Here is a 57671-nt window from a genome sequence, read left to right on the forward strand (position 1 = left end):
ATTACAATCGGATCAGGCTACACAGTCACAACGGTTATCGAACTCCGGTAGACATGGAAGCCCTGGCGGCATGAAAAGGGATAAAACCCTATAACTGTGTCCAGGAACGTTTGACCAGATCAGTGAGGGGCTGGATGGCGAAGGCGAAGAAGGTTTTAAGCGAACGGCGCCTTAACCCTCATCCCCCTCCTCATCATCGCCACCATCAACCTTCATCCCCAATTCCTTGATCTTGCGCGTCAGGGTGTTGCGACCCCAACCGAGCAATACCGCCGCATCACGACGCCGACCGGCTGTGTGCTTGAGCGCGGTCTCGATCATGATCCGCTCAAACGCCGGCACCGCGCTGTCGAGCAAACTCGACTGGCCACGGGCCAAGGCCTGATCGGCCCACTGGCGCAGCGCCTGCTCCCAGTTGGTGACCGGTGCCGAATCCTGCGGCAGGCTCAGCAACTCTGGCGGCAGATCGCTGATATGCACTTCGCGCCCGGAGGCCATTACGGTGATCCAGCGGCACGTGTTCTCCAGCTGCCGAACGTTGCCCGGCCACGGCAGGTTTTTCAGGTATTCCTCGGTCTCGCTCTTCAGCAGCTTCGGCTCGACCGCCAATTCTTGCGCGGCGCGGCTGAGGAAATGCTTGGCCAGGGTCGGAATGTCTTCACGACGATCCGACAGACGCGGGATGTGGATGCGGATCACGTTGAGGCGGTGGAACAAATCCTCGCGGAATTTCCCGGCGTGTACCAGGGTTTCCAGATTCTGGTGCGTCGCGGCGATGATCCGCACATCGACTTTGACCGGCACATGCCCGCCAACGCGATAGAACTCGCCGTCCGCGAGAACCCGCAACAGACGCGTCTGGGTATCGGCGGGCATGTCGCCGATTTCATCGAGGAACAGCGTCCCGCCGTCAGCCTGTTCGAAGCGGCCGCGACGCAGGTTGGCCGCGCCGGTGAACGCGCCTTTTTCGTGGCCGAACAGCTCGGACTCCATCAGGTCCTTGGGGATCGCCGCCATGTTCAGTGCGATAAACGGCGAGGCCGCGCGCGGGCTGTGGCGGTGCAGGGCGTGGGCCACCAGTTCTTTACCGGTGCCGGACTCGCCGTTGATCAGCACGGTGATGTTGGAGTGGCTCAAGCGGCCGATGGCGCGAAACACTTCCTGCATCGCCGGCGCTTCGCCGATGATTTCCGGGGTGCGGGTCAGCGCGGGCACGACTTCCAGGCCTTGTTGTTCCTGCGCGTGCTGGTTGGCGCGTTTGACCAGGGATACTGCTTCATCCACGTCGAACGGCTTGGGCAGGTATTCGAATGCGCCGCCCTGATAGGAGGCGACGGCGCTGTCCAGGTCGGAGTGAGCGGTCATGATGATGACCGGCAACCGTGGGTGTTGTTCGCGAATCCGTGCGAGCAGGTCGAGGCCGCTGGCGCCGGGCATGCGGATGTCGGAAATGATCACGTCAGGCTGCTGGCGGGCCAGGCGACTCATCACGCCATCGGCGCTGTCGAAGCTCTGGGTGGTCATGCCTTCCTGCTGCAAGGCCTTTTCCAGAACCCAACGGATAGAACGGTCGTCATCGACGATCCACACAGTTTCACTACGGCTCATGTCGATGTGGCTCCTTGTTCCAGTGGCAGAAAGATCGAGAACGTGGTGTGGCCTGGATGGCTGTCACACTCGATCAGGCCCTGGTGCTGGCTGATGATGTTCTGGGTAATGGCCAGGCCCAGTCCGGTACCGTCCGGACGACCGCTGACCATGGGAAAGAAAATGGTTTCCTGAAGTTCCGCCGGGATCCCCGGGCCGTTGTCGATGATCTCGATCTTGGTCACCAGACGATGGCGGACGTGGCCGATGGTGAACTGGCGCATCGTTCGCGTGCGCAGGCTGATGCGGCCCAGGCGCAGCTCGTTCTGGCTGCTGATCGCCTGCATGGCGTTGCGCACGATGTTCAGCACGGCCTGAATCATTTGCTCGCGGTCGATCAACACGTCGGGAATGCTCGGGTCGTAATCGCGCACCAACGTGATGCAGCCCTGACTTTCCGCCTCGACCAATTGGCAGACACGCTCCAGCACTTCGTGGACGTTGCACATGGCCAGCGACGGCAGCTTGTTCGAGCCAAGCATGCGATCAACCAGATTGCGCAGGCGGTCGGCCTCTTCAATGATCACGTTGGTGTAGTCGCGCAGACTGTCTTCCGGCAGTTCGCGGGCCAGCAACTGCGCCGCGCCGCGGATGCCGCCGAGGGGATTCTTGATCTCATGGGCGAGGCCGCGCACCAGCATCTTGCTGGTCTCCTGTTTGGACAGTTGCGCCTCTTCCTTGGTGATCCGCAGCAGCCGGTCACGCGGGTGCACTTCCAGCAGAAGCATGGTTGCGCCGTTGCTGAGGATTGGCGTCACCGCGTAGTCCACGGTCAGGGTCTGGCCGGTGAGGGCGGTGAGCATGGCTTCGCGTTTGGTGAACGGGTGCGCCTGCTCCACCGCCTGGCGCAGCGAGTTGAGCGCTTCGGTGGACTCGGTGAACAGCTCGCTGATGAACTGCCCATGGCTGCGCTGGCCGCTGATGGCCAGCAGCATTTCCGCCGCCGGGTTCATGTATTCGAGGCGCAATTCGGCGTCGAGCAGAATGGTGGCGGTGGTCAGGTTGTCGAGCAGCAAACGGTGGATTGCGTCGCTAATAGTCATCGGAGCCTCTTTTGGGGGCGGAGCGTGCGCAAGAAGCAGGCGTCGTTAAACGGAAAATGCAAAAACCAAACCAAGGCTCCGAAAAGAAGCGTTCAACCCCTGAAACGGGCGTTTGACGCTCGTTTGCGTGGCGCCATTGCGGCTGGAACGGGAAGTTTCGAACCAAAATGGGTTGGAATGTGGGTACGGTGCAGTCTATTGCACCAATATAGTGCGCAAAGCTGAACGGCGTTAGAAGAAACGCAGGAAGGGGTTTTTCGGCTCGGGCGGTTTGTCTTTCAGCGGACATTCCGGGCGTACGCCGTAGTCTTCGCTGACGCAGGGTTTGACCTGACGTTTCTGCGCCAGCGAGATGCGCAGCATGTGGAACGGCTGGTTGGCGGTGCGTTCGACGATGCGGCCCTGTTCATCAAGGATTTCCACCGACAAGTGGTGGCTGCCACGGTCGATGTTACTCAACGGGAACACCGGGCTCAGGCCTGGCTCGCCAGTGGCCTTACCGTCGAGCAGCAGGCGGTAGCGATGGCCTTGCTGCAGGCCCGGTTCGCTGGTGACGCTGACGATCACCTCGCCCGCGCTGCTGCGAATGGTCGCATCCGGCTCGGGGATCAGGATGCGCAGCATGTCGTAGTGGAACAGCGGTGGTTCCGGGGATTTTTGTGTCGCGCGCAGCGGCGCAGCCGCCGTGGGATTAGCCGACATGCGGTTGCTGGTCGCGATGGGCACACGCTTGGCGTCGCCACGCGGCTGGTCGGTGTAGACGCGATTGCCCTGCGCATCGACATAGGTGAAGACCTCGGCGTGAACGGGCAGAGCGAACAGGCACAGGATCAGCCAGAAAATCCTCATGGCGTGTGCACCCGCTGCACGGTGAACGTCACCGCCGGGCTCTGCTGGATGATCGTTTCGCCGTCGATCACCTGCACCGCGAGACGATGCTCCCCGCGATCAATATTCACCAGTTGCAGGATCGGCACGTTGCTCGACTGGCCGTAAGGCGCGTCGTCCAATACCAGCCTGAGTTGGTGCGGCGACTGCAGGCGCGGCTTGATCAGCACGTTGACGGTGAAGGTGCCGTTGTTGGCGCGCAGGGCTTCTTCGGTAGGCAGGCCGGTCAGCTCCAGCACTGCATAAGCGTTGCGGGCCGCTGGGCGATTGTCCGTGCTGGCGGGCGCCGGGGCGCGCGGTGCCTGTGGTTCGACGCTGTTGAGCGGCGGCAGCTCCACTGGCTGCGCCTGTACGCCGTCCGGCGAACGGTCGCTGTACACCGTGTGGCCGTTGGCGTCGGTGTACTTGTAGATCTGCGCGGCGGCGGGCAGGGCGATCAGCAGCAGGATGTAGAGAAAGGTGCGACCCATGAAATCGACCGGGAAAGAAAGCGATGGGGTGCAGCATAGGCGAGGTGCGGCGGTTGGCCCAACCCGAGACAGATCCGGAAATCATTCGGACGCCAAAATCTCCCGTAGGAGTGAGTCTGCTCGCGATGACGTTGTATCCGTCACTCTCACTTGCAATGACCCACCGCTATCGCGAGCAGGCTCACTCCTGCAGGAATATGGGGCGGCCATAAAATCCGGGCGATAAAAAAGGCCTCCCGAAGGAGGCCTCTTTTTGTCACGCCGTTTAGCGCGGCGCTACCGGATCAGCAGCTGTAGTACAGCTCATATTCCAGTGGGTGTACGAAGGTGCGAACCTTGATTTCTTCTTCGGATTTCAGCGCGATGTAAGCGTCGATGAAGTCGTCGGAGAACACGCCGCCCTTGGTCAGGAACGCACGGCCCTTGTCCAGCTCTTCCAGGGCTTCTTTCAGGCTGCCGCAAACTTGTGGGATCTCTTTCGCCTCTTCAGGCGGCAGGTCGTACAGGTTTTTGTCAGCGGCATCGCCTGGGTGGATCTTGTTCTGGATACCGTCCAGGCCGGCCATCAGCAGAGCTGCGAATGCCAGGTACGGGTTGGCAGCCGGATCCGGGAAGCGTGCTTCGATACGACGGCCGCGTGGGCTGTTGACGTAAGGAATACGGATCGAGGCGGAACGGTTGCGAGCCGAGTAGGCCAGCATTACCGGGGCTTCGAAACCTGGCACCAGACGCTTGTAGGAGTTGGTGGCCGGGTTGGTGAAGCCGTTCAGCGCTTTACCGTGCTTGATGATACCGCCGATGAAGTACAGGGCGGTTTCGGACAGGCCGGCATAGCCTTCGCCAGCGAAGGTGTTCTTGCCGTCTTTGGCGATGGACATGTGGACGTGCATGCCCGAGCCGTTGTCGCCGTACAGTGGCTTCGGCATGAAGGTCGCGGTGCGGCCGTAAGCGTCGGCAACGTTGTGTACAACGTATTTCAGAGTCTGAACTTCGTCAGCTTTCTTCACCAGGGTGTTGAACTTGACACCAATTTCGTTCTGACCGGCAGTCGCCACTTCGTGGTGGTGAACTTCAACGGTCTGGCCCATCTCTTCCAGTGCGTTGCACATGGCAGTACGGATTTCGTGGTCGTGGTCGAACGGCGGAACCGGGAAGTAGCCACCTTTGACGCCAGGACGGTGACCTTTGTTGCCGCCTTCGATGTCCTGGTCGGACATCCACGAACCTTGTTCGGAGTAGATCTTGAACATCGAGCCGGAGATGTCCGACTTGAACTTCACTTCGTCGAAGATGAAGAATTCCGGTTCTGGACCGGCGAAGACGGTGTCACCGATACCGGTGGTCTTCAGGTATTCCTCGGCGCGGTGAGCAATGGCGCGCGGGTCACGATCGTAACCTTGCATGGTCGACGGTTCGATGATGTCGCACACCAGGATCAGGGTGGCGTCTTCGGTGAAAGGGTCGAGCACGGCAGTGTCGTCGTCCGGCAGCAGGATCATGTCGGAGGCTTCGATGCCTTTCCAGCCAGCGATGGAGGAACCGTCGAACATCTTGCCGACTTCGAAGAAGTCGTCTTCCAGCGCATCGCGAGCCGGCATGGTCACGTGGTGCTGAGTGCCTTTGGTGTCCGTGAAGCGCAGATCAATCCACTTGACGTCATGATCTTTGATGAGTTGAACCGACTTCGACATAGTGTCCTCCGGGTGGCTTAGGGCTTGGTAGTGGATGCCCTTAATATGGGTGATGCCGGCGCAGATACTCTGCCAAGGCAACCTGCCTCACAAGGGAGCAAATTGCATGCCAGTGCCCCAGCATGGGTTTTTTGCCCCAAATTCACGCTTCTAATGGAGCAAATCGCCAGAAAGGCGAAAATCTCGCCCTTTAATGTAGCGCTCGATTCTGAAAATGACCTGTTTTGGTGCGCGCAAAACCTTATGCACATTAACTGGTTAAACCTTGAGCAATTTCCGCTATAATCCGCGCCCCCCTTTTTCGGCTGGCCCTGCGCGCGCTGTTTTCATGAAACTAATCGTAAAAGTCTTCCCCGAGATCACCATCAAGAGTCGACCTGTCCGGACGAAATTTATCCGCCAGTTGGCCAAAAACATCCGCGCCGTGCTCCGCGATCTGGACCCGGCTGTGGTGGTGAACGGTGTGTGGGACAACCTCGAGCTGGAAACCCGCGTAGCCGACGCCAAAGCCCAGAAAGAGATGGTCGAGCGTCTGAGCTGCATGCCGGGCATTGCCCACCTGTTGCAGATCGACGAGTACCCGCTGGGCGACTTCGACGACATCACCGAAAAGTGCAAACAGCACTACGGTGATGCACTGGCCGGGAAGATTTTTTCGGTGCGCTGCAAGCGCGCGGGCAAGCACACGTTCAGCTCGATGGACGTCGAAAAATACGTCGGCAGCAAGCTGCGCCGTGAGTGCGGTGCTGCCGGTATCGACCTGAAAGCGCCACAAATCGAAGTGCGCATCGAAGTTCGCGACAAACGGTTGTTCGTCATCCACAGCCAGCACAACGGCATCGGCGGTTACCCGCTCGGCGCGTTGGAGCAGACGCTGGTATTGATGTCCGGCGGCTTTGACTCGACCGTTGCCGCCTACCAGATCATGCGCCGTGGCCTGATGGCGCACTTCTGCTTCTTTAATCTGGGCGGTCGTGCCCACGAATTGGGCGTGATGGAAGTCGCGCATTTCATCTGGAAGAAGTACGGCAGCTCGCAACGCGTGCTATTTGTCAGTGTTCCGTTCGAAGAAGTGTTGGGCGAAATTCTCGGCAAAGTCGATAACAGTCATATGGGCGTCGTATTGAAGCGTATGATGTTGCGCGCGTCCTCCGCCATTGCCGACCGCCTGCACATTGATGCCCTGGTGACCGGCGAAGCGATCTCCCAGGTGTCGAGCCAGACGCTGCCGAACCTGTCGGTGATCGACTGCGTGACCGATAAGCTGGTCCTGCGTCCGCTGATCGTGGCGCACAAGCAGGACATCATCGACACGGCCAACGAGATCGGCACCGCCGATTTCGCCCGGCACATGCCGGAGTACTGCGGGGTCATTTCGGTCAATCCGAAGACAGCCGCCAAACGCGGTCGTGTTGAGCACGAAGAGAAAGAATTCGACATGGCGGTGCTCGAGCGTGCGCTCGAAAACGCCAAACTGGTGCCGATCGATCGGGTGATCGACGAATTGGGCCAGGACGTACAGATTGAAGAAGTCAGCGAAGCACTGGCCGGTCAGATCGTCATCGACATCCGTCACCCGGATGCCGCCGAGGATGAGCCGCTGGAAATCGCTGGCGTAGAAGTACAGACGATGCCGTTCTACGCAGTGAACGCTCGTTTCAAGGAGCTGGATCCGACTCGCCAGTACCTGCTGTATTGCGACAAAGGCGTGATGAGTCGCCTGCATGCTCACCATTTGCTCAGTGAGGGGCATGCCAATGTGCGCGTTTATCGACCGAGCTAAGTGCCCGGGGCTGTTTGCCTGTGGCCTGCGTCACCGGCCCCCCGACACCGCCGTCAAGCTGTAACGGCCATGCCGGACACTACTGTTAATCGCTGCCAAGACTTGTCAGCAAACCGAATCCTCTGATCGAGATACACAAGTGATCGAAAATCTACGTAACATCGCCATCATTGCCCACGTTGACCATGGTAAGACCACCCTGGTAGACAAACTCCTGCGTCAATCCGGCACCCTGGAGCGCAACGAGCTCAACGACGAGCGCGTGATGGACTCCAACGACCAGGAAAAAGAGCGCGGTATTACCATTCTGGCGAAAAACACCGCCATCAACTGGAACGGCTACCACATCAACATCGTGGACACCCCGGGCCACGCCGACTTCGGCGGCGAAGTTGAACGCGTAATGTCGATGGTTGACTCCGTTCTGCTGCTGGTTGACGCTCAAGACGGCCCTATGCCGCAAACCCGTTTCGTGACCAAGAAGGCGTTCGAAGCCGGCCTGCGTCCAATCGTGGTAATCAACAAGGTTGACCGTCCAGGCGCGCGTCCGGACTGGGTTCTGGACCAGATCTTCGACCTGTTCGACAACCTCGGTGCGACCGAAGAACAACTGGACTTCCAGGTGGTTTACGCCTCGGCCCTGAACGGCATTGCCGGTCTGGATCACACCGCCATGGCTGAAGACATGACTCCGCTGTACCAAGCGGTCGTCGATCACGTTCCGCCTCCGGCCGTTGACCGTGACGGTCCGTTCCAGATGCAGATCTCCGCACTGGACTACAACAGCTTCCTGGGTGTTATCGGTGTTGGCCGTATCGCTCGTGGTCGCGTCAAGCCGAACACCCCGGTTGTCGCTATCAGCGCCGACGGCAAGCGCCGCAACGGTCGTATCCTGAAGCTGATGGGTCACCACGGTCTGCACCGCATTGACGTTGAAGAAGCAGCGGCCGGCGACATCGTCTGCATCAGCGGCTTCGACGAGCTGTTCATCTCCGACACTCTGTGCGATATCAACACCGTCGAGGCGATGAAGCCACTGACCGTTGACGAGCCAACCGTTTCCATGACCTTCCAGGTAAACGACTCGCCATTCTGCGGTAAAGAAGGCAAGTTCGTGACCTCCCGTAACATCAAGGATCGTCTGGACAAAGAGCTGCTGTACAACGTTGCACTGCGCGTTGAAGAAGGCGACTCGGCTGACAAGTTCAAGGTTTCCGGCCGTGGTGAGCTGCACCTCTCGGTACTGATCGAAACCATGCGTCGCGAAGGCTTCGAGCTGGCCCTGGGCCGTCCTGAAGTGATCATCCGTGAAGTTGACGGCGTGAAGCAGGAACCGTTCGAAAACGTAACCATCGACATCCCTGAAGAATCGCAGGGCAAGGTCATGGAAGAGATGGGTCTGCGTAAGGGCGACCTGAGCAACATGGTGCCGGATGGCAAGGGCCGTGTTCGTCTGGAATACAACATCCCTGCTCGTGGTCTGATCGGTTTCCGTAACCAGTTCCTGACCCTGACCAACGGTGCTGGCATCCTGACCTCGATCTTCGACCGTTACGCTCCAGTGAAGTCGGGCCACATGTCCGGCCGTCAGAATGGCGTTCTGGTTTCGGTTGAAACCGGCAAGGCACTGACCTACTCGCTGGAAACCCTGCAGGCTCGTGGCAAGCTGTTCGTAGAACACGGCCAGGAGATCTACAACGGTCAAATCGTTGGTCAGAACAGCCGCGACAACGACCTGGGTGTAAACCCAACCAAAGGCAAGAAGCTCGACAACATGCGTGCTTCGGGTAAAGACGAAACCATCGCTCTGGTACCACCTGTTCGTTTCACCCTGGAACAGGCTCTGGAATACATCCAGGAAGACGAGCTGTGCGAAGTCACGCCTAAGTCCATCCGTCTTCGCAAGAAGATCCTGGACGAAAGCGAGCGTACCCGCGCTGCCAAGAAAGCCAAGGCGTAATTTAGCCCTGGAATAAAAAACGCCCCCGGTCGCGAGACCGGGGGCGTTTTTGTTTGTCTGGGGGAAGTGCAGATGGGGCCTTGAAGATCAAAAGCCCCTCACCCTAGCCCTCTCCCGGAGGGAGAGGGAACTGAATTTGGGATGCTTGAGAAGTACGCCGACCTGAAAATGCTGTGATGAATCCATAATCGACTGGATTTTTCAGGTCGACGTATAGCGCCAGACACCTCGGTTGGCCCCCTCTCCCTCCGGGAGAGGGCTGGGGTGAGGGTTGGCTTTTAGAACTTCTCGATCGACCGCGAATTCTGCACCCGCTCGACTTCTTTCGGCTTGTACGCGCAATACCCCGGACGCGGGCCGATTTTCGGGTGGTTGCGGCAGGTGTCCGGGCGCTTGTCATAAATGGTGCACAGGCGGCTCTTACGATCCAGGTAGTAGCAATCGTTGTTGCTCATGCGCTGCAGGGTGAAGATCCCCGACTTCTGGTTGAAGCGCTCGACCAGCCCTTCCTTTTGCAGACGCTTGGCGATGTTCTTCGGTGGATCGCCCAGCTCGAACTCGTCGACCACGCCGATGCGCACCAGGTCCTTGATCTTGACCTCGACCGGCAGCGTGCAGCAGCTGGAGACACAAGAGCCGCACATCGGGGCCGAATATTTGGCCCACGTATCGAGACGGTCGATCTCGGCGGCGGCAATCAGGTTGGGCTTCATCATCGGGAGTTACCAGGCGTGTATGCATCAGGGCGCGCGATCATACCGGGACTGGTGGATTTTTGAACAACCTTTCGCCAGATTTTTTCTACAGACAGGCCGGCGGCCGGACAATTCGGCACAACCCCTGCATTCATTAGCCCACTCGCCAAGGTTATGTCGGGCTATCTCACCGTCTTCGGAAATACTGCAGAACCTGCGCCTCTACCGTCGGTCAGACCGTCTAGGCTCAGACAATTTCCCGCTCGCTCGAGGTCCTATCGATGACTCAAGAACCACTAGTTCGCGAAGCAGAGGTGGCCGCATTCCGCGACGCCGTCCTGACCAAGCTCACCTATGCAGTGGGCAAAGACCCGGATCACGCCTTCGACCATGACTGGTTCGAGGCCATTGCCCTGGCGGCCCGCGACCACATGGTCGAACACTGGATGGACCACACACGGCAGATTTACCGCAAAGGCCAGAAGCGGGTGTATTACCTCTCGCTGGAGTTTCTCATCGGCCGTTTGCTCTACGACAGCCTGAGCAACCTTGGCCTGCTCGATGTCGCCCGTGAAGCGCTGACTGAGCTCGGTGTCGATCTGGAGCGGATTCGCCTGCTTGAGCCAGATGCGGCACTCGGCAACGGCGGCCTCGGCCGGCTGGCGGCGTGCTTCATGGAAAGCATGTCGACCCTCGGCATCGCCGGGCATGGCTACGGGATTCGCTATGAACACGGCTTGTTCCGTCAGGCCATCGTCGATGGCTGGCAGCAGGAGCAGACCGAACACTGGCTGGACTTCGGCAACCCGTGGGAGTTCGAGCGTCCGGAAGTGGTGTACAGCATCGGCTTCGGCGGCAGCGTCGAAACCGTCACCGATGCCAGCGGCAAGACCAGGCAGGTCTGGTCACCAGCGGAAACGGTACGCGCGATTGCCTACGACACACCGGTGGTCGGCTGGCGCGGGGCGAGCGTCAATACCCTGCGCCTGTGGCGCGCACGCGCCATGGAAGACCTGCACCTGGAGCGCTTCAACGCCGGTGACCACTTGGGTGCGGTTGCTGAAGTCGCCCGGGCTGAAAGTATCTCCCGCGTGCTCTACCCGGCGGACAGCACCGAAGCGGGGCAGGAGCTGCGCCTGCGTCAGGAGTACTTCTTTGTCGCCGCCTCTCTGCAGGACTTGCTGCGTCGTCATCGCAACATGCACACCTCGGTGCTGACCCTGGGCGATCACGCAGCGATTCAGCTCAACGACACGCACCCCTCGATTGCTGTCGCCGAACTGATGCGCCAATTGGTCGATGTCTACGACGTGGCCTGGGATGCGGCATGGCAAGTCACCGTCGACACGCTGTCGTACACCAACCACACGCTGCTGCCGGAAGCGCTGGAAACCTGGCCGGTCGGTCTGATGGAGCGCATGCTGCCGCGGCACATGCAGATCATCTACCTGATCAATGCCCAGCACATCGACTCGCTGCGAGCCAAGGGCATTCACGATTTCGACGTGCTGCGCGCAGTGTCGCTGATCGAAGAGGACAACGGTCGCCGGGTGCGCATGGGCAACCTCGCGTTCCTCGGTTCGCACAGCGTCAACGGCGTGTCCGGGTTGCACACGCAGTTGATGCGCAAGACCGTATTCGCCGAACTGCACAAGCTTTATCCAGAGCGGATCAACAACAAAACCAACGGCATCACCTTCCGCCGCTGGTTGTTCCAGGCCAACTCCGAGCTGACCTCGATGCTGGTCGACGCACTCGGTCCGGAGGTTCTCGATAATCCCGAAGAGCGCCTGCTCGACCTCGAACCGTTCGCCGAGAAAACCGCGTTCCGCAAAGCCTTCGCCGAGCAACGCCTGCACAGCAAGAAAGCCTTGGCCTATCTGATTCACGAGCGGTTGGGCATCGCGGTCAATCCGGCAGCGATGTTCGACGTGCAGGTCAAACGGATCCACGAATACAAGCGCCAGTTGCTCAACCTGATGCACACCGTGGCGCTGTATCAGGCGATTCGCGCCGAGCCCGAAGTCGATTGGGTGCCGCGGGTGAAGATCTTCGCCGGCAAGGCGGCCGCGAGTTATCACCAGGCCAAATTGATCATCAAGCTGACCAACGACATCGCCCGTGTCGTCAACAATGACCCGACGGTGCGCGGCTTGCTGAAAGTGGTGTTTTTGCCCAACTACAACGTCAGCCTGGCCGAGAGCATCATTCCGGCGGCGGACTTGTCCGAGCAGATTTCCACGGCCGGTTTCGAAGCGTCGGGCACCAGCAACATGAAGTTCGGCCTCAACGGCGCGCTGACCATCGGCACCCTCGACGGCGCCAACGTGGAAATGTGCGAACGCATCGGGGCCGAGCACATGTTCATCTTCGGCCTCAGTGCGCAGCAGGTTGAAGCGCGCAAACAGAATCACGAGTTCAGTGCGGCGCCGGACATTGCCGCGTCGCATCGTTTGAGCGACGTGCTGCAAGCGATCCGCAGCGGCGTGTTCTCGCCGGATGACACCTCACGCTACACCGGGCTGATCGACTCGCTGGTGGACTACGACCGCTTCCTGGTCTGTGCCGACTTCGATTCCTACTGGGAAGCGCAGAAACGCGTTGAAGCGCATTGGCACGACTCCAATAACTGGTGGCGTTCGGCGGTGCTCAACACCGCGCGGATGGGCTGGTTCTCTTCCGACCGGACGATTCGCGAGTACGCCACGGATATCTGGAAAGCGCTGGAGTAACTTTTCGCCCGGCTCGATATAATCGGCGCGCCGGAAAAGATCGCAGCCTTCGGCAGCTCCTGCACAGGTGTTCACATAACCCTGCAGGCGCTGCCGAAGGCTGCGATCTTTTTGGATCAGGCTGCGCTAATCTTCCCGGATTGGCCTTTGCGCTTAGGGATATCGACCATGCAATGGATGTTCATGTTGATCGGGCTGCTGCTCGGCTGGCTGCTCGACGAGTCGTTCAGTGATGCGCTGTTGGGTGCATTGCTGGGGCTGGTCATCGGTCAGACGATCCGTATTACCCGACTCGGCTCGCAGACTGCCGAGCATAAACGTCAACTTGAACAGGCAAAAGTCGCCTTGCAGGCCGTCGAGCAACGTCTGTTTCTGCTCGAAGGTGCCGGCGTAAGCACTGCACCACCGAGGGTTGCGCCGGCTCCGGAAGCCGTCGAACCGGTGTTCGTCGCCGAACAGGCACCCGCTGCCGCACCGGAACTGGTCTGGGAGTTGCCGCCCGAGCTTGAACCGCTTTCCGCCGTCGCCAGTGAAACCAGCCAGCCGCTACCGGCCGATGTCTGGCGTCTGGACGCCATCACCGACGAGCCAACAGCCCCTGCACAACCTGCTGAACCCCGTGGCCCGAACCTGATCGAGCGCGGCATCAGTGCTGCGCGCAACTGGCTGTTTGGCGGCAACACGGTGCTGCGAGTCGGCGTGGTGTTGCTGTTTTTCGGTCTGGCGTTCCTGTTGCGTTACGCCACCGAAGGCATGGTCGTGCCGATCGAGTTGCGCTACGCCGGGGTCGCGGCTGCGGCGTTGGGACTGCTCGCGCTGGGTTGGTGGTTGCGCCGGCGCAACAGCAATTACGCGTTGATGCTGCAGGGCACCGGGATTGCGGTGCTGTATCTGACGGTGTTTGCGGCGATGCGTTTGCACCCGCTGCTTGATCCGTCGGCTGCGTTGGGGTTGCTGGTCGCGGTGACGGTGTTTTCGGCGATTCTGGCGATTACTCAAGATGCACTGGGCCTGGCCGCCGCAGCAGCGCTCGGCGGTTTCGCCGCGCCGATCCTGACCTCGACCGGGGCCGGCAACCATGTCGCGCTGTTCAGCTATTTCGCGTTGCTCAACGCCGGCATCCTTGCCATTGCCTGGTTCAAGGCCTGGCGGCTGCTCAACCTGATCGGTTTCGTCGGCACCTTCGGTATCGGTTTCGCCTGGGGCCTGCGCTCGTATGCGCCCGAGTTGTTGTGGAGTACCGAGCCGTTCCTGATTCTGTTCTTCCTGATGTACCTGGCCATCGGCCTGTTGTTCGCCCGTCGCAAGTTGCGCGACATGCCCGATGCGCCGGCAGATGGCGACCGCGAGGCATTGCTGCACTGGTCAGCGCGCAAAGGCGATTATGTCGACGGGACGATGCTGTTCGGCCCGCCGATCATTGGCTTCGGTTTGCAGTTCGCGCTGGTCCAGCATCTGGAGTTCGCGGCCGCTTTCAGTGCGCTGGCGCTGGGCATGATCTACATGGCGCTGGCCAGAGTGTTGATGGGCGGTCGCGCGGTGTTGCTGGGTGAAACCTGTCTGGCGCTCGGGGTGATTTTTGCCAGTCTGGCGATCCCGCTGGGACTCGATGCGCGCTGGACCTCGGCGGCATGGGCGGTCGAAGGTGCAGGGATTTTCTGGCTGGGTCTGCGTCAACATCGACCGTTCGCCCGGGCCTTTGCGCTGCTGTTGCAACTGGGTTCGGCACTGGCGTTCCTCAGTCAATTGCGTCTCGGCGAAAGCAGTCTGCTTGACGGTGCACCGTTGGGCGCATTGATGCTCGGTATTGCGTTGCTGTTCAGTTTCTACCAACTGCGCAAGGCTTCACCGGAACAGGCATCGCCTTGGGAGCGCCAAGGCTTGCCGGTATTGGCGTGCCTGGGGCTGACCTTCCTCTATCTGCTGGCGCCGCTGTTTTTCTTCGTTCAGGCCACGGCGATCAGTTGGGCGCTGGCCGGTTTGGTGACGTTGTTTGTCGGTCTGCGCCTGCAATCTCGCACGTTCCTGTTCACCGCGTTTGCCGTGCAGTTGCTCGGTGGCGCGTTGTTCCTGTTGCGCCTGCAAGGCGCGGGCGAGGATTCGGCGGCCGTGTTCAGCGCTGGCTGGAGCGGCTTGCTCAGTGCATCGCTGATCGGTCTGGCGTTGATCGCCGGCATGCTGTTGGCGGCTCGCGATGACATGGTGCGCGGTGACGTGCGTCTGCTGCGCGGTTTGTCGGTGGTGCTGCTGGCGGGTCTGGTGCTGATCAATCTGGCGGTGCTGTTCGTGCTGCCGTGGCAGACCGCGAGTGCGGTGTGGGCCGCCAGCGGTTTGCTGATCATCTGGCTGAGCCTGTACCTCAAGCAGCGGGTGAGTTTTGTCTTCGGGCTGTTGTTGCAGGTGATCGGTGGCGCGGCGTTTTTGCTGGCCGGCCCGCAATTGCTCGGGCCGCTGTCCAGCGAAGGCTTGCGGCCGCTGGCCCATGGCGGCTTCTGGACGCCGCTGGTGCTGGGGCTGGCCGCGATGATCGGTGCGTGGTGCCTGCAACTGGGCAATCACGCCTCGGCCTTCGATGGGCTGAGTTTGCAGCGCTTGTCTGAAGTGTTGCTGGTGTGGGGCGCCGGTTGGTGGGCGCTGGCGTGGATCAGTGAAGTGCTGCGGTTTGCGCCGCTGCATCTGCAAGCCACGCTGTTGCTGCTGATCGCGGCGCTCAGCGTAGCGTTGTGGGCATGGTTGTCGCTGCGCCTGAAATGGTCGGCACTGGGCCTGCTCTGCACCTTGCTGATTCCGGCGGCAGGACTGGTGCTGCTGGCCGCCTGGCATTCGCGTTATCACCCGGCGGCAAACTTCGGCTGGCTGGCGTGGGCACTGGTGTTCGCCGTGCATGTCTTCAGTTTGCGGCGGTTGGCGCCGATGCTGCCGGCGCGGGCCCTGAGCGCTGCGCATGTGCTCGGCTGCTGGTTGCTGATCGGCGTGCTGGCGCTGGAGTTGCGCTACGGCCTGCTGCTGTTGTCCGAGCAATACAACGCCTGGCGCTGGCTGGGCTGGGCGATTCTGCCGAGCCTGTATCTGCTGTTGATGGCCGCGCCGCGCAACTGGCCGTGGCCGGTGGCGGCGTTCCCCCGCGAATACCGCTTGTACGCGGCCGCGCCGCTGGCGGTGCTGATGTTGGGCTGGTTCTGGCTGGCCAATGGTGTCAGTGACGGTAACGCCGAACCGCTGCCGTATGTGCCGCTGCTCAACCCGCTGGAGTTGGGGTTGCTGTTCGCACTGTTCGGGGTGTACGTCTGGTCGCGCAGCGCCGTGACACAACTGTCGATTCGCAAGGATTACGTCGAGTACGCCACGCAACTGGTCGCCGGTATTTCCTTGTTCGCCTTTTGCACCGCGCTGGTCACCCGCGCCGCTCACCATTGGGCGGGGATCCCGTTCGAACTCGATCAACTGCTTGCCTCGATGCTGGTGCAGGCCGGCTTGTCCATCGTCTGGACACTGATGGCGCTGGGACTGATGATCGGCGGACATCTGCGTCATCGCCGCGAGGTCTGGCTGGTCGGCGCCGCGCTGATTGCGCTGGTGGTGGCCAAACTGGTTTTTGTCGAATTGAGCAACCGTGGCGGCCTCGCCCGGATCGTCTCGTTTATCGGTGTCGGCGTGTTGTTGCTGGTGGTGGGCTACTTTGCGCCGCTGCCGCCCAAACGCGTCGAGGCTGAACCGGCGGCGGACAAACCGGCCCCGGAAACCGAAGGAGTTTCATCTTGAGTCGCATGCTGAATCTGGGGTGGTTGGCGCTGGGCGTGGTGATGGCTGCCGGCGCCCAGGAAAAACCGGCGGACTTCGCCACGCAGGTGCCGCTGACCGTCAGTGGCAACGGCCCGTGGTACCGCCTCGAATTGCCCCTGAGCGCGCAGTTGCAGGCACGCCAGACCGACCTGAGTGACCTGCGGGTGTTCAACGCTGCCGGTGAGCCCCAGGCTTACGCCTTGGCCCGTGAATCGGCGCAGACCCGCGACAACGGCCAGTTGCACGAAGTGAAGTGGTTCCCTCTGTACAACGCCGCCGATGCCAGCGAACGCGCACCGAATGTGCGGGTGCAATCGACCACCAGCGGCACGCTGGTCGAAGTGCAGCCCTCCAGCCAGTTGGAGGCCGGCGAAGAAGTGCTGCGTGGCTGGCTGTTGGATGCGAGCGCGATCAAAGCGCCGTTGCAGCAATTGATCCTTGACTGGACCAGTGAGCGCGACGGCTTTCAGCGCTTCAGCATCGAGGCCAGCGACGATTTGCAGCACTGGCAAGCGTGGGGCGAAGGTCAGGTCGCGCGGCTGACCTTCGCCGATGAGCGTATCGAACAGCATGAGGTGACGCTGCCGGGGCAATCGGCGCGTTACCTGCGGCTGTTGTGGGAGTCGCCGAGTTCGGCGCCGATCCTCACGGCGGCACAACTGAAAAACAGTGATCCGCGCAACGTTCCGCTGCCGTTGGTCTGGTCACAGTCATTGGCCGGCAATAGCACCAAGGCCGGTGAATACAGTTGGCAGTTGCCGATGGGGCTGAATGTCGAGCGGGTGCAGGTTGAACTGAAACAGCCGAACAGCCTGGCGCCCGTGACGCTGGCCGGCCGTCGCGAAAGCAGTTTGCCGTGGCAGACATTGAGCAGCGGTTTGCTGTATCGCCTGACGCAGAACGGTCAGGACGTGGTGCAGAACGAATTGCCGCTGTACGGGCAGACCGTGCAGCAGTTGAAATTGAATGTGGACGAGCGCGGCGGTGGTTTGGGCGAGCAGGCACCGAGTCTGAAATATGCGGTGCGGGCGACGCAGGTGATTTTCCTCGCACGTGGGGAGGGGCCGTATAGCCTGGCATTGGGGAACCCGAGTGTGAAAACGGCGAACCTGCCGCTGGCCACGCTGATTCCGGATTTCAAACCGGAGAAACTCGCGACGCTGGGCAAGGCGACGGTGGCGGGTGAAGTGCTCAACACCCAGGCTTCGCCTGCAACCACGACGGCCGCTGCCGAGACCAACTGGAAGAAAATCGGGTTATGGGCGGTGTTGTTGCTCAGTGTGGTTTTTCTTGGCGCGATGGCGTTCAGCTTGTTGCGCAAGCCACCGACCAACACCTGAGAATGGCCGGCGCTACGCGCCATTCGCTGGCAAGCCAGCTCCCACAGGTTATTGGGTGTACACAAAACAGGTGAGCGATCGAAGTCCTTGTGGGAGCTGGCTTGCCAGCGATGACGGCCGATCAATCAACAAAAATCTTCAAACTGCCGCTATCACTCAACCACCACCCGTCCCGAACCGGTCTACGCTAAACCCGCTACCTGAACTCTCCACTGACAATCACGTCTCATAGAGGCAATTACGCCCCAACGCACGTTACCGGGCGTCTTCGCTCGCTACGTTTTCAGACTCCCTGTAAACTGCGCGGGTTTTTAGCCCCCCATTCCACCGGAGCCGTCCATGTCCCGCGTTACCCTGAGTCGCTATTTGATTGAGCAGACCCGCAGCAACAACACTCCTGCCGATCTGCGCTTCCTGATCGAAGTGGTGGCGCGTGCCTGCAAGGAGATCAGCCACGCCGTGTCCAAAGGCGCCCTGGGCGGTGTTCTGGGCAGCATGGGCACTGAAAACGTCCAAGGCGAAGTGCAGAAGAAGCTCGACGTGATCTCCAACGAGATCCTGCTCGAAGCCAACGAATGGGGCGGTCACCTGGCCGGCATGGCGTCCGAAGAAATGGACAATGCCTACCAGATCCCGGGCAAATACCCGAAAGGCGCCTACCTGCTGGTATTCGACCCACTGGACGGTTCGTCGAACATCGACATCAACGCCCCGGTCGGCACCATCTTCTCGGTACTGCGTTGCCCGAACGAATACCTGAGCCAGAACGAGCCACTGAACGAGAAAGCGTTCCTGCAGCCAGGCACCCAACAGGTTGCCGCCGGTTACGCCATCTACGGCCCGCAGACCATGCTGGTGCTGACCCTGGGCGACGGCGTCAAGGGCTTCACCCTGGACCGCGAAATGGGCAGCTTCGTCCTGACCCACGAAGACATCACCATTCCTGAATCGACCCAGGAATTCGCCATCAACATGTCCAACCAGCGCCACTGGGAAGCCCCGGTACAACGCTACGTTGGCGAACTGCTGGCCGGCGAAGAAGGCCCGCTGAAGAAGAACTACAACATGCGTTGGGTGGCCGCGATGGTTGCCGACGTACACCGCATCCTGACCCGTGGCGGTCTGTTCATGTACCCACGCGACAGCCGTGAGCCATCCAAGCCGGGCAAACTGCGTCTGATGTACGAAGCCAACCCGATGTCGTTCCTGGTGGAACAGGCCGGCGGCGCGTCCACCGACGGTCACCAGCGCATCCTCGACATTCAGCCCGAAGGCCTGCACCAGCGCGTAGCGGTGTTCCTTGGCTCGAAAGAAGAAGTCGCCCGCGCCACGGCCTACCACAAGGAATAAACCATGCACGCGCCTTGGCAGCCGTTGCTCGAGTGGTGGTTCGGACACGCCGAATCACCTGACGAGATTGCGGCTGACAAAGGCAAGTTGTGGTTCGGCAAGAAAGATAGCCAAGACCTCGAAGCGCAGACGCGTTTCGGGGTCTTTGTCGATCAGGCCCTCGCCGGCGAATTGACCGAGTGGACGCAACGTCCCGAAGGTTGGCTGGCGGTGGTGCTGCTGCTCGATCAATTGCCGCGAATGATCTTTCGCGACTCTCCCAAAGCGTTTTCCGGTGATCTGCGCGCGCAGAAACTCGTCGCCCAAGGCATTGCGGCGGACTTCGACCGGCAGTTGAAGCCGATCCAGCGGGTATTCATTTATCTGGTGTTCGAACACTGCGAAAACCTCGCGGTGCAGAACGAAGCCGTTTCACGGTTTATGGATCTGGTGGCTGAACAGCCGGAAGCCGAGCGGGCGGTGTTTGCCGATAATCTGGATTACGCCGAGCGGCACCGCAAAGTGATTGCGCGGTTTGGCCGGTTTCCGCATCGCAATGCGGTGTTGGGGCGGGAGTCTACGGCTGAGGAGTTGGTGTTTCTTTCTGAGCCTGGCTCTAGATTTTAAGAGCTTTCCCTCACCCTAGCCCTCTCCCGGAGGGAGAGGGGACTGATCGAGGTGTCTGGGCTTGATACATCGACCTGAGATATCGAGTCGAACTCAGGTTTTGAACAGTGTGAAGATCGGCTCCCTTCCCCCCTCGCCCCCTTGGGGGAGAGGGTTGGGGTGAGGGGGTAAAGCCCTTGATCTTCAGATCCTGAAACTACCCACCAACTGCTTCAACCGCGCCGCCTGCTGCTCCAGATCCGAGCACGCCCGCAGCGTTGCCTGCAGGTTCTCCACACCTTCCTGGTTCAGCGTGTTGATCTCGTTGATATCGACGTTGATCGACTCGACCACAGCGGTCTGCTCTTCGGTCGCGGTGGCCACCGACTGGTTCATGCCGTCGATCTCGCCGATGCGCTGGGTCACGCTGCCCAACCGCTCGCCAGCCTGGTTGGCGATGCCGACGCTGCTTTCGCTCTCGCGCTGGCTCTCGGTCATGATGTTCACCGCCTGGCGTGCGCCGACCTGCAGCTCTTCGATCATCTTCTGCACTTGTTGCGCCGAATCCTGGGTACGGTGCGCGAGGTTGCGCACTTCGTCCGCGACCACGGCAAAACCACGCCCGGCTTCACCGGCACGGGCCGCTTCGATCGCGGCGTTGAGCGCCAGCAGGTTGGTCTGCTGCGAGATGCTGGTGATCACTTCCAGAATCTGGCCGATGTTTACCGTGTTGCTGTTGAGGGTTTCGATGTTGCCGCAGGAGTCGCTGATTTTTGCCGACAGTTGCTGCATGGCGTGGATGGTTTTATCTACCACCTGCTGGCCGTCGACCGCCAGGCTGCGCGCATCGCTGGAGTGCTGCGAGGCAAGGGCGGCGTTTTGCGCGATTTCCTGGGCGGCGGCGCCGAGCTGGTTGATCGCGGCGGCCACGCTGTTGGTGCGGCTGGCCTGCTGGTCAGAGTTGTACATCGACGAGTTCGATGCGGCGACCACGCGCAGGGCGACTTCGTTGACCTGGCCGGTGGCCGAGGACACTTCGCGGATCGAGGTGTGAATGCGCTCGACGAAGCGGTTGAACGAGGTGCCCAGTGCGCCGAACTCGTCGTGGCCGTGGATCACCAGACGCTTGGTCAGGTCGCCCTCGCCTTCAGCGATATCGTGCATGGCGCGGCCCATGGTCAGCAGCGGTTGCATCAGCACGCGGATCAGCATGCCGAGCAGGGCGATGATGATCACCACGGCAATGACCATGGCGATCAGCGCCGAAGTGCGGAATTCACTGAGCATCGAGAACGCAGTGTCTTTGTCCAGCACCAGCGCCACGTACCAGTCGGCCGATGGCACGCCGTTGACGTGGGTGAAGGAGATCAGTTGAGTCTTGCCGTCGAACTCGACTTCTTTCAGGCCCGGGCTGACCTTCGGCGCGCCGTTCGGATACGCCTCGGCGAGGGTCTTGAGCACCAGTTTGCTGTCCGGGTGGATGAGGATCTTGCCCTCGCTGCTGACGATGAAGGCGTGGCCGTGGCCGCCGAAGTTCAGCGAGTTGATGATCGCGCTGACGCTGCTCAGGTCGATGTCTGCACCGGCCACGCCGAGCATCTGGCCCTGGCGCTGCACCGGGGTGGCGACGGTGATCACCAGTTTGCCCGACGAAGCGGCGATGTACGGTTCGGTGACGATGGTCTGCTGCGCGCTGTTGGCCGCCTTGTACCAGCCACGGGCGCGGGGGTCGTAGTCCGGCGCGCGGTTGCCGGCGGGCACCGAGAACATCACGCCGTCGACACCACCGAAGTAGCTGAGCTGGAAATTGCCGGTGTAGGCGGGCAGGTCGATGATGCGTTTCAGGCTGGCGGGTGCATTACCGTCAACCGCCACTTGCTGCGACAGCGATTGCAGCAACTGAATCCGGCTTTCCAGCCAGGTCTGGATGTTGCTGGTGGTCAAGCTGCCCAGTTCCTGCATCGACGCTTCGGTGCTGCTGCTCAGGGCTTCGCGTTGTCGGTAATCGTTGAACAAAATGAAACAGGCGAACGCAATGGCCACCACGAGGGCGGCAGCCAACAAGATCTTGTGGCTGAATTTCATGTTTCTGGTCATCGAATGAACTACCGCGAGGGGACTGGTCAAGAAAGGGCGGCAATTTGCCACACTCGGGGGCTTTGCGCTGCTCTTATTTCGACCGCGGCGCGCCAAAGATTAGGCGGTTTTCGTGAAATGCGACGAAATGCACACCAGGCCCACAAGGTGTCTGATTTATCGGCAAAAGCCAGACGGGCGGGCTAATAAATAGCCGTCCGTACAGGGAACCAGAAGAAGGTTTTCTCTTCTAAGCTTCTGGTTGGCACCCTGCCATCCCCCCTCGTTCCAGGAGTTACACCATGTCGCTGCGATCTATCGCCCTGTTGTCGTTTTGCGTGCTGTTGGCCGCATGCAGCAAGGTCAACCAGGAAAACTACTCGAAGCTCTCGGCCGGCATGGCCAAGGCCGAGGTTGAGACCTTGCTCGGCAAACCCACCGACTGCTCGGGCGCGCTCGGCATGTCCAGTTGCACCTGGGGCGACAAGAACAGCTTTATCAGCGTGCAGTACGCCGGTGACAAAGTGCTGATGTTTTCCGGCCAAGGCCTGAAGTAAACCGGGGCTTCGCGCCCACGGAGAAGAAAAAATGAAGCGGTTATTGTTGATCCTTTTTGCCGGCCTGGTGTTGGCCGGCTGCGCCACTTCAGGCGTCGACCCGTTGGCGCCGAAGACGGCCAACAGTGTCAATCTCAAGCGTTACCAGGGCACCTGGTACGAACTGGCGCGCTTGCCAATGTACTTCCAGCGCAATTGCGCACAATCCGAAGCCCATTACACCCTCCAGCCTGACGGTAACGTCGCGGTGCTCAATCGCTGCCTGACGTCGCAGTGGCAGTGGGAAGAGGCCAAGGGCAAGGCTTATCCACAGGTGCCGGGCAAGACCGACAAGCTGTGGGTCGAGTTCGATACCTGGTTCTCGCGGCTGATTCCGGGTGTGGCGAAAGGCGAATACTGGGTGTTGTACGTCAGCGATGACTACAAGACTGCCATCGTCGGCGATCCGAGTCGCAAGTACATGTGGCTGTTGTCGCGCACGCCGACCGTCAACGGTGTGGTGCGTGAAGAACTGCTGAGCAAGGCGCGGCAGCAGGGGTATGACACCACGCGATTGATCTGGCGAACGTCGGATCGGCAGATGGCCAAGACTTCGAATTAAGCATCGCCACCCATCAAAATGTGGGAGCGAGCTTGCTCGCGAAAGCGGTGTATCAGTCAACATTTCAGTCGACTGATACGGCCTCTTCGCGAGCAAGCTCGCTCCCACATTTTTGTTTTGTGTCAGCCTAAAAGGTCGCGCAGGACCTGGGTGAAGGCGCGGGCGCTGTCTTCTTCGCCAGCATGCCGGCCATCGCGCACCACCCACTGGCCGTTGACCAGCACATCGCGCACCTGACGATCGCCACCGGCGAACAACCACCGATTCAAGATCCCGTCACCCGTGGCCGTGGCCAGATACGGATCGTTGCCATCGAGCACAATCCAGTCCGCACGCTTGCCAACCGCCAGCGCACCAATCGGTTGCCCCAACGCCTGCGCACCACCGTCCAGCGCTGCGTCATACAACGTACGCCCGACCATCGGCTGATCCGCGCCATACAAACGGTTACGCCGTTGATCACGCAGGCGCTGGCCATATTCCAGCCAACGCAATTCCTCGACCACGCTGAGCGACACATGGCTGTCGGAACCGATACCCATGCGCCCACCCTGGGCGAGGAAATCCACCGCCGGGAAAATCCCGTCGCCGAGGTTGGCTTCGGTGGTCAGACACAGGCCGGCGATGGCGCGACTCTTGGCCATCAGCGTGACTTCTTCCGGGTTGGCGTGAGTCGCGTGGACCAGGCACCAGCGCTGATCGACTTCAGTATTTTCGTAGAGCCATTGCAACGGACGCCGTCCGCTCCAGCTCAGGCAGTCATCGACTTCCTTCTGCTGTTCGGCGATGTGAATGTGCACCGGGCACTGTTGGTCGCTGGCGGCCAGCACTTCGCTGATCTGCTGCGGGGTCACCGCGCGCAACGAGTGAAAGCACAGGCCCAGCGATTGCGCCTTTTGCTGCGCCAGTAATGGCTGCAAGCGCGATTGCAGGTTCAGGTAATTTTCGGTGCTGTTGATAAAGCGACGCTGGCCGTCGTTCGGCGTCTGCCCGCCAAAACCCGAATGGCTGTAGAGCACCGGCAGCAGGGTCAGGCCGATGCCGCTGTCACTTGCGGCCTGGCTGATGCGCAGCGCCAGCTCGGCCGGGTCGGCGTAAGGCTGGCCGTTGTGGTCGTGGTGCACGTAATGGAATTCGGCGACCGAGGTATAACCGGCCTTGAGCATCTCGATGTACAACTGACGGGCGATCACCCCGAGCTGATCCGGACTGATTTTTCCGACCAGCCGATACATCAGGTCGCGCCAGGTCCAGAAACTGTCGTTGGGATTGCCGGCCACTTCGGCCAGTCCGGCCATCGCACGCTGGAAGGCGTGGGAGTGCAGGTTGGGCATCCCCGGCAGCAACGGGCCGCTCAGCCGCTCGGCGCCATCTGCGGTGGAATCGGCCTGGATTTGGGTCAACACGCCATCGGCGTTGACCTCAAGACGTACATGGTTGGCCCATCCGTTAGGCAGCAGCGCGCGTTCGGCAAAGAAGGCGGACATGGTTCAGCACCCCATCGTGTGTTATTTGTATATACATATACAGACGTTTGCCTGCCCGGTAAACTCCGGCAAGCTAGCCACTTTCTTCAATGAACAGGGATCAACCGTGCCGACTCCGCCTCCAGTCTCCCCGTTGGCCGCGAACCTGGGCGACAGTCCGGCGCCCTTGTACGCCCGCGTCAAACAGATGATCACCCAGCAGATCGACAGCGGTAACTGGCCGCCGCACTACCGTGTGCCGTCGGAAAGCGAGCTGGTCAATCAGCTCGGTTTCAGCCGTATGACCATCAACCGTGCGTTGCGTGAAATGACCGCCGACGGTTTGCTGGTGCGCATGCAAGGCGTCGGTACATTCGTCGCCGAACCGAAGAGCCAGTCCGCGCTGTTCGAAGTGCACAACATCGCCGACGAAATCGCCTCACGCGGCCACCGCCACACCTGCCAGGTCATTACTCTGGAAGAAGAGGCCGCCGGCTCCGAACGCGCACTGGCGCTGGACATGCGCGAAGGGCAGAAGGTTTTTCACTCGCTGATCGTGCATTACGAAAATGACATTCCGGTGCAAATCGAAGACCGTTTCGTCAACGCACTGGTCGCGCCGGAATACCTCAAGCAGGATTTCACCCTGCAAACCCCGTATGCCTATCTCAACCAGGTGGCGCCGCTGACTGAAGGCGAACACGTGGTCGAAGCGATCCTCGCTGAACCGTCCGAGTGCAAGTTGCTGCAGATCGAAAAAGGCGAGCCGTGCCTGTTGATCCGCCGTCGTACCTGGTCGGGCCGTCAGCCGGTGACGGCAGCGCGCCTGATTCACCCCGGTTCCCGTCATCGTCTGGAAGGACGCTTTCATAAATGAATGGTTTGAAGGTTTTACGCGCCGAAGGCTACCCGCGCATGCCGTGGAAGAACGGCGGTGGCAGCACCGAAGAAATTACCCGAGACGCGGGCGCGGGCCTGGAGGGTTTTGGCTGGCGCCTGTCGATTGCCGACATCGCCGAGTCAGGCGGGTTTTCGACCTTTACCGGTTATCAGCGAGTGATCACGGTGTTGCAGGGCGACGGCATGACGCTGTGCGTCGATGGCGATGACACACGCCCGCTGTTACCGCTCGACCCGTTTGCGTTCAGCGGCGAAAGCCAGGTGTCCTGCACGCTGCTTGGCGGGGCGATCCGCGATTTCAACCTGATCTACGCGCCGCAGCGTTACCGCGCGCGGTTGCAGTGGCTGGACGGTGAGCAGCGGTTTTTCAGCTCGGCGGGGACAGTGTTGGTGTTCAGTGTCAGTGAGTTGCTGCACGTGCAGGTCGGTGACAGCGTTTCACAGTTGGGGCGACATGATTGTCTGCAACTGGACGGTAACGCCGGGTTGGTCGAAGTCTCCACCAATGCCGCTTGCTGCGTAATCGAACTCCTCCAAAACTAACCAGAATCACCTGTGGTGAGGGGATTTATCCCCGTTGGGCTGCGTAGCAGCTCCGCTCCTTCTAATCGAAAATGGGGCCGCTTCGCGATCCAGTGGGGATACATCCCCTCGCCACAATTGCGTTCACACTTCCTGTTTCTCTCGGCGCACCAACTTGTTACCGAACGCCCCAGCGTGGCGCAAAACCACGCTTTTGTAACAGTCGCTCACTTCCCTCGAACACCCCCGCGAAAATTTTCATGCGCGCCGCAAGCCTTGTCTCAGGCGCGCTCCAGCCCTGTCCGCGATTTTTCTTGAACACCCCTCCAACAAGTTGGCCGCTTGATTGCATATGCTTGTATGTACAAGTAAAGACGTATGCGTATGAGTTGTTCGAGACTCTCCGCAGCGTCCACTGATTCGCTTGTCGCGCATTGAGGCGCGCAGGCTGCTTGCCCACTGCCAGGGTTGGTTTGAATTGATCGCTGAGGAGTCTCTTTCGTGACTGATAACAAAATGACTAAGTTTCGCGACGTTGAAATCCGTGCATCGCGCGGCAACAAGCTGACCGCCAAGAGCTGGCTGACCGAAGCACCGTTGCGCATGCTGATGAACAACCTTGATCCGGAAGTCGCCGAGAATCCGAAGGAGCTGGTGGTCTACGGTGGTATCGGTCGCGCTGCGCGTAACTGGGAGTGCTACGACAAGATCGTCGAAAGCCTGACCAACCTGAATGACGACGAGACCCTGCTGGTGCAATCCGGCAAGCCGGTCGGCGTGTTCAAGACCCACAGCAACGCCCCGCGCGTGCTGATCGCCAACTCCAACCTCGTACCGCACTGGGCGAGCTGGGAGCATTTCAACGAACTCGACGCCAAAGGCCTGGCCATGTACGGCCAGATGACCGCCGGCAGCTGGATCTACATCGGCAGCCAGGGCATCGTCCAGGGCACCTACGAAACCTTCGTCGAAGCCGGTCGCCAACACTACAACGATGACCTCAAGGGCAAGTGGGTCCTGACCGCCGGTCTCGGTGGCATGGGCGGCGCACAACCTCTGGCTGCCACCTTGGCCGGTGCCTGCTCGCTGAACATCGAATGCCAACAAGTGAGCATCGATTTCCGCCTGAAAAGCCGTTACGTCGACGAGCAAGCCACAGACCTCGACGATGCTCTGGCACGCATCGCCAAGTACACCAAAGAAGGCAAAGCGATCTCCATCGCCCTGCTGGGCAACGCGGCAGAAATCCTCCCGGAACTGGTCAAGCGCGGCGTGCGCCCGGACATGGTCACCGACCAGACCAGCGCCCACGACCCGCTCAACGGCTACCTGCCGGCGGGTTGGACCTGGGACGAGTACCGCGCCCGCGCCAAGACCGAGCCGGCCGCTGTGATCAAAGCCGCCAAGCAGTCGATGGCCGTGCACGTCAAAGCGATGCTGGAATTCCAGAAGCAAGGCATCCCGACCTTCGATTACGGCAACAACATCCGCCAGATGGCGCAGGAAGAAGGCGTCGAAAACGCGTTCGACTTCCCGGGGTTCGTACCGGCTTACATCCGTCCGCTGTTCTGCCGTGGCATTGGCCCGTTCCGCTGGGCGGCGCTGTCGGGTGATCCACAAGACATCTACAAAACCGACGCCAAGGTCAAAGAGCTGATCCCGGACGACGCCCACCTGCACAACTGGCTGGACATGGCCCGCGAGCGCATCAGCTTCCAGGGTCTGCCGGCACGTATCTGCTGGGTCGGCCTGGGCCTGCGCGCCAAGCTCGGCCTGGCCTTCAACGAAATGGTGCGCAGCGGCGAGCTGTCGGCGCCGATCGTGATCGGTCGCGACCACCTCGACTCCGGCTCGGTGGCCAGCCCGAACCGCGAAACCGAGTCGATGCAGGACGGCTCCGACGCCGTGTCCGACTGGCCTCTGCTCAACGCGTTGCTGAACACCGCGAGCGGTGCGACCTGGGTCTCGCTGCACCACGGCGGCGGCGTGGGCATGGGCTTCTCGCAGCACTCGGGCATGGTGATCGTCTGCGACGGTACCGATGAAGCGGCCGAGCGCATTGCGCGCGTGCTGCACAACGACCCGGCCACCGGCGTCATGCGTCACGCCGATGCCGGTTACCAGATCGCCATCGACTGCGCCAAGGAGCAGGGGCTGAACCTGCCGATGATTACCGGCGGCAAGTAACACAAATCCCTGTGGGAGCTGGCTTGCCAGCGATAGCGGTGGCACTGCTGGAAATGATGTTGAAGGTGCAGACGTCATCGCTGGCAAGCCAGCTCCCACAGAGTTCGAGTCGCCCCGGACAGAACAATTAAACAATCCACAGAGGTTGAATCATGGCTGTAACCACCGATCGTGCAGGCAACAAACCGTTGATCGAAAGGCGTTCGATCGACTACATCCCGGAAGCGGAAAGACACGGTCGTCTGTTGAGCCAGTTCACCCTGTGGATGGGGGCGAATCTGCAAATCACCGCGATTGTCACCGGGGCCTTGGCCGTGGTGCTGGGCGGTGATGTGTTTTGGTCGTTGATCGGTCTGTTGATCGGGCAACTGCTGGGCGGCGGCGTGATGGCGCTGCACGCGGCGCAAGGGCCGAAGCTGGGCCTGCCGCAGATGATTTCCAGCCGGGTGCAGTTCGGTGTGTACGGCGCGGCGATCCCGATCGTCCTGGTGTGTCTGATGTACCTGGGTTTCACCGCCACCGGTACGGTGCTTTCCGGCCAGGCGCTGGGTCAGTTGTTCGGCGTCAGCGACACCGTTGGCATCCTGCTGTTCGCCAGTGTCATCGTGGTGGTCACGGTGCTCGGCTATCGGGTGATCCACTGGATCGGCCGGGTTGCCAGCGTGATCGGGGTGATTGCCTTCGTGTATCTGTTCAGTCGTCTGCTGAGTCAGGTGGATGTGGGCGCACTGCTGCAGATTCGCCACTTCAGCTGGAGCAGCTTCCTGCTGGCCGTGTCGCTCGCGGCCTCCTGGCAGATCGCGTTCGGCCCGTATGTGGCGGATTATTCGCGCTACCTGCCGAGCAAGATTTCCTCGGTGAAAACCTTCTTTGCCGCTGGCGCAGGTTCGGTCATCGGCGCACAGGTGGCGATGGTGCTCGGCGTGTTCGCCGCAGCTTCCGCCAACGGTCAATTCGCCGGGCATGAAGTGGCCTACATCGTCGGTCTGGGCGGCACCGGTGCAACCGCTGCGTTGCTGTACTTCAGCATCGCATTCGGCAAGGTGACGATCTCGACGCTGAACTCTTACGGCAGCTTCATGTGCATCGCGACCATCATCAGTGGTTTCAAGGGGCACCTGACGGTTACCCGGATGCAGCGTCTGGTGTTTGTGCTGGTCATTGTCGGTGCTGCAACTCTGATCGCTTTGCTCGGCCAGCACTCGTTCCTCGGTGCGTTCAAGTCTTTCATCCTGTTCCTGCTCGCGTTCTTCACACCCTGGAGCGCGATCAACCTAGTGGATTACTACTGCATCACTCGCGAGCGCTATGACGTGCCGGCGCTGGCCGATCCGAACGGTCGCTACGGCCGCTGGAACCTGCTCGGGATCAGCGTCTACGTGTTCGGCGTGCTGGTGCAGTTGCCGTTCATCTCCACCAAGTTCTACACCGGCCCGCTGGTAGCCGCCCTCGGTGATGTGGACATTTCCTGGATCATCGGTCTGGTACTGCCCGCCGTCGTCTATTACGTGTGCGCAAAAAAATGGCACGGCAGCGTGCCTGATCAACTGATTCTGCCGGTCGAGCAGAACAGCGTTGTACAACCTGAAAAAAGTGGGGCCGGGCGCGCTGCGGCGCAGGCCTGATTGGACGTGGACAGGGCTGGATGCCTCTTGACTGCCGTAAGCCAATTCATGATTAGGAGCGTCGCAACAATGAAATCGAACAAGACCCTGCTGACCACACTGCTGTCCATGGGCCTGTTGGCCAGTGCCGGCGCGACACAAGCCGCCGGCTGGTGCGAATCGGGCAAACCGGTGAAGTTCGCCGGCCTGAACTGGGAAAGCGGCATGCTGCTGACCGACGTGCTGCAAGTGGTGCTGGAAAAAGGTTACGACTGCAAGACCGACAGCCTGCCGGGTAACTCCATCACCATGGAGAACGCTCTGAGCAGTAACGATATTCAAGTGTTCGCCGAAGAATGGGTCGGCCGCAGCGAGGTCTGGAACAAGGCCGAGAAGGCCGGCAAGGTCGTCGGTGTCGGTGCGCCGATCGTCGGCGCTGTTGAAGGCTGGTACGTGCCGCGTTACGTGATCGAAGGCGATGCCAAACGCAAGATCGAGGCGAAGGCCCCGGACCTGAAAAAGATTGCCGATCTGGGCAAATACGCAGCCATCTTCAAAGACGCTGAAGAGCCGTCCAAAGGCCGTTTCTACAACTGCCCGGCCGGCTGGACCTGTGAGCTGGACAACAGCGAAATGCTCAAGAGCTATGGTCTGGAAAGCACCTACACCAACTTCCGTCCGGGCACCGGCCCGGCGCTGGATGCGGCAGTGCTGTCGAGTTACAAGCGTGGCGAGCCGATCCTGTTCTACTACTGGTCGCCAACCCCGCTGATGGGCCAGATCGACGCGGTGAAACTGGAAGAGAAACCGGGCGTCGACAAGACCGTGAGCATCAAGGTCGGTCTGTCGAAAACCTTCCACGAGCAAGCCCCGGAACTGGTGGCCGTGCTGGAAAAGGTCAACTTGCCGATCGACCTGTTGAACCAGAACCTGGGCCGCATGGCGAAGGAGCGTATCGAGTCGCCAAAACTGGCGAAAATCTTCCTCAAGGAACATCCTGAGGTCTGGCATGCGTGGGTCAGTGACGACGCTGCCAAGAAAATCGACGCGGCGCTGTAGGTCGATACCTCCCGGCTAACCGTGAGGCTGGCCGGGAGATATGCCGTAATCGCTTGATTGAGATTTCTGATTGAGAGCCGCTTATGTTTCCCGAAAGCTTTACCTTTTCCATCGCCGACTGGGTCAACGGTTGGGTCGATTCGCTGGTCACCAACTACGGTGATGTGTTCCGCCACATCTCCGACACCCTGCTGTGGGCCATCGTCAATCTCGAAGGTTTGCTGCGTGCGGCGCCGTGGTGGTTGATGCTCGCCATTGTTGGTGTGGTCGCCTGGCACGCCACGCGCAAAGTCGTGACCACCGCCGTCATCGTTGGTCTGTTGTTCCTGGTGGGCGCTGTCGGCCTGTGGGACAAACTCATGCAGACCCTGGCGCTGATGATGGTTGCGACGATCATTTCGGTGCTGATCGGCATTCCGCTGGGGATTCTCTCGGCGCGCAGCAATCGCCTGCGTTCGGTGCTGATGCCGCTGCTCGACATCATGCAGACCATGCCCAGTTTCGTGTACCTGATCCCGGTGCTGATGCTGTTCGGCCTGGGCAAGGTCCCGGCGATTTTCGCCACGGTGATTTACGCCGCGCCGCCGCTGATCCGTCTGACCGATCTGGGTATTCGCCAGGTCGACGGCGAAGTGATGGAAGCGATCAACGCCTTCGGTGCCAACCGCTGGCAGCAACTGTTCGGCGTGCAACTGCCGCTGGCCCTGCCGAGCATCATGGCCGGGATCAACCAGACCACCATGATGGCCCTGTCGATGGTGGTGATTGCCTCGATGATCGGCGCCCGAGGTCTGGGTGAAGATGTGCTGGTGGGGATTCAGACCCTCAACGTCGGACGCGGCCTCGAAGCCGGTCTGGCGATCGTGATTCTCGCAGTGGTCATCGACCGCATTACCCAGGCGTACGGTCGGCCACGGCATGAGGTGAGCAAATGAACAACGCAACCGTGAGCAAGATCGAAGTCAAAAACGTCTTCAAGATTTTCGGCAACCGCGCCAAGGATGCACTGGCGATGGTTGGCCAGGGCAAGACCAAGGATCAGGTGTTGAACGAAACCGGTTGCGTGGTCGGGGTCAACGACCTGTCGCTGAGCATCGGCACCGGTGAGATCTTTGTGATCATGGGCCTGTCCGGTTCGGGCAAATCGACCCTGGTGCGTCACTTCAATCGGCTGATCGACCCGACCAGCGGCGCGATCCTGGTCGACGGCGTGGACATCCTGCAATACGACATGGACGCCCTGCGCGAATTTCGCCGGCACAAGATCAGCATGGTGTTCCAGAGCTTCGGCCTGCTGCCGCACAAGACCGTGCTCGACAATGTCGCCTACGGCCTGAAAGTGCGCGGCGAGAGCAAGCAGATGTGCTCGGAGCGCGCGCTGCACTGGATCAACACCGTGGGCCTAAAAGGCTACGAAAACAAATACCCGCACCAGCTCTCCGGCGGCATGCGTCAGCGTGTCGGCTTGGCGCGCGCCTTGGCGGCGGACACCGACATCATCCTGATGGACGAAGCGTTCAGTGCGCTGGACCCGCTGATCCGCGCCGAGATGCAGGACCAGTTGCTGGAACTGCAAAAGACCCTGCACAAGACCATCGTGTTTATCACCCACGACCTTGACGAGGCCGTGCGCATCGGCAACCGCATCGCGATCCTCAAGGACGGCCGGCTGATTCAGGTCGGCACCCCGCGCGAGATCCTGCATTCGCCGGCGGATGAGTACGTCGACCGGTTCGTGCAGCGGCGGGCGGCGGTGGTTTGAAATTGGATTGCCTTTGTGGCGAGGGGATTTATCCCCGTTGGGTGGCGAAGCTGCCCCAAACCATGCGCCGCAGTCTGTCAGGCAGACTGCGGAGGCAGGTTTTACGACTGCTTCGCAGCCGAACGGGGATAAATCCCCTCGCCACAGAGTGATGCATTAACAGTATTGGTATGAGGCTCCAGATGTCCCAGGCTGAAAAAATCGTTATCACCGGCAACCCCCTGCGTTGGCAGGACGTGGTCGCCGTCGCCCGTCATGGCGCGCAACTGGAGCTGTCGAGCGAGACCTGGGCGCGGATCGAAAATGCCCAGGGCATCGTCCAGCGCATCGTCGAAAGCGGCGAGCGCGCCTATGGCGTCAACACCGGTCTGGGCGGTTTGTCCAACGTTTCACTGAAAGACCAGCAACTCAGCCAGCTCTCGCGCAACACCCTGCTCAGCCATGCCTGCGGCGTCGGCCCGGTGCTGCCCGATGAGCAGACCCGCGCGATCATCTGCGCGGCGATCCACAACTACAGCCACGGCAAATCCGGCATTCATCGTCGCGTGGTCGAAGGCCTGCTGGCGCTGCTCAATCGCGGCATCACCCCGCAGGTGCCGTCGCAAGGTTCGGTGGGTTACCTGACCCACATGGCGCACATCGGCATCGCGCTGCTGGGCGTGGGCAATGTCAGCTATCGCGGGCAAACCACCTCGGCGCAACAGGCGCTGGCGGAAGAAGGTCTGCAACCGGTGCAACTCGGTGCGAAAGACGGTTTGTGCCTGGTCAACGGCACGCCGTGCATGACCGGCCTCAGCTGCCTGGCGATTGCCGATGCCACGCGACTGGTGCAATGGGCCGATGTCATCGGCGCCATGAGTTTTGAAGCCCAGCGCGGGCAGATCGCCGCGTTCGACGCCGAGATCATCGCGCTCAAGCCGCACCCGGGCATGCAGCAGGTCGGTATCAATCTGCGGGCGTTGCTCGATGGCAGTGAAGTGATCGCGGCGAGCAAAGGCATTCGCACGCAGGATGCACTGAGCATTCGCTCGATCCCGCAGGTGCATGGCGCGGCGCGCGATCAACTGGCGCACGCGATCAAGCAGGTCGAAGCCGAACTCAACGGCTGCACCGACAACCCGTTGCTGCTCGGTACGCCGGACAACTTCCGGGTGATGTCGCAAGCCAACCCGCACGGGCAATCGGTGGCGATGGCGGCGGATCTGCTGGCGATTGCCATGGCCGAAATCGGCTCGATCGCCGAGCGTCGCCTCGATCGGCTGGTCAACCCGCACGTCAGCGGCTTGCCGGCGTTTCTGGTGGCCAACCCTGGGGTGAACTCCGGGATGATGATCGTGCAATACGTCGCCGCTTCGCTGTGCGCGGAAAACCGTCAACTGGCGCAACCGGCGGTGCTCGACAACTACGTCACCTCCGGCCTGCAGGAAGATCACTTGAGCATGGGCACCAGCGCCGCGCTGAAGCTGCACCGCGCCCTGGAAAACTGCACGCAGATCCTCGCCATCGAGTACCTGCTGGCAGCGCAAGCGTTTGAGTTCCTCAAGGCGCAACGCTTCGGCGCGGGCACTGACCGCGCCTGGCGACTGCTGCGCGAAACCGTCCCGGCCTACGATCAGGATCGCTGGCTGGCGCCGGATATCGCCGCCGCCGCGAGCGTGTTGAAAGACTCGAATTCGCTGCACAACGTATTACCGAATCTGCACTGACAATACCCATACCAGCGTGCCAAGGCGCTCATCGTCCACAAGACGAGAAGCGACGGATAACGGAATGCTCCGGAGCGACTGGTAGTTAATAACAATGTCTCAAAAGGAGCATTTTAATGACTGCGCTGAACCTGATTCCCGGCCAACTGAGCCTGGCCCAACTGCGTGACGTCTATCAGAACCCGGTCAAGCTGACCCTCGACAACAGCGCCTCCGCGCAGATCGAGGCCAGCGTCGCCTGCGTCGAGCAGATCCTCGCCGAGAATCGCACCGCCTACGGCATCAACACCGGTTTCGGCCTGCTGGCCTCGACTCGTATCGCCAGCGAAGATCTGGAAAACCTCCAGCGTTCGCTGGTGCTGTCCCACGCGGCCGGTGTCGGCCAGCCGATCAGCGATGAGCTGGTGCGCCTGATCATGGTGCTCAAGGTCAACAGCCTCAGCCGGGGTTTCTCCGGCATCCGTCGTGTGGTGATCGATGCGCTGATCGCGCTGATCAACGCCGAGGTTTATCCGCACATTCCGCTGAAAGGTTCGGTCGGCGCTTCCGGTGACTTGGCGCCATTGGCGCACATGTCGCTGGTGCTGCTGGGCGAAGGCAAGGCGCGCTACAAGGGCGAGTGGATGGAAGCCACCGAAGCGCTGAAAGTCGCCGGTCTGACCCCGCTGACCCTGGCGGCGAAAGAAGGCCTGGCGCTGCTCAACGGCACGCAGGTGTCGACCGCATTTGCCCTGCGCGGCCTGTTCGAAGGCGAAGACCTGTTTGCCGGTGCGCTGGCTGTTGGCGGTCTGACGGTGGAAGCGGTACTCGGTTCGCGCTCGCCGTTCGATGCGCGCATCCACGCGGCCCGTGGCCAGAAAGGCCAGATCGACGCCGCCAGCGCTTATCGCGATCTGCTCGGCGAACGCAGCGAAGTCTCCGACTCGCATCAGAACTGCGAGAAGGTCCAGGACCCGTACTCCCTGCGCTGCCAGCCACAAGTCATGGGCGCCTGCCTGACCCAGTTCCGTCAGGCTGCCGACGTGCTGGTGGTCGAGGCCAACGCCGTCTCCGACAACCCGTTGGTGTTCGCCGCTGAAGGCGATGTGATCTCCGGTGGCAACTTCCACGCCGAACCGGTGGCCATGGCCGCCGACAACATGGCCCTGGCCATCGCCGAAATCGGTTCGCTGAGCGAGCGCCGCATTTCCTTGATGATGGACAAGCACATGTCGCAACTGCCGCCGTTCCTGGTGGCCAATGGCGGCGTCAACTCGGGCTTCATGATCGCCCAGGTGACTGCGGCAGCACTGGCCAGCGAGAACAAGGCACTGTCGCATCCGCATTCGGTGGACAGCCTGCCGACCTCGGCCAACCAGGAAGACCACGTTTCGATGGCTCCGGCTGCGGGCAAGCGTCTGTGGGAAATGGCCGAGAACACCCGCGGGATTCTCGCGGTGGAATGGCTGGCGGCGGTGCAGGGTCTGGACCTGCGCAACGGTCTGAAGACCTCGACCAAGCTGGAACAGGCGCGGGCAATTCTGCGCAAGGAAGTGCCGTTCTATGAGAAGGACCGCTTCTTTGCGCCGGACATCAATGCGGCGACTGAGTTGTTGGCCTCGCGGTGCCTGACCGAGCTGGTTCCGGCGAAGTTGCTGCCTAGTTTGTAAGTGGTTTTTCAGGGGGAGTGTTGTTGATGCTGAAATCGATCCCCCTCACCCCAACCCTCTCCCCCAGGGGGGAGAGGGGGAAGGGAGCCGATTTCGGTGAGCTTCAAGGCCTGAGTTCGGCTCAGGAATTTCAGGTCGATGTACCTCGACAGAACAACCCGGTCAGTCCTTCTTCTCCCGGGCGTGAGAGGGGGAAGGGAGTCGATCTTCGCGGTGTTCAAAGCCTGGGTTCGACACAGAAGTTTCAGGTCGGCGTATCTCGAAAGAACTACGCGGTCAGTCCTTCCTCTCCCGGGCGTGAGAGGGGGAAGGGAGTCGATCTTCGTGGTGTTCAAAGTCTGGGTTCGACACAGAAGTTTCAGGTCGGCGTATCTCGAAAGAACTACACGGTCAGTCCTTCTTCTCCCGGGAGTGAGAGGGGGAAGGGAGTCGATCTTCGTGGTGTTCAAAGCCTGGGTTCGACACAGAAGTTTCAGGTCGGCGTATCTCGAAAGAACTACGCGGTCAGTCCTTCTTCTCCCGGAAGTGAGAGGGGGAAGGGAGTCGATCTTCGTGGTGTTCAAAGTCTGGGTTCGACACAGAAGTTTCAGGTCGGCGTATCTCGAAAGAACTACACGGTCAGTCCCCTCTCCCCCCGGGAGAGGGCTAGGGTGAGGGGCTTTTGAAGGCCTACCACCAAATCAATCCCAACGGAGGCCAACAGTGAAAACCCTCTGGCAACACTGCCACGTCGCAACCATGGCGCAGGGCGTCTATTCGATCATCGAGGATGCGGCCATCGTGACGTCCGGTGCGCACATCGAGTGGATCGGCCCGCGCACTCAATTGCCCTCCGGCGAATACCCGGCGGTCAACGACCTGCAAGGCGCGTGGGTCACCCCCGGCCTGATCGACTGCCACACCCACACGGTGTTCGGCGGCAACCGCAGCGGCGAATTCGAGAAGCGCCTGCAAGGCGTCAGCTACGCCGAGATCGCGGCGCAGGGCGGCGGCATCGCCAGCACCGTGCGCGCCACCCGTGAGGCGAGCGAAGACGAACTGTTCGCCAGCGCCGCCAAACGCTTGAAAAGCCTGATGCGCGACGGCGTGACCACGGTCGAGATGAAGTCCGGTTACGGTCTCGATCTGGCCAGCGAGCGCAAGATCCTGCGGGTCATCCGTCGTCTGCAGAAAGAACTGCCGATCAGCGTGCGCAGCACCTGTCTGGCCGCCCACGCGTTGCCGCCGGAATACAAGGATCGCGCTGACGCTTACATCAATCACATCTGCGCCGAGATGCTCCCGGCGCTGGCCGCCGAAGGGCTGGTTGATGCCGTGGATGCGTTCTGCGAATACCTGGCGTTCTCGCCGGAGCAGGTCGAGCGGGTATTCATCACCGCACAGCAACTCGGGTTGCCGGTGAAGCTGCACGCCGAACAATTGTCGTCGCTGCATGGCTCCACTCTGGCGGCGCGGTATCACGCGTTGTCCGCCGATCACTTGGAGTTCATGGACGAAGACGACGCCATCGCCATGGCCAAATCCGACACCGTCGCGGTGCTGCTGCCGGGAGCGTTCTACTTCCTGCGCGAAACTCAATTGCCGCCGATGGACGCCTTGCGCAAACACAAGGTGAAAATCGCCATCGCCAGCGACCTCAACCCCGGCACCTCGCCGGCGCTGTCGTTGCGCCTGATGCTGAACATGGCCTGTACCTGTTTCCGCATGACCCCGGAAGAAGCCCTGGCCGGTGCGACTATTCATGCCGCACAAGCGCTGGGCATGGCCGATACGCATGGCTCGCTGGAAGTCGGCAAGGTTGCGGATTTTGTTGCCTGGCACATTGATCGCCCGGCGGATCTGGCTTATTGGCTCGGTGGGGATCTGGACAAACGCGTCGTGCGTCACGGCGTCGAATCAAGTTTGTAGGAGAGCGGTTGTGGATAAGGTTCTGAGTTTCAAACAAGGTCGCGTGCCGCTGCTGATCAGCATGCCGCATGCCGGTTTACGTCTGACGCCTGCGGTCGAAGCCGGGCTGATCGCGGACGCGAAAAGCCTGCCGGACACCGACTGGCACATTCCGCAGCTCTACGATTTTGCCGAAGCGTTGGGCGCCAGCACCTTGGCCGCCGAGTACTCGCGTTTTGTGATCGACCTGAATCGTCCGTCCGACGACAAGCCGCTGTACGCCGGCGCCACCACCGGCCTCTACCCGGCAACGCTGTTCGATGGCATCCCGTTGTTCCGCGAAGGGCACGCGCCTTCGAAAGAAGAACGCGCGACCTATCTGGAACAGATCTGGACGCCGTACCACCGCACCCTGCAGCAAGAGCTGGCGCGACTGAAGGCAGAGTTCGGCTACGCGCTGCTGTTCGACGCGCATTCGATCCGCTCGATCATCCCGCACCTGTTCGACGGCAAACTGCCGGATTTCAACCTCGGCACCTTCAACGGCGCCAGTTGCGATCCGCAATTGGCCAGTCAGCTTGAAGCCATCTGCGCGCGCTACGGCAATTACAGCCACGTGCTCAACGGACGCTTCAAGGGCGGCCACATTACCCGTCATTACGGCAACCCGGCCGAGAACATCCACGCGGTGCAACTGGAGCTGTGCCAGAGCACCTACATGGAAGAGTTCGAACCGTTCCGCTATCGCGCCGACCTGGCCGAGCCGACGCGGGTGGTGCTGAAGGAGTTGTTGCAAGGTTTCCTCGCCTGGGGCGAGAGCCACTACAAATCCTGAACACAGACCCACAACCCCCTGTGGGAGCGAGCTTGCTCGCGAAAGCATAGTGTCAGTCGATTATGAGGTGACTGACCCACCGCATTCGCGAGCAAGCTCGCTCCCACAAGGGGACGGTGTTCCGTCCGGGTCGCCGCTGTGCAAAACACGGTCGCCACCGTTCATCTTTCCCTCTCGTCGCCTGCGTAATGTTTCGGCCACGGTGCAACAGACACCGACCTGACAATAATCCGCTGCCGCACGAGACCTCCCGAATGAAAAAACTCTTCACTCGCTGTGCGTTAATCCTCACCGGCTGCGCGTTGCTCAGCGCCGGCGCCATGGCCAATGACGACGCGTCGTGCAAAACCGTGCGCATGGGCGTGGTCAACTGGACTGACGTCATCGCCACCAGCGGCATGGCCGACGTGCTGCTCAACGGCCTCGGCTACGAGAGCAAGCAGACCAGCGCGGTGCAGCAGATCATCTTTGCCGGTATTCGCGACAAGCGTCTGGACATCTTCCTCGGTTACTGGAAACCGGCGATGGACAACAACATCGCGCCGTTCCTCGCCGCCCATCAAGTCAAGGTCATGGACCAGCCGAGCCTGGCGGATGCGCAGGCGACGCTGGCAGTGCCGGATTACGTCGCGGCAGCCGGGCTGAAAACCTTTGCCGACATCGCCAGGTTCAAGGATCAGCTCGGCGGCAAGATCTACGGCATCGAACCGGGTAGCGGCGCCAACACCACGATCAACACCATGATCGAGACCAACCACTTCGGTCTGAAGGATTTCAAGATCGTCGAGTCGGGCGAGGCGGGCATGCTGGCCGCCGTGCAGCGCGCGGTGAATCGCAAGGAGTTCGTGGTGTTCGTCGGCTGGACCCCGCACCCGATGAATATCAACATGAAGATCACTTACCTGACCGGCAGCGAAGACGTCTACGGCCCCAACGAAGGCGCCGCGACCGTGTCCACCGTCACCTCGCCGGATTACGCCGAGCGCTGCCCGAACGTGTATCGACTGCTGGAAAACCTCACCTTCAGCGCCGCTCAGGAAAGTCAGTTGATGGTGCCGATCATGGCGCGCAAGACCCCGCAGGAAGTGGCGAAGAACTGGCTGCGTGAACACCCCGAGGATCTGCAGCGCTGGCTGGCGGGGGTCAGCAGTTTTGATGGCAAAGAAGGTGTGGCTGCGGTTCAGGCCAGCCTCAAGCCCTGAAGATAGGTGAATGATTTTTTTGTGGCGCGGGCGCTTGCTCCGCAGGATTGCGAGGCGGACCCAGGGCTGTTTCGAGCACTACGCGCCTGAGCGGGAGCAAGTTCCCTCGCCACAGTTCTGCCACTCTGCAAATAGCTGCTGCATCGAGGGCTTATGGCTCACTACCAGCTTTCGTCGGCCATGGCGGATTTCGTCGCCAGAACCCTCAGTTTCACCAGCGATGACAGCAGCATCAACGGCCTGCGTCGCGACTACGATGAAATGTGTCGAGCCTTCACTCCGCCAATCCCGGCGGGACTTGGAGTCGTGGATTTCCGGTTGCGCGGCGTGGCGGTGCGCTCGTATCGCCCGCCCATAGAGCCCCCGGCCGCCGGCTGGCCCAGCATTCTCTACCTGCATGGCGGCGGCTGGGTGGTCGGCGGCCTCGATTCCCACGACTTCATCTGCTTCGAGCTCGCCGTGGCATTGGGCGCGATGGTGGTGGCGGTGGATTATCGGCTGGCGCCTGAACACCCCTTTCCCGCCGGGTTTGCGGATTGCCTGAGTGTCTGGCGCGCCTTGCGCAGCGGGCCGTTCCGGTTTGATCGAGAAAAAATGCTGGTGGCCGGTGACAGCGCAGGTGGCAATCTCGCCGCCGCGTTGTGCCTGGCGTTGCGCGATGCCGGGGAGCCGCTGCCTACAGCGCAAGTGCTGCTCTATCCCGGCCTTGGCGGCGACGAACGATTGCCATCCCGCAGCGAGTGTGCCGATGCGCCGTTGCTCGGCAGCACAGACGTCGACTGCTATCACGCGCTCTACCTGCGCGGCACCGCGCGGCCGAACGCGTACGCCATGCCGTTGCTCGCCGAGGACTTCAGCGGATTACCGCCGGCGTTCATCGCCGTCGCGCAATTCGATCCCCTGCGCGACGACGGCGTGCGCTACGCCGAACGGTTGCCAGACGCTACCCTCTATTACGGCGAAGGGCTTGTGCACGGTTGTTTGCGCGCGCTTGGCCAGGTCGCCGAGGTCGACCGGCTCTACGAAAACCTGTTGAGGTACATGGCTGACAAAATGTGACTGCGTACGGGCATGCTCATTGACGTAAATCGGGTTTATGATGCCTGACGGCAGAATAATAGAAGTCCCCCCAGGGATGACCTCGACCCCTTACGGAGCACGCAATGCAGACATTGTTTCCGCAGATCAAACCCCATGCCCGGCACGATCTGGCTGTCGATGACACCCATACGCTGTATGTCGATGAAAGCGGTTCGCCGGAGGGTTTGCCGGTGGTGTTCATCCACGGCGGCCCCGGCGCCGGTTGTGACGCCCAGAGCCGTCGTTATTTCGATCCGAACCTGTACCGTATCGTCACTTTCGACCAGCGCGGCTGCGGACGCTCCACTCCACACGCCAGCCTGGAAAACAACACCACCTGGGATCTGGTCGCCGACCTCGAGCGTATCCGCAAACACCTGGGCATCGACAAATGGGTGCTGTTCGGCGGTTCGTGGGGCTCGACCCTGGCGCTGGCCTATGCGCAAACCCATCCGGAGCGTGTCCACGGTCTGATCCTGCGCGGGATCTTCCTCTGCCGCCCGCAGGAAATCGAGTGGTTCTATCAGGCCGGGGCCAGCCGTCTGTTCCCCGACTACTGGCAGGACTACATCGCGCCGATTCCGCTGGACGAGCGCGACGATCTGCTCAGCGCCTTCCACAAGCGCCTGACTGGCAACGACCAGATCGCCCAGATGCACGCGGCCAAAGCCTGGTCGACCTGGGAAGGGCGCACCGCGACCCTGCGGCCGAATCCGCTGGTGGTCGATCGCTTCTCCGAACCACAGCGCGCGCTGTCGATTGCGCGGATCGAATGCCATTACTTCACCAACAACGCCTTCCTCGAGCCGAATCAACTGATTCGCGACATGGGCAAGATCGCCCACCTGCCGGGCGTGATCATCCACGGTCGTTACGATGTGATCTGTCCACTCGACAACGCCTGGGAATTGCATCAGGCCTGGCCGAACAGCGAGCTGCAGGTGATTCGCGACGCCGGGCACGCCGCGTCCGAACCGGGTATCACCGATGCGCTGGTCCGTGCGGCCAGTAACATGGCACGGCGCCTGCTCGACCTGCCGCCCGAAGAAGCATGAAGGGCCTGTTGCAGCGCGTGCGCGGTGCGCGGGTTGAAGTCGCGGGTGAAGTGGTCGGCGCGGTCGATCACGGTTTGCTGGTGCTGGTGGCGGTCGAACCCGACGACACGCGTACCAGCGCCGACAAACTTCTGCATAAACTGCTTAACTATCGGGTATTCAGTGACGCGGAGGGCAAGATGAACTTGTCTCTCGCTGATGTGGGCGGTGGGTTGCTGCTGGTCTCGCAGTTTACGCTGGCGGCCGACACCAAAAGCGGGTTGCGCCCGAGCTTTTCGACGGCCGCGCCACCGGCCTTGGGCGAGGAATTGTTCGACTATCTATTGAGCAGTGCGAAACAGGTGCATGGCACTGTGGCATCAGGTAGATTCGGCGCCGATATGCAGGTGCATTTGGTCAACGATGGCCCGGTTACCTTTTTGTTACAGACCTGAAAGCGCTTGAAACACCTTTTTAGGAAATTTCGACTGTTTTTAGGGTGTTTTCGCGATAAATACTTTGTTACCCCTGATGCGTTGTCATGCGGGCTACTAGATAATCGCGCGCACTGGGATCAGCGTTCGCTGATTCATTTTTGACTTAGGTAGAGACTTGTCTGGATCCGATTGGGGAATCATTTTGCCCCATCGGAGTCGGAACAATGCTCGCCAACCTGGTATGAGCGGTCTGTACGGCCATTTTTGCCAGCATTATTTCGAGGGCCAGGGAGTCAGAGACAAGGCGCTGCGACGACTCATAGCTTGCTATGGGGAGGAGCGGCAACCAAGTATCTGATTCCTGGAACCGAAATAAGCTGACAAAAATGGCCACACAGACGGCTTGCTGGCCGTTGGTTTTTTGATCTGTTTTCGGCGAGGGTTGCTCGTGATTGTTAGTCCCTGTAATGCAGCAAAAATGTCTGCCAAACGCATGCGAAGTGCCCTGGTAGCGGGTTCGGCGCTCCTGTGCCTGCTCAGCGCCGGTCAGCTTTGGGCGTTCAATCTTGACGATGTATCGGCCAAGGCCAAAGAGCTGGCCGGGCAGAAGTTCGAAGCCCCGCGCAGCAACCTGCCGAACGAATTCCGCGACATGAAGTTCGCGGACTATCAGAAAATCCGCTTCCTCACCGAAAAGGCTGAGTGGGCTGATCAGAAGACCCCGTTCAAACTGTCCTTCTATCACCAGGGTATGCACTTCGATACACCGGTGAAAATCAATGAAATCACAGCGAACACCGTTGAAGAGATCAAATACGATCCGACGCGCTTCGATTTCGGCGACCTGAAATTCGATCCGAAAGCCACTGAACAACTGGGTTATGCCGGTTTCCGTGTGCTGTACCCGATCAACAAGGCCGACAAGCAAGACGAAATCATGACCATGCTCGGCGCGAGCTACTTCCGCGTCGTTGGCAAGGGTCATACCTACGGTCTGTCGGCCCGTGGCCTGGCAATCGACACCGCGCTGCCGTCGGGCGAAGAGTTCCCGCGTTTCCGTGAGTTCTGGATTCAACAGCCGAAGCCGGGCGACAAGCACCTGGTGATCTTCGCCCTGCTGGATTCGCCACGTGCCACCGGTGCCTACCGCCTGATCCTGCGTCCGGGCAGCGACACCATTGTCGACGTCAAGGCGCAGATGTTCCTGCGTGACAAGGTCGGCAAACTGGGCATCGCACCGTTGACCAGCATGTTCCTGTTCGGCGCCAACCAGCCGTCGAAAGTACTCAACTACCGTCGTGAACTGCACGACTCCAGCGGTCTGTCGATCCATGCCGGCAACGGCGAGTGGATCTGGCGTCCACTGAACAACCCGAAACACCTGGCCGTGAGCAACTTCAGCGTCGAGAACCCGCGTGGTTTCGGTCTGCTGCAACGTGGCCGCGACTTCAGCCACTACGAAGACCTCGACGATCGCTACGACAAGCGCCCAAGCGCCTGGATCGAGCCGAAGGGCGAGTGGGGCAAGGGCTCCGTTGATCTGGTAGAGATTCCGACCGCCGACGAAACCAACGACAACATCGTTGCGTTCTGGAGCCCGGAAAAAATGCCGGAGCCAGGTCAGCCACTGGACTTCGCCTACCGCCTGCACTGGACCATGGATGAAGCGGCGATTCACGCCCCCGACAGCGCCTGGGTCAAGCAGACCCTGCGTTCGACCGGTGACGTCAAGCAGTCGAACCTGATCCGTCAGCCGGACGGCAGCGTCGCTTACCTGGTCGATTTCGAAGGTCCGTCGCTGGCCGCTCTGGCCCCGGATGCCGACGTGCGCAGTCAGGTCAGTGTTGGCGACAACGCCGAGCTGGTTGAAAACAGCGTGCGCTACAACCCGGAAACCAAAGGCTGGCGCCTGACCCTGCGGATGAAAATCAAGGACGCGAGCAAGTCCACCGAGATGCGTGCCGCGCTGGTACAGCCGGTCGTGACCGCTGATCTGGCGAAATCGATGCCGGCGTCCAACTCGTCCGTCGCCAAGGCCGACAAGGTAGCCGCCAAGCAACAAGAGAAAATCGACAAGGAAGCCAAGGCCGCCGAAGCCAAACAGGCCGATGCCAAGCCCGCTGCAGATGCCAAGGACAAGGCCAACAAAGACGCCAAGCAGCCAGCGGCTGCGAACGCGGCCCCAGCCACACCGGAATCGGCACCGACTGAAGAAGTCCTGACCGAGACCTGGAGCTATCAGTTGCCTGCCGATGAGTAACTCTCAAGTACAGCCAGAGACTCTGTCCGAGTACCTGGCGCATCTGCCGATGACCGACGAGCAGCGCGCGGAACTCGCGGGCTGCCAGTCGTTCAGCGAGCTGCATGAACGCCTGTCGTCTTCGACGTTCGACGCCCCTGCCGAAGCCGCCCAGGCTTCGGTGGGCAAGCGCCTGACGCTGAGCACCGCCGAAGAACTGGCCGACGCCGAGATGCTGGTGCTCGACGCCAGCGGCCGCGTCAGCCTCAAGGCGACGCCGCCGATCCGACGGACCAAAGTCGTACCGGAGCCGTGGCGCACCAATATTCTGGTGCGCGGCTGGCGCCGTCTGACCGGCCGCACCAACCCGCCGCAGCCGCCGAAAGACGCCAACGTGTTGCCGGCCGCGCGCTGGCGCACCGTTGGCTCGATCCGTCGCTACATTCTGTTGCTGCTGATGCTCGGCCAGACCATCGTCGCCGGCTGGTACATGAAAGGCATCATGCCGTACCAGGGCTGGTCGTTCGTCGATCTGGAAGAAGTCCTGCACCAACCGCTGCTGCAAACTGCCACGCAAGTGCTGCCGTATGCGCTGCAAACCAGCATCCTGATCCTGTTCGGGATTCTGTTCTGCTGGGTGTCGGCGGGTTTCTGGACCGCGTTGATGGGCTTCCTCGAGTTGCTCACCGGTCACGATAAATACCGTATCTCCGGTAAAAGCGCCGGTAACGAGCCGATTGCCAAAGACGCGCGTACCGCGTTGGTCATGCCGATCTGCAACGAAGACGTGCCGCGCGTGTTCGCCGGTTTGCGGGCGACGTTCGAATCGGTCGCTGCCACCGGTGATCTGGACCGCTTCGACTTCTTTGTCCTCAGCGACAGTAACGACACCGATATCTGCGTCGCCGAGCAACAGGCCTGGCTGGATGTCTGCCGCGAAGCCAAGGGTTTCGGCAAGATCTTCTATCGCCGCCGTCGCCGTCGTGTGAAACGCAAGAGCGGCAACCTCGACGACTTCTGCCGTCGCTGGGGCGGTGACTACAAGTACATGGTCGTGCTCGACGCCGACTCGGTGATGAGCGGCGAGTGTCTGACCAGTCTGGTGCGCCTGATGGAAGCCACGCCGGACGCCGGGATTATCCAGACCGCGCCGCGTGCGTCGGGCATGGACACCCTGTATGCGCGCATGCAGCAGTTCGCCACGCGTGTGTATGGCCCGCTGTTCACCGCCGGTCTGCACTTCTGGCAGCTGGGTGAGTCCCACTACTGGGGTCACAACGCGATCATCCGCATGAAGCCGTTCATCGACCACTGCGCCCTGGCGCCGTTGCCGGGCAAAGGTGCGTTCTCCGGTGCGATCCTGTCCCACGACTTCGTTGAAGCCGCGCTGATGCGCCGTGCCGGTTGGGGCGTGTGGATTGCCTACGACCTGCCGGGCAGCTACGAAGAACTGCCGCCGAACCTGCTCGACGAACTCAAGCGTGACCGTCGCTGGTGCCACGGCAACCTGATGAACTTCCGCCTGTTCCTGGTAAAAGGTATGCACCCGGTGCACCGTGCGGTGTTCCTCACCGGCGTGATGTCTTACCTGTCGGCGCCGTTGTGGTTCTTCTTCCTGGTGTTGTCGACTGCGCTGCTGGCGGTGAACACGCTGATGGAGCCGCAGTACTTCCTCGAACCGCGCCAGCTCTATCCGTTGTGGCCACAATGGCACCCGGACAAGGCGATCGCGCTGTTCTCGACCACCATCGTGCTGCTGTTCCTGCCGAAACTGTTGAGCATCATCCTGATCTGGGCCAAGGGCGCGAAAGAGTTCGGTGGCAAGTTCAAGGTGACCCTGTCGATGCTGCTGGAGATGCTGTTCTCCATGCTGCTGGCGCCGGTGCGGATGATTTTCCACACCCGTTTCGTCCTTGCCGCGTTCCTCGGCTGGGCCGCGACCTGGAACTCGCCGCAGCGTGACGACGACTCGACGCCCTGGAGCGAAGCGGTCAAACGCCACGGTCCGCAGACCCTGCTGGGTTTCTGCTGGGCGCTGCTGGTGATCTGGCTGAACCCGAGCTTCCTGTGGTGGCTGGTGCCGATCGTCGGTTCGTTGATGCTGTCGATCCCGGTGTCGGTGATCTCCAGCCGTGTCGGTCTGGGTCTCAAGTCCCGTGACGAGAGCCTGTTCCTCATCCCAGAGGAATACAATCCGCCACAGGCGCTGCTGGCGACCGACCAGTACACCCACGAGAACCGTTGGCACGCGCTGAAGGACGGCTTCGTCCGCGCCGTGGTCGATCCGCAGCAGAACGCCCTGGCGTGCTCGCTGGCGACCTCGCGACACGGTCAGGCCGAGCCGATCGAATGGCTGCGTCAGGAACGGGTGCGTCACGCCCTGAAAGCTGGCCCGGCGGCGCTGAGCAACCATGATCGCCTGCAACTGCTGAGCGATCCGGTGGCCCTGGCGCGTCTGCACGAGCTGGTCTGGGCCGAAGGTCACGCCGAGTGGCTGGATGCCTGGCGCGCTTCGGTGAAAGCCGATCCGCATGCGCCATTGCTGCCGCTGCGACCGGTGAGCCTGCAGGCGCAACCGGCCTGATAAAGAAACCCCGCTAGCCAGCGGGGTTTTTTTATGGCGCTGAAAAAGGCCCTCACCCTAGCCCTCTCCCAGAGGGAGAGGGGACCGACCGCGTTGAACATTCGAGTTACACCGACCTGATTCTGCTTTGCCGAATCCATAATCGACTCGATCTTTCAGGTCGGCGTATAGCTTGAGACACCTCGGTCGGCCCTCTCTCCCTCGGGGGGAGGGCTGGGCGGCGTTCCGATGAGGGTCAGCTCTTGATTGTTAAACAAATCATCCATTAAACCTTGTGCAAAAAAACGAGTGCGTTAGCATCCGTCCCCGAATTGGCGCACCCGGGCTTTTTTGCCCGCCTCTGTTGGTTTTCGCGCCGCAATTGCAATGGTTTTGGGGACTTGAAGATGAAGAAGTATCTGTCGATGCTGCTGGTCGGCGTCACGGCACTGGTTGCAGTCAATGCGGCGCACGCCGGCGCGATCGACGACGCGGTCAAGCGCGGCACCTTGAAAGTCGGCATGGACCCGACCTACATGCCGTTCGAGATGACCAACAAGCGCGGCGAGATCATCGGCTTCGAAGTCGACATCCTCAAAGCCATGTCCAAGGCCATGGGCGTCAAGCTGGAGCTGGTGTCGACCGGTTACGACGGGATCATCCCGGCACTGATGACCGACAAATTCGACATGATCGGCAGCGGCATGACCCTGACCCAGGAGCGCAACCTGCGCCTGAACTTCAGCGAACCGTTCATCGTTGTCGGCCAGACCCTGCTGATCCGCAAGGAGCTGGAAGGCACCATCAAGTCCTATAAAGACCTGAACACCGCCGACTACCGCATCACCTCCAAGCTCGGCACCACCGGCGAGATGGTCGCCAAGAAACTGATCGCCAAAGCCAAATACCACGGCTACGACAACGAGCAGGAAGCGGTGCTCGACGTGGTCAATGGCAAGGCTGACGCCTTCATCTATGACGCGCCGTACAACGTGGTGGCGGTGAACAAGGTCGGCGCCGGCAAACTGGTGTTCCTCGACAAGCCGTTCACCTACGAGCCGCTGGCCTTCGGTCTGAAGAAGGGCGACTACGACAGCCTCAACTTCATCAACAACTTCCTGCACCAGATCCACGAAGACGGCACCTACGATCGTATCCATGACAAGTGGTTCAAGAGCACCGAGTGGCTCAAGGACATGGAATAAGCCCGGTCAGATAGACCGAGTTGCCCCATTCGCGAGCAAGCTCGCTCCCACAGTGATTGTGTGAACACCACAAATCCACTGTGGGAGCGAGCTTGCTCGCGAAGAGGCCCTCCAGAGCAACACAAAATCCGGAACCTGCAATGAAACAGAAAAAAGCCCAATGGCCCTGGCACGTCCTCACCGTGCTGGTGTTGGTCGGCCTGGCGGGCGCGTTGTATTACGCCACGTCGCTGATGTCCTACGAATGGCGCTGGAACCGCGTGCCACAGTATTTCGCCTATCAGGCCGAAGAATCCCAGCGCGCCACCGACATATCCACGGTCACCGAACTGGTGCGCAAGGGCGGCAGCGCCCAAGTCACCCTGCGTAGCGACGCCGGTGACGAGCAGCACCTGACGGTCGACGAGAACAGCCTGCAATTCGCTCAGGGCGACGATGTGGCTGAAGGCGACGTCGTGGGCGTGACCCGGCATTGGGCCGCAGGGCCGTTGTTGTGGGGGCTGTGGACGACGCTGTGGCTGTCGGTGGTGTCCGGCGTGCTCGGGTTGTTGATCGGTCTGGTCACCGGGCTGTGCCGCCTGTCGAGCAACCCGACACTGCGCGACCTGTCGAGCATCTACGTCGAACTGGTGCGCGGCACACCGCTGCTGGTGCAGATCTTCATTTTCTACTTCTTCATCGGCACGGTGATGAACCTGTCCCGCGAGTTCGCCGGGATCGCCGCGTTGTCGCTGTTCACGGGTGCTTATGTGGCGGAGATCATCCGTTCCGGCGTGCAGTCGATTGCCCGCGGGCAGAACGAAGCGGCGCGTTCGCTCGGCTTGAGCGCTGGCCAGTCGATGCGTCACGTGGTGCTGCCGCAAGCGTTCAAGCGCGTGCTGCCGCCGCTGGCCGGGCAGTTCATCAGTCTGGTCAAGGACACCTCGCTGGTGTCGGTGATTGCGATTACCGAGCTGCTGAAAAGTGGTCGCGAAGTCATCACCACCTCGTTCTCGCCGTTCGAAATCCTGTTCTGCGTCGCCGGCCTGTACCTGTTGATCAACCTGCCGCTGTCGAAAATCGCCAGCCGGCTTGAGCGGAGGCTCGCGCAAAGTGATTGAAGTCCGCGATCTGGTAAAAGTCTTCGACACCCGTGGTCTGGTAGTCCGCGCTGTGGATCACGTCACTACCACGGTGGCCAAGGGCGAAGTGCTGGTGGTGATCGGTCCGTCGGGTTCCGGCAAATCGACCTTCCTGCGTTGCCTCAATGGTCTGGAAGCGTTCGACTCGGGTTCGGTCAGCATCGACGGCCTGCAACTGGCCGACCCGAAAACCGACGTCAACGCCTACCGCCGCGAAGTCGGCATGGTGTTCCAGCACTTCAACTTGTTCCCGCACATGACCGTGCTGGAAAACCTCTGCCTCGCGCAGAAAGTCGTGCGCAAGCGCGGGCAGAAGGAAAGCGAGGCCAAGGCCCTGGCGTTGCTGGAGAAGGTCGGTATCGCACAGAAGGCGCGGGAATACCCTTCACGCCTGTCCGGCGGTCAACAACAGCGCGTGGCGATTGCCCGGGCGCTGGCGATGGACCCGAAAGTGATGCTGTTCGACGAACCGACGTCGGCCCTCGACCCGGAAATGGTCGGTGAAGTGCTGGACGTGATGAAGGGGTTGGCCGTGGAAGGCATGACCATGGTCTGCGTCACCCACGAAATGGGTTTTGCCCGGGAAGTGGCGGATCGGGTGTTGTTTTTCGATCACGGCAAGTTGCTGGAAGATGCGGCGCCGGCAGAGTTCTTTGATGCACCGAAGGATCCGCGCGCTCAGGCTTTCCTGCGTCAGGTCCTGTAACGGCGGCGTCCCCTCGGACGCCATCGCTGGCAAGCCAGCTCCCACCGTGAGTGGGTTGAACACAACCGTTGTGATCGACATAAATCCTGTGGGAGCTGGCTTGCCAGCGATAGCATCACCTCGGTTCCCAGTGAACCGAGGCAGATGAATCACCTCAAACCTTGAAGCGCCCCACCAACGTCTGCAAATGCGTCCCCAGCCGCGCCAGCTCAACACTGGACGCCGCAGTCTCTTCACTGGCCGCCGAGGTCTGATCCGACACATCCCGCACATTCAGCACGCTACGGTTGATCTCCTCGGCCACGGCGCTCTGCTGCTCGGCTGCTGCCGCAATCTGCTGGTTCATCGCCTGAATCGCCGACACGGTGCGGGTGATGCTTTCCAGCGAACCACCGGCGCGACGGGTCAGTTCGACGCTGCTGTCGGTCAGGGAGCGGCTGTTGTCCATGATCGTCGCCACTTGCTGGGTGCCGTTTTGCAGGCCGACGATCAGCTCTTCGATCTCTTCGGTGGACTTCTGGGTGCGCTGGGCGAGGCTGCGCACTTCATCCGCGACCACGGCAAAACCACGACCCGCCTCACCGGCACGGGCGGCTTCGATGGCGGCGTTGAGCGCCAGCAAGTTGGTTTGTTGGGCCACGGATTTGATCACGTCGAGCACGCTGCCGATCTTGTCGCTTTCGCGCTTGAGTTCGCCCATGGCCTCGGTGGAATGACCGACTTCAACCGCCAGACGTTCGATCTGCGCGATCGCTTCACCGACCACCTTGTCGCCTTCGCGGGCCTGCTGGTCGGCGGCCACGGCGGCTTCGGAAGCTTCCTCGGCGTTGCGTGCGACTTCCTGCACGGTGGCGGCCATTTCGTTCATGGCGGTGGCGACCTGGTCGGTTTCGATCTTCTGATTGTTGACCCCGGCGCTGGTCTGCTCGGTGACCGCCGACAGCTCTTCGGCAGCGCTGGCAATTTGGGTCACGCCATCGCTGATGCCACCGATCAGCTCGCGCAGGCCTTGGGTCATGCTTTGCATCGAGCGCTGTAACTGCCCGAGTTCGTCGCGGCGCTGCGACACGAGGTTGTGGGTCAGATCACCGGCGGCCACTTGTTCGGCGACTTTCAGGGTCTGGTTCAGCGGAATGATGATCTGCCGGGTGATTGCCCAGGCGGCCAGCAGGCCGAAGGCCACGGCGAGCAGGGTGGCGATGATCAACATGTTCTTGGCGTGCGCGGCATCGGTGTCGCGCACCACGGTTTGCGATTGGGTGAGCTTCTTGCTGACGTCGAGGAGGATGTCGCCCTGAGCCGTCATGGTGGCCCCGGCCCTGGCATTGTTCACCTGCGAGTCGCGGAACTGAGCGACTGCCGCACGATAGGCCTTGATCGAGTCGGTGGCCTGTTGCAGGTTGGCGATGTGCTGCTCGGGCAATTTCGCCGGCAGGCTGTCGAGGTTTTTCAGGGCATTGTCGATGGCATCCAGCGCGGGCTGCTCCGCATCGGCCTTGCCGCTGTAGGTGTAGCCGCGCACCTGATAACGCGCCTGCTGCAACAGTTTGCTCAGCTCGATCACGCTGTTGAATTGCGCGACGCTGTCACCCTGCAGCAGGGATTTCTCGACGTCCGCGACCTTGGCCACGGCATTGTCGGCATTGGCGCCGAGTTTGCTGCGCGCGTCTTCGCGCTGCACGGTGGCCTGGGTCATCTCGGCGAAGGCGCGCTTGTACTCGGCGACGGCGGCCAGTTGCTGATCGACCATCGCCGCATCAGAAGGCTGCTCGATCAGACCGCGCGCGGTTTGCAGGCCGCTGGCGAGTTTGGCCAACAGCTCATTGACCGCGCCCGGGCCTTGTTCGCCACGACGAGCTTCATAGTCCAGACGGGCCAGGCGCAGGTCCTTGGTCAGCTCATTGAGGCTGGAGATGAAGCCGAGCTTGTCACCGCGGCTGATGATGCCGCCCATGCCGGTCCAGCCGGTGAAGGTAATCAACAGCGTCAGCAACAGCACCAGGCCGAAACCGATGCCCAGCTTGCGTTTGACACTGACGTTCCCAAGATTCTCGGCTAACCAACGGTACATGCGACGACTCCCCTCGGACCACTAATTGGACTTATGGAGAGGGTATCGGCCGAGTGATGGCAATCTGTAACGCCATTTATCCGGGGTGAAGCTCCCTCGCCACAGAGGTTGCGCGTCGGATTTAGAACAGGCGGGCGAGGAGGGCGGTGACGGCGGTTTCGACGCGCAGGATGCGCTCGCCCAGTTGCACCGGTTGCAGGCCGGACTTGCCCAACAGGTCGATTTCGTAGGGGATCCAGCCGCCTTCCGGGCCGATCGCCAGTGTCACCGGTTCGCTCAGCGCACGCGGGCACGGCGGGTAGTTACCGGGATGACCGACCAGGCCGAGGGTGCCTTCGGTGATCGCCGGCAGGCGGTCTTCGACGAATGGCTTGAAGCGTTTCTCAATGATGATGTCCGGCAGCACGGTATCGCGGGCCTGCTCGAGACCGAGGATCAGATTCTCGCGAATTGCTTCCGGCTCCAGGAACGGCGTCTGCCAGAAGCTCTTCTCGACCCGGTAGCTGTTGACCAGAATTACCTTCGATACGCCCATGGTCGCCACGGTCTGGAACACCCGCCGCAGCATCTTCGGACGCGGCAGGGCCAACACCAGGGTCAGCGGCAGCTTGGCCGGCGGTGGCTGATCGAGGGTGACGCGCAGTTCGGCTTCGCCGGCCTCGAGGCGCAGCAGTTCGGCCGAACCCATCAGGCCGTTGATGCGTCCGACCCGCAGGCTGTCACCGACTTCGGAGCGATGCACTTCCTGCATGTGGGTCAGGCGCCGGTCACGCAGCACGACGCGGTCGGCCGCGATGAAGTCGGCCTCTTCGAGCAACAGCAGGTTCATGCCTGGGTCGCTGGCGGCTGGTCGTTGTGATCGTCGGCCGGGGTTTCGTCCGGGCGTTCGCGCTTGCTGATCAGTCCACCGAACAGGATGCCGATTTCAAACAGCATCCACATCGGCACGGCCAGCAGGGTCTGCGAGAAGATGTCCGGAGGCGTGAGGATCATGCCGACCACGAAGCAGCCGATGATCACGTACGGGCGGATTTTCTTCAGGTAGGCCACGTCGACTACGCCGATCCACACCAGCAGCACAACAGCCACCGGGATCTCGAACGCCACGCCGAAGGCGAAGAACAGCGTCATGACGAAATCGAGGTAACTGGCGATGTCGGTCATCATTTCCACGCCGGCCGGGGTGGCCGCAGCGAAGAACTTGAAGATCAGCGGGAACACGAAGTAATAGGCGAACGCCATGCCGGTGTAGAACAGCAGGATGCTGGAAACCAGCAGCGGCACCGCGATGCGCTTCTCATGCTTGTACAGGCCCGGCGCGATAAAGCCCCAGATCTGATGCAGGATTACCGGGATCGCGAGGAACAGCGAGACCATCATCGTCAGCTTCAGCGGTGTCAGAAATGGCGATGACACGTCGGTGGCGATCATCGTCGCGCCGACCGGCAGGTACTGGCGCAGCGGCGTCGAGACGAAGGTGTAGATTTGCTGGGTGAAGGCGAACAGCCCGGCGAAGATGATGAAGATCGCCGCCACGCAACGCAGCAGGCGGGTGCGCAACTCGGTGAGGTGCGAAACCAGCGGCATGTGCTGGTCGTTTTCGGGGAGATCGCTCATGGGGCTCGCGGCGGCAATGTAGGGTCGTGAGGGGCCGGCGCAACAGGCGCGGCGGCTGGAGCAACGTGTTCAACCGAAGTTTGTGCAGCGGCGGGCGCTGGTTCTGTCGGTGTCATGACAGGTGCACTGGCGGCTGCAGGTGGTGTCGCAGCAGCAGGGCTGTGAATCGTCTGCTCACCCACGTGCTCGACCGGTGTCGGTTCCTGCTGAACCGGCGTGAAAATCTTCCGCGCCTCCTGCTCCAGCGACAGAATGTGCTCGTTGTGCAGTTGCCGACGGATCTCGTCGGCACCGATTTCACGTTCAACTTCCTGTTTGATCGCGTTGAAGCTGCGCTTCAGCCGCCCGACCCACAGGCCGGCGGTGCGCGCAGCGCCCGGCAGACGCTCGGGACCCAGCACCAGCAGGGCGACGAGGCCGACGAGCAGCAGTTCAGAGAAGCTGATACCAAACATTAGTCAGTGCTCACACGTCTTTGCGAATCGGCTCTTCGACTTTCTGCGCCTGCACGTCGATGGTGTGCGGCGGGTTGGCCTGAGCGGTCGTTTGCGGCTGCACCGGTGGCACCGGTTGTGCAGGCGTTACGGTCGGATCGGCAGCGGGTTTCTCGTCGTCGTTCATGGCTTTGCGAAAGCCCTTGATCGACTCACCGACGTCGGTGCCGAGGTTTTTCAGTTTCTTGGTGCCGAACACCAGCACCACGACAACCAGAATGACGATCCAGTGTTTCCAGTCAAAAATGCCCATGTTGCTGTTCCTCTCTAGAAGTTGTTCAGGCGGACGGGCGCGAGGCTTTCTCGACGTGTCCGGACAGGCCGAAGCGGCGATCCAGTTCATCCAGCACGGCCTGCGGATGCTGCCCCAGTTGGGCGAGCATGACCATGCTGTGGAACCACAGGTCGGCGGTTTCGTAGATCACATCGCTGCAGTCGCCGCTGATCGCGGCGTCCTTGGCGGCAATAATGGTTTCGACCGACTCTTCGCCGACTTTCTCCAGAATCTTGTTCAAACCCTTGTGATACAGACTAGCCACATACGAGCTGTCGGCGGCTGCGCCTTTGCGCTCTTCGAGCACTTCGGCCAGGCGGGTCAGGGTGTCACTCATGTTTGTGTCCTGCGCAATAGATAGCGTGCGGGTCTTTCAGGACCGGGTCGACTGTCTTCCAGTCGCCGTTTTCGAAGACGCGGTAAAAGCAGCTTTGACGGCCGGTATGGCAAGCGATGTCGCCGATCTGTTCGACCATCAGGATGATGACGTCGGCATCACAGTCCAGACGCATTTCATGCAGGGTCTGCACATGGCCGGACTCTTCGCCCTTGCGCCACAGCTTGCCACGGGAACGTGACCAGTAGATGGCACGGTTTTCTGCCGCCGTCAGCTCCAGGGCTTCGCGGTTCATCCAGGCCATCATCAGCACACGTCCGGTTTTGTGATCCTGGGCAATGGCCGGCACCAGGCCGTCAGCGTCCCACTTGATCTCGTCCAGCCAGTTTTTCATCTTCAATTCCTGAAAAAAGCAGCTTCGAGTCTCGAGCTTCAAGCTGCAAGTAAAAGCAGGCTGCGGTGTATCTGTGTCGTCAAGCTTGCAGCTCGCAGCTTATAACTTGCAGCAGATTCGTGCTATCGGCGAACGACCAGATACAAGCCGACTGCCACCATGATGCCTGCCGGCCAATGCCCCAGTTCGTGCAACGGGCCACCGGCGGCAAGGATGGTGCCGCCTGCCAGATGAGCGCTGCCGAGCAGGCGCAGGAACCAGTCATCCTTGCGTTTGTGCCACGGCGGTGGCGGGTCCTTGGCGTGCGGTTGGGACATGCGTTCGAGCAGGTCGCGCGCCATGTTGGCCAGGTGCGGCAGCTGTTCAAACTGGCTCTGCACGTTGCCGATCAAGGTTTTCGGGCTGATGCGCTCGCGCATCCAGCGTTCGAGGAACGGCTGCGCGGTGTTCCACAGATCCAGGTCCGGGTACAACTGCCGGCCGAGGCCTTCGATGTTCAGCAGAGTCTTTTGCAGCAGCACCAGCTGCGGCTGAACTTCCATGTTGAAACGTCGTGCGGTCTGGAACAGGCGCATCAGCACCTGGCCAAATGAAATATCTTTTAACGGTTTTTCGAAGATCGGTTCGCACACGGTGCGGATCGCCGCTTCGAATTCGTTGAGTTTGGTTTCCGCCGGCACCCAGCCCGAGTCGATGTGCAGTTGCGCCACGCGGCGATAGTCGCGCTTGAAGAAGGCGAACAGGTTGCGCGCCAGATAGTCCTGGTCTTCCGGGGTCAGGCTGCCAACGATGCCGCAGTCGATCGCAATGTACTGCGGGCTCCACGGGTTGACGGTGCTGACGAAGATATTGCCCGGGTGCATGTCGGCGTGGAAGAAACTGTCGCGGAACACTTGGGTGAAGAAGATCTCCACGCCGCGCTCGGCGAGCATCTTCATGTCGGTGCGCTGGTCGGCGAGGGTCGCCAGATCCGTCACCTGAATCCCGTAGATGCGCTCCATCACCAGCACTTTCGGCCGGCACCAGTCCCAGTAGACCTGTGGCACGTAGAGCAGCGGCGAGCCTTCGAAGTTACGTTTCAACTGGCTGGCGTTGGCCGCCTCGCGCAGCAGGTCGAGTTCGTCGTAGATGGTTTTCTCGTAGTCCTGCACCACGTCCACCGGGTGCAGCAGGCGGGCGTCGGCGGAGACTTTTTCGGCGGCGCGGGCGAGGATGAACAGCCACGCCAGATCCTGAGCGATCACCGGTTTCAGGCCCGGACGGATCACCTTGACCACCACTTCTTCGCCGGTTTTCAGCTGTGCGGCATGCACCTGCGCCACCGAGGCCGAGGCCAGCGGTTCGACGTCGAAACGGCTGAACACTTCGCTGATCTTCTTGCCCAGTTGCTCTTCGATCAGCTTGATCGACAGCTGTGAATCGAACGGCGGCACGCGGTCCTGCAGCAGCATCAGCTCATCGGCGATGTCTTCCGGCAACAGGTCGCGGCGGGTCGAGAGAATCTGCCCGAACTTGATGAAGATCGGCCCCAGGTCCTGCAGGGCCAGGCGCAGGCGCGCGCCACGGCTCAGGTCCAGCGGCTTGCGCGGGAACCAGCGCCACGGCAGCACGTAGCGCAGCGCCAGGAGAAACCAGGGCAGCGGCAACTCGAACAGCAGGTCATCGAGGCGGTAGCGGATCACGACGCGCTGGATGCGCAACAGACGGCGGACGGCAAGCAGCTTCATGCGTTATCGCTTGGGTCGAGGGATCGGGAAAGGCGCTCGAAACGCGCCTCGAGACGTTCCAGATCAAGTTTGATCCGGTCCAGTTCGCTAAACCGCGCTTCGGCCTCGCGCTGCCCGACGAGGGTGCGCGATTCTTCGGCGAGGTATTCGGCGAGGTTCTGGTTGAGGCTGGCAAATCCTTGTTGATACCAGCGCGCGCGGCTGCGCAGATGACCGCCCACCAGCTGCGTGGCGACCGGACCCAGCCAGCGCGAGAGTTCGTACTCCCAGTCCAGCTCCAGATCCTGCAGCACGCCGGCCAGCTCCAGCAGCACGCCGCTGTCACCGTCGAGCTCGACTTCCGGGGCGTGCAGCACTGCGGTCTTGTCCTTGCTCACGGCCAGTTTCACCAG

Annotated in this window: 47 protein-coding genes and 1 pseudogene (1 of these 48 running past the window's edge); 30 read left to right on the forward strand and 18 right to left on the reverse strand. The window is 61.1% G+C overall.

What is annotated here, in order from left to right:
- Positions 1–171: 171 nt before the first annotated feature.
- From ntrC to glnA, 5 genes are all read right to left on the reverse strand, one after another.
- The gene (ntrC, locus tag PseuLF5_RS27305) at positions 172–1608 is read right to left on the reverse strand and encodes a nitrogen regulation protein NR(I) (protein ID WP_123470660.1); all 1437 of its coding nucleotides are present in this window, start codon (positions 1606–1608) and stop codon (positions 172–174) included.
- Positions 1605–2690, reverse strand: a complete 1086-nt coding sequence (glnL, locus tag PseuLF5_RS27310) for a nitrogen regulation protein NR(II) (RefSeq protein WP_007909240.1) — start codon at positions 2688–2690, stop codon at positions 1605–1607. The genes ntrC and glnL overlap by 4 nt, the downstream gene beginning before the upstream one ends.
- Positions 2691–2921: 231 nt before the next feature.
- Positions 2922–3539, reverse strand: a complete 618-nt coding sequence (locus tag PseuLF5_RS27315; protein WP_340135060.1) for a DUF4124 domain-containing protein — start codon at positions 3537–3539, stop codon at positions 2922–2924.
- Complete coding sequence (locus PseuLF5_RS27320; protein ID WP_340135061.1) at positions 3536–4048, reverse strand: DUF4124 domain-containing protein; 513 nt, start codon at positions 4046–4048, stop codon at positions 3536–3538. The genes PseuLF5_RS27315 and PseuLF5_RS27320 overlap by 4 nt, the downstream gene beginning before the upstream one ends.
- Before the next feature lie 284 nt (positions 4049–4332).
- Complete coding sequence (glnA, locus tag PseuLF5_RS27325) at positions 4333–5739, reverse strand: glutamate--ammonia ligase (RefSeq protein ID WP_007961736.1); 1407 nt, start codon at positions 5737–5739, stop codon at positions 4333–4335.
- A 328-nt stretch (positions 5740–6067) separates the two neighbouring features.
- Between glnA and thiI the strand changes: the two genes are divergently transcribed.
- Entirely contained in the window at positions 6068–7522 is a 1455-nt protein-coding gene (gene thiI, locus PseuLF5_RS27330; protein WP_128616286.1) for a tRNA uracil 4-sulfurtransferase ThiI, read from the forward strand.
- Positions 7523–7661: 139 nt separating this feature from the next.
- Positions 7662–9482: a translational GTPase TypA gene (gene typA / locus PseuLF5_RS27335; RefSeq protein WP_003220792.1), complete on the forward strand. Its 1821-nt coding sequence runs from the start codon at positions 7662–7664 to the stop codon at positions 9480–9482.
- Between the two features lie 278 nt (positions 9483–9760).
- Here the strand turns inward: typA and PseuLF5_RS27340 are convergent, their stop codons facing one another.
- Complete coding sequence (locus tag PseuLF5_RS27340; protein ID WP_007961740.1) at positions 9761–10198, reverse strand: YkgJ family cysteine cluster protein; 438 nt, start codon at positions 10196–10198, stop codon at positions 9761–9763.
- A gap of 260 nt (positions 10199–10458) precedes the next feature.
- Between PseuLF5_RS27340 and PseuLF5_RS27345 the strand changes: the two genes are divergently transcribed.
- From PseuLF5_RS27345 to PseuLF5_RS27365, 5 genes are all read left to right on the forward strand, one after another.
- A complete protein-coding gene (locus PseuLF5_RS27345) occupies positions 10459–12909 on the forward strand; it encodes a glycogen/starch/alpha-glucan phosphorylase (protein WP_123470669.1) in 2451 nt (816 codons plus the stop codon).
- A 168-nt stretch (positions 12910–13077) separates the two neighbouring features.
- Complete coding sequence (locus PseuLF5_RS27350; RefSeq protein ID WP_340135063.1) at positions 13078–16671, forward strand: DUF2339 domain-containing protein; 3594 nt, start codon at positions 13078–13080, stop codon at positions 16669–16671.
- On the forward strand, positions 16668–18032 hold the full coding sequence (locus PseuLF5_RS27355) for a DUF3999 domain-containing protein (protein ID WP_267798382.1): 1365 nt from the start codon (positions 16668–16670) through the stop codon (positions 18030–18032). Before PseuLF5_RS27350 ends, PseuLF5_RS27355 begins: the two co-directional genes overlap by 4 nt.
- A 339-nt stretch (positions 18033–18371) precedes the next feature.
- The gene (locus tag PseuLF5_RS27360; protein ID WP_007909265.1) at positions 18372–19382 is read left to right on the forward strand and encodes a class 1 fructose-bisphosphatase; all 1011 of its coding nucleotides are present in this window, start codon (positions 18372–18374) and stop codon (positions 19380–19382) included.
- A gap of 3 nt (positions 19383–19385) precedes the next feature.
- Entirely contained in the window at positions 19386–19988 is a 603-nt protein-coding gene (locus PseuLF5_RS27365; RefSeq protein WP_128616436.1) for a DUF924 family protein, read from the forward strand.
- Positions 19989–20171: 183 nt separating this feature from the next.
- Here PseuLF5_RS27365 and PseuLF5_RS27370 read toward each other — a convergent pair whose 3' ends face one another.
- Entirely contained in the window at positions 20172–22064 is a 1893-nt protein-coding gene (locus PseuLF5_RS27370; protein ID WP_202894581.1) for a methyl-accepting chemotaxis protein, read from the reverse strand.
- Positions 22065–22345: 281 nt separating this feature from the next.
- Here PseuLF5_RS27370 and PseuLF5_RS27375 point away from each other — a divergent pair, with 281 nt between their 5' ends.
- Both PseuLF5_RS27375 and PseuLF5_RS27380 read left to right on the forward strand, forming a co-directional pair.
- Positions 22346–22600 carry a hypothetical protein gene (locus PseuLF5_RS27375; protein WP_007952486.1) on the forward strand — a complete coding sequence of 85 codons (255 nt, stop codon included), beginning with the start codon at positions 22346–22348 and terminating at the stop codon, positions 22598–22600.
- A gap of 31 nt (positions 22601–22631) precedes the next feature.
- Entirely contained in the window at positions 22632–23201 is a 570-nt protein-coding gene (locus tag PseuLF5_RS27380) for a lipocalin family protein (protein ID WP_123470680.1), read from the forward strand.
- A gap of 122 nt (positions 23202–23323) precedes the next feature.
- Here PseuLF5_RS27380 and PseuLF5_RS27385 read toward each other — a convergent pair whose 3' ends face one another.
- Positions 23324–24688 (reverse strand): formimidoylglutamate deiminase, encoded by a 1365-nt coding sequence (locus PseuLF5_RS27385; RefSeq protein WP_123470682.1) that lies wholly within the window; start codon positions 24686–24688, stop codon positions 23324–23326.
- A 187-nt stretch (positions 24689–24875) separates the two neighbouring features.
- Between PseuLF5_RS27385 and hutC the strand changes: the two genes are divergently transcribed.
- The 21 genes from hutC to PseuLF5_RS27490 all read left to right on the forward strand — a co-directional run bounded on the left by hutC (position 24876) and on the right by PseuLF5_RS27490 (position 50365).
- Positions 24876–25544 (forward strand): histidine utilization repressor, encoded by a 669-nt coding sequence (gene hutC / locus PseuLF5_RS27390; RefSeq protein WP_232519483.1) that lies wholly within the window; start codon positions 24876–24878, stop codon positions 25542–25544.
- Entirely contained in the window at positions 25541–26110 is a 570-nt protein-coding gene (locus tag PseuLF5_RS27395) for a HutD/Ves family protein (protein ID WP_123470683.1), read from the forward strand. Before hutC ends, PseuLF5_RS27395 begins: the two co-directional genes overlap by 4 nt.
- A gap of 495 nt (positions 26111–26605) precedes the next feature.
- Positions 26606–28276, forward strand: coding sequence for a urocanate hydratase (gene hutU / locus PseuLF5_RS27400; RefSeq protein WP_222834440.1), 1671 nt, complete (start codon positions 26606–26608; stop codon positions 28274–28276).
- A 152-nt stretch (positions 28277–28428) separates the two neighbouring features.
- Positions 28429–29901, forward strand: a complete 1473-nt coding sequence (locus tag PseuLF5_RS27405; protein ID WP_123470687.1) for a purine-cytosine permease family protein — start codon at positions 28429–28431, stop codon at positions 29899–29901.
- 69 nt (positions 29902–29970) lie between these two features.
- Entirely contained in the window at positions 29971–30939 is a 969-nt protein-coding gene (locus tag PseuLF5_RS27410; RefSeq protein ID WP_123470688.1) for an ABC transporter substrate-binding protein, read from the forward strand.
- Positions 30940–31022: 83 nt separating this feature from the next.
- Positions 31023–31874: an ABC transporter permease gene (locus PseuLF5_RS27415; protein WP_007949591.1), complete on the forward strand. Its 852-nt coding sequence runs from the start codon at positions 31023–31025 to the stop codon at positions 31872–31874.
- Entirely contained in the window at positions 31871–32701 is an 831-nt protein-coding gene (locus PseuLF5_RS27420; protein WP_123470690.1) for a quaternary amine ABC transporter ATP-binding protein, read from the forward strand. Before PseuLF5_RS27415 ends, PseuLF5_RS27420 begins: the two co-directional genes overlap by 4 nt.
- Before the next feature lie 182 nt (positions 32702–32883).
- Positions 32884–34407 carry a histidine ammonia-lyase gene (gene hutH, locus PseuLF5_RS27425; protein ID WP_340135064.1) on the forward strand — a complete coding sequence of 508 codons (1524 nt, stop codon included), beginning with the start codon at positions 32884–32886 and terminating at the stop codon, positions 34405–34407.
- Positions 34408–34523: 116 nt separating this feature from the next.
- Positions 34524–36056 (forward strand): histidine ammonia-lyase, encoded by a 1533-nt coding sequence (gene hutH / locus PseuLF5_RS27430; RefSeq protein WP_222833840.1) that lies wholly within the window; start codon positions 34524–34526, stop codon positions 36054–36056.
- A 26-nt stretch (positions 36057–36082) separates the two neighbouring features.
- Positions 36083–36721, forward strand: a complete 639-nt coding sequence (locus PseuLF5_RS27435) for a hypothetical protein (RefSeq protein ID WP_340135065.1) — start codon at positions 36083–36085, stop codon at positions 36719–36721.
- A 37-nt stretch (positions 36722–36758) separates the two neighbouring features.
- Positions 36759–37964 (forward strand): imidazolonepropionase, encoded by a 1206-nt coding sequence (gene hutI / locus PseuLF5_RS27440; protein ID WP_340135066.1) that lies wholly within the window; start codon positions 36759–36761, stop codon positions 37962–37964.
- A gap of 10 nt (positions 37965–37974) precedes the next feature.
- A complete protein-coding gene (hutG, locus tag PseuLF5_RS27445; protein WP_123470700.1) occupies positions 37975–38778 on the forward strand; it encodes an N-formylglutamate deformylase in 804 nt (267 codons plus the stop codon).
- Positions 38779–39032: 254 nt separating this feature from the next.
- Entirely contained in the window at positions 39033–39980 is a 948-nt protein-coding gene (locus PseuLF5_RS27450; protein WP_222833836.1) for a choline ABC transporter substrate-binding protein, read from the forward strand.
- A 153-nt stretch (positions 39981–40133) separates the two neighbouring features.
- Positions 40134–41039 (forward strand): alpha/beta hydrolase, encoded by a 906-nt coding sequence (locus PseuLF5_RS27455; protein ID WP_340135067.1) that lies wholly within the window; start codon positions 40134–40136, stop codon positions 41037–41039.
- A 104-nt stretch (positions 41040–41143) separates the two neighbouring features.
- Positions 41144–42115 carry a prolyl aminopeptidase gene (pip, locus tag PseuLF5_RS27460; protein ID WP_064117068.1) on the forward strand — a complete coding sequence of 324 codons (972 nt, stop codon included), beginning with the start codon at positions 41144–41146 and terminating at the stop codon, positions 42113–42115.
- Positions 42112–42549: a D-aminoacyl-tRNA deacylase gene (gene dtd / locus PseuLF5_RS27465; protein ID WP_007909321.1), complete on the forward strand. Its 438-nt coding sequence runs from the start codon at positions 42112–42114 to the stop codon at positions 42547–42549. Before pip ends, dtd begins: the two co-directional genes overlap by 4 nt.
- A 460-nt stretch (positions 42550–43009) precedes the next feature.
- Complete coding sequence (locus tag PseuLF5_RS27470) at positions 43010–44791, forward strand: glucan biosynthesis protein G (RefSeq protein WP_186746241.1); 1782 nt, start codon at positions 43010–43012, stop codon at positions 44789–44791.
- Complete coding sequence (gene mdoH / locus PseuLF5_RS27475; RefSeq protein WP_123470708.1) at positions 44784–47354, forward strand: glucans biosynthesis glucosyltransferase MdoH; 2571 nt, start codon at positions 44784–44786, stop codon at positions 47352–47354. The genes PseuLF5_RS27470 and mdoH overlap by 8 nt, the downstream gene beginning before the upstream one ends.
- A gap of 386 nt (positions 47355–47740) precedes the next feature.
- On the forward strand, positions 47741–48538 hold the full coding sequence (locus PseuLF5_RS27480) for a transporter substrate-binding domain-containing protein (protein ID WP_041071500.1): 798 nt from the start codon (positions 47741–47743) through the stop codon (positions 48536–48538).
- Between the two features lie 140 nt (positions 48539–48678).
- Entirely contained in the window at positions 48679–49638 is a 960-nt protein-coding gene (locus tag PseuLF5_RS27485; RefSeq protein ID WP_340135068.1) for an amino acid ABC transporter permease, read from the forward strand.
- Positions 49631–50365 carry an amino acid ABC transporter ATP-binding protein gene (locus PseuLF5_RS27490; protein ID WP_340135069.1) on the forward strand — a complete coding sequence of 245 codons (735 nt, stop codon included), beginning with the start codon at positions 49631–49633 and terminating at the stop codon, positions 50363–50365. Before PseuLF5_RS27485 ends, PseuLF5_RS27490 begins: the two co-directional genes overlap by 8 nt.
- 154 nt (positions 50366–50519) lie before the next feature.
- On the opposite strand, the gene PseuLF5_RS28400 is transcribed toward PseuLF5_RS27490, so the two are convergent.
- The 10 genes and pseudogenes from PseuLF5_RS28400 to PseuLF5_RS27535 form a co-directional block, all read right to left on the reverse strand.
- Positions 50520–51392, reverse strand: coding sequence for a methyl-accepting chemotaxis protein (locus PseuLF5_RS28400; RefSeq protein ID WP_371921338.1), 873 nt, complete (start codon positions 51390–51392; stop codon positions 50520–50522).
- Positions 51375–52436, reverse strand: a pseudogene (locus PseuLF5_RS28405) (methyl-accepting chemotaxis protein); the annotation flags it as partial. The pseudogene PseuLF5_RS28405 and the gene PseuLF5_RS28400, both read right to left, overlap by 18 nt.
- Before the next feature lie 121 nt (positions 52437–52557).
- Positions 52558–53265, reverse strand: a complete 708-nt coding sequence (locus PseuLF5_RS27500) for a 16S rRNA (uracil(1498)-N(3))-methyltransferase (RefSeq protein WP_123470716.1) — start codon at positions 53263–53265, stop codon at positions 52558–52560.
- The gene (gene tatC / locus PseuLF5_RS27505) at positions 53262–54053 is read right to left on the reverse strand and encodes a twin-arginine translocase subunit TatC (protein ID WP_038360030.1); all 792 of its coding nucleotides are present in this window, start codon (positions 54051–54053) and stop codon (positions 53262–53264) included. Before tatC ends, PseuLF5_RS27500 begins: the two co-directional genes overlap by 4 nt.
- Positions 54050–54508: a Sec-independent protein translocase protein TatB gene (gene tatB, locus PseuLF5_RS27510; protein ID WP_123470718.1), complete on the reverse strand. Its 459-nt coding sequence runs from the start codon at positions 54506–54508 to the stop codon at positions 54050–54052. Before tatB ends, tatC begins: the two co-directional genes overlap by 4 nt.
- A 10-nt stretch (positions 54509–54518) precedes the next feature.
- Positions 54519–54800 carry a twin-arginine translocase TatA/TatE family subunit gene (locus tag PseuLF5_RS27515; protein WP_123470720.1) on the reverse strand — a complete coding sequence of 94 codons (282 nt, stop codon included), beginning with the start codon at positions 54798–54800 and terminating at the stop codon, positions 54519–54521.
- 25 nt (positions 54801–54825) lie between these two features.
- Positions 54826–55158, reverse strand: a complete 333-nt coding sequence (locus tag PseuLF5_RS27520; RefSeq protein WP_007909355.1) for a phosphoribosyl-ATP diphosphatase — start codon at positions 55156–55158, stop codon at positions 54826–54828.
- Complete coding sequence (gene hisI, locus PseuLF5_RS27525) at positions 55151–55552, reverse strand: phosphoribosyl-AMP cyclohydrolase (RefSeq protein WP_123470722.1); 402 nt, start codon at positions 55550–55552, stop codon at positions 55151–55153. The genes PseuLF5_RS27520 and hisI overlap by 8 nt, the downstream gene beginning before the upstream one ends.
- A 122-nt stretch (positions 55553–55674) precedes the next feature.
- Complete coding sequence (gene ubiB / locus PseuLF5_RS27530; protein ID WP_123470724.1) at positions 55675–57279, reverse strand: ubiquinone biosynthesis regulatory protein kinase UbiB; 1605 nt, start codon at positions 57277–57279, stop codon at positions 55675–55677.
- On the reverse strand, positions 57276–57671 hold the 3' portion of the coding sequence (locus tag PseuLF5_RS27535; protein ID WP_222833831.1) for a ubiquinone biosynthesis accessory factor UbiJ. Its footprint extends 228 nt past the window's final position; the window shows 396 of its 624 coding nt (coding positions 229–624); its start codon lies beyond the right edge, outside the window — the gene reads right to left on this strand; its stop codon occupies positions 57276–57278. Before PseuLF5_RS27535 ends, ubiB begins: the two co-directional genes overlap by 4 nt.

The sequence above is a fragment of the Pseudomonas sp. LF-5 genome, from assembly GCF_037626295.1.
GTDB lineage: Bacteria > Pseudomonadota > Gammaproteobacteria > Pseudomonadales > Pseudomonadaceae > Aquipseudomonas > Aquipseudomonas monsensis.

What these genes read in the sequence shown, in the direction of transcription:
- PseuLF5_RS27320 (WP_340135061.1), bottom strand. Translation starts at nt 4,048, where the DNA reads ATGGGTCGCACCTTTCTCTACATCCTGCTGCTGATCGCCCTGCCCGCC.
- PseuLF5_RS27340 (WP_007961740.1), bottom strand. Translation starts at nt 10,198, where the DNA reads ATGATGAAGCCCAACCTGATTGCCGCCGCCGAGATCGACCGTCTCGAT.
- PseuLF5_RS27350 (WP_340135063.1), top strand. Translation starts at nt 13,078, where the DNA reads ATGCAATGGATGTTCATGTTGATCGGGCTGCTGCTCGGCTGGCTGCTC.
- PseuLF5_RS27480 (WP_041071500.1), top strand. Translation starts at nt 47,741, where the DNA reads ATGAAGAAGTATCTGTCGATGCTGCTGGTCGGCGTCACGGCACTGGTT.
- dtd (WP_007909321.1), top strand. Translation starts at nt 42,112, where the DNA reads ATGAAGGGCCTGTTGCAGCGCGTGCGCGGTGCGCGGGTTGAAGTCGCG.
- hutC (WP_232519483.1), top strand. Translation starts at nt 24,876, where the DNA reads ATGATCACCCAGCAGATCGACAGCGGTAACTGGCCGCCGCACTACCGT.
- PseuLF5_RS27370 (WP_202894581.1), bottom strand. Translation starts at nt 22,064, where the DNA reads ATGACCAGAAACATGAAATTCAGCCACAAGATCTTGTTGGCTGCCGCC.
- PseuLF5_RS27415 (WP_007949591.1), top strand. Translation starts at nt 31,023, where the DNA reads ATGTTTCCCGAAAGCTTTACCTTTTCCATCGCCGACTGGGTCAACGGT.
- PseuLF5_RS27365 (WP_128616436.1), top strand. Translation starts at nt 19,386, where the DNA reads ATGCACGCGCCTTGGCAGCCGTTGCTCGAGTGGTGGTTCGGACACGCC.
- PseuLF5_RS27500 (WP_123470716.1), bottom strand. Translation starts at nt 53,265, where the DNA reads ATGAACCTGCTGTTGCTCGAAGAGGCCGACTTCATCGCGGCCGACCGC.
- PseuLF5_RS27405 (WP_123470687.1), top strand. Translation starts at nt 28,429, where the DNA reads ATGGCTGTAACCACCGATCGTGCAGGCAACAAACCGTTGATCGAAAGG.
- ubiB (WP_123470724.1), bottom strand. Translation starts at nt 57,279, where the DNA reads ATGAAGCTGCTTGCCGTCCGCCGTCTGTTGCGCATCCAGCGCGTCGTG.
- PseuLF5_RS27395 (WP_123470683.1), top strand. Translation starts at nt 25,541, where the DNA reads ATGAATGGTTTGAAGGTTTTACGCGCCGAAGGCTACCCGCGCATGCCG.
- PseuLF5_RS27420 (WP_123470690.1), top strand. Translation starts at nt 31,871, where the DNA reads ATGAACAACGCAACCGTGAGCAAGATCGAAGTCAAAAACGTCTTCAAG.
- glnL (WP_007909240.1), bottom strand. Translation starts at nt 2,690, where the DNA reads ATGACTATTAGCGACGCAATCCACCGTTTGCTGCTCGACAACCTGACC.
- PseuLF5_RS27485 (WP_340135068.1), top strand. Translation starts at nt 48,679, where the DNA reads ATGAAACAGAAAAAAGCCCAATGGCCCTGGCACGTCCTCACCGTGCTG.
- mdoH (WP_123470708.1), top strand. Translation starts at nt 44,784, where the DNA reads ATGAGTAACTCTCAAGTACAGCCAGAGACTCTGTCCGAGTACCTGGCG.
- PseuLF5_RS27470 (WP_186746241.1), top strand. Translation starts at nt 43,010, where the DNA reads ATGTCTGCCAAACGCATGCGAAGTGCCCTGGTAGCGGGTTCGGCGCTC.
- PseuLF5_RS27520 (WP_007909355.1), bottom strand. Translation starts at nt 55,158, where the DNA reads ATGAGTGACACCCTGACCCGCCTGGCCGAAGTGCTCGAAGAGCGCAAA.
- ntrC (WP_123470660.1), bottom strand. Translation starts at nt 1,608, where the DNA reads ATGAGCCGTAGTGAAACTGTGTGGATCGTCGATGACGACCGTTCTATC.
- hutH (WP_340135064.1), top strand. Translation starts at nt 32,884, where the DNA reads ATGTCCCAGGCTGAAAAAATCGTTATCACCGGCAACCCCCTGCGTTGG.
- thiI (WP_128616286.1), top strand. Translation starts at nt 6,068, where the DNA reads ATGAAACTAATCGTAAAAGTCTTCCCCGAGATCACCATCAAGAGTCGA.
- PseuLF5_RS27435 (WP_340135065.1), top strand. Translation starts at nt 36,083, where the DNA reads ATGCTGAAATCGATCCCCCTCACCCCAACCCTCTCCCCCAGGGGGGAG.
- hutU (WP_222834440.1), top strand. Translation starts at nt 26,606, where the DNA reads ATGACTAAGTTTCGCGACGTTGAAATCCGTGCATCGCGCGGCAACAAG.
- PseuLF5_RS27380 (WP_123470680.1), top strand. Translation starts at nt 22,632, where the DNA reads ATGAAGCGGTTATTGTTGATCCTTTTTGCCGGCCTGGTGTTGGCCGGC.
- PseuLF5_RS27360 (WP_007909265.1), top strand. Translation starts at nt 18,372, where the DNA reads ATGTCCCGCGTTACCCTGAGTCGCTATTTGATTGAGCAGACCCGCAGC.
- PseuLF5_RS27515 (WP_123470720.1), bottom strand. Translation starts at nt 54,800, where the DNA reads ATGGGCATTTTTGACTGGAAACACTGGATCGTCATTCTGGTTGTCGTG.
- pip (WP_064117068.1), top strand. Translation starts at nt 41,144, where the DNA reads ATGCAGACATTGTTTCCGCAGATCAAACCCCATGCCCGGCACGATCTG.
- glnA (WP_007961736.1), bottom strand. Translation starts at nt 5,739, where the DNA reads ATGTCGAAGTCGGTTCAACTCATCAAAGATCATGACGTCAAGTGGATT.
- hisI (WP_123470722.1), bottom strand. Translation starts at nt 55,552, where the DNA reads ATGAAAAACTGGCTGGACGAGATCAAGTGGGACGCTGACGGCCTGGTG.
- hutH (WP_222833840.1), top strand. Translation starts at nt 34,524, where the DNA reads ATGACTGCGCTGAACCTGATTCCCGGCCAACTGAGCCTGGCCCAACTG.
- tatB (WP_123470718.1), bottom strand. Translation starts at nt 54,508, where the DNA reads ATGTTTGGTATCAGCTTCTCTGAACTGCTGCTCGTCGGCCTCGTCGCC.
- PseuLF5_RS27410 (WP_123470688.1), top strand. Translation starts at nt 29,971, where the DNA reads ATGAAATCGAACAAGACCCTGCTGACCACACTGCTGTCCATGGGCCTG.
- PseuLF5_RS27315 (WP_340135060.1), bottom strand. Translation starts at nt 3,539, where the DNA reads ATGAGGATTTTCTGGCTGATCCTGTGCCTGTTCGCTCTGCCCGTTCAC.
- PseuLF5_RS28400 (WP_371921338.1), bottom strand. Translation starts at nt 51,392, where the DNA reads ATGCAAAGCATGACCCAAGGCCTGCGCGAGCTGATCGGTGGCATCAGC.
- tatC (WP_038360030.1), bottom strand. Translation starts at nt 54,053, where the DNA reads ATGAGCGATCTCCCCGAAAACGACCAGCACATGCCGCTGGTTTCGCAC.
- PseuLF5_RS27455 (WP_340135067.1), top strand. Translation starts at nt 40,134, where the DNA reads ATGGCTCACTACCAGCTTTCGTCGGCCATGGCGGATTTCGTCGCCAGA.
- PseuLF5_RS27345 (WP_123470669.1), top strand. Translation starts at nt 10,459, where the DNA reads ATGACTCAAGAACCACTAGTTCGCGAAGCAGAGGTGGCCGCATTCCGC.
- PseuLF5_RS27385 (WP_123470682.1), bottom strand. Translation starts at nt 24,688, where the DNA reads ATGTCCGCCTTCTTTGCCGAACGCGCGCTGCTGCCTAACGGATGGGCC.
- PseuLF5_RS27450 (WP_222833836.1), top strand. Translation starts at nt 39,033, where the DNA reads ATGAAAAAACTCTTCACTCGCTGTGCGTTAATCCTCACCGGCTGCGCG.
- PseuLF5_RS27375 (WP_007952486.1), top strand. Translation starts at nt 22,346, where the DNA reads ATGTCGCTGCGATCTATCGCCCTGTTGTCGTTTTGCGTGCTGTTGGCC.